At 63.2% G+C, this 56,895-nt stretch carries 51 protein-coding genes and 1 pseudogene (2 of these 52 cut by a window edge); 29 read left to right on the top strand and 23 right to left on the bottom strand.

From position 1 onward, the window contains the following. From AC3WJP_RS12090 to coaBC, 3 genes are all read right to left on the bottom strand, one after another. On the bottom strand, positions 1-480 hold the 5' end (the start) of the coding sequence (locus tag AC3WJP_RS12090) for a phosphomannomutase/phosphoglucomutase (RefSeq protein WP_493721600.1). 888 nt of this gene lie to the left of the window's left edge; 480 of the gene's 1,368 nt are visible here — the first part of the coding sequence; it begins with the start codon at positions 478-480; its stop codon lies off the left edge, out of view. Between the two features lie 1,276 nt (positions 481-1,756). Continuing rightward, positions 1,757-2,212 (bottom strand): dUTP diphosphatase, encoded by a 456-nt coding sequence (gene dut, locus AC3WJP_RS12085; protein ID WP_493721454.1) that lies wholly within the window; start codon positions 2,210-2,212, stop codon positions 1,757-1,759. A gap of 4 nt (positions 2,213-2,216) precedes the next feature. After that, the gene (gene coaBC / locus AC3WJP_RS12080; RefSeq protein WP_493721455.1) at positions 2,217-3,425 is read right to left on the bottom strand and encodes a bifunctional phosphopantothenoylcysteine decarboxylase/phosphopantothenate--cysteine ligase CoaBC; all 1,209 of its coding nucleotides are present in this window, start codon (positions 3,423-3,425) and stop codon (positions 2,217-2,219) included. Between the two features lie 151 nt (positions 3,426-3,576). On the opposite strand from coaBC, the gene radC reads away from it, so the two are divergent. Then, positions 3,577-4,251 carry a RadC family protein gene (gene radC / locus AC3WJP_RS12075; protein ID WP_493721456.1) on the top strand — a complete coding sequence of 225 codons (675 nt, stop codon included), beginning with the start codon at positions 3,577-3,579 and terminating at the stop codon, positions 4,249-4,251. Between the two features lie 98 nt (positions 4,252-4,349). Here radC and AC3WJP_RS12070 read toward each other — a convergent pair whose 3' ends face one another. Continuing rightward, on the bottom strand, positions 4,350-5,939 hold the full coding sequence (locus AC3WJP_RS12070; protein ID WP_493721457.1) for an ABC transporter substrate-binding protein: 1,590 nt from the start codon (positions 5,937-5,939) through the stop codon (positions 4,350-4,352). Positions 5,940-6,309: 370 nt separating this feature from the next. Between AC3WJP_RS12070 and rpmB the strand changes: the two genes are divergently transcribed. After that, entirely contained in the window at positions 6,310-6,546 is a 237-nt protein-coding gene (gene rpmB, locus AC3WJP_RS12065; protein ID WP_226503980.1) for a 50S ribosomal protein L28, read from the top strand. Positions 6,547-6,557: 11 nt separating this feature from the next. After that, a complete protein-coding gene (gene rpmG, locus AC3WJP_RS12060) occupies positions 6,558-6,713 on the top strand; it encodes a 50S ribosomal protein L33 (RefSeq protein WP_493721458.1) in 156 nt (51 codons plus the stop codon). A gap of 64 nt (positions 6,714-6,777) precedes the next feature. Here the strand turns inward: rpmG and AC3WJP_RS12055 are convergent, their stop codons facing one another. Then, positions 6,778-7,008, bottom strand: a complete 231-nt coding sequence (locus AC3WJP_RS12055; RefSeq protein WP_493721459.1) for a hypothetical protein — start codon at positions 7,006-7,008, stop codon at positions 6,778-6,780. A 102-nt stretch (positions 7,009-7,110) separates the two neighbouring features. Then, on the bottom strand, positions 7,111-7,470 hold the full coding sequence (locus tag AC3WJP_RS12050; RefSeq protein ID WP_493721460.1) for a cupin domain-containing protein: 360 nt from the start codon (positions 7,468-7,470) through the stop codon (positions 7,111-7,113). 211 nt (positions 7,471-7,681) lie between these two features. On the opposite strand from AC3WJP_RS12050, the gene AC3WJP_RS12045 reads away from it, so the two are divergent. Next, the gene (locus AC3WJP_RS12045; RefSeq protein WP_493721461.1) at positions 7,682-9,175 is read left to right on the top strand and encodes an aldehyde dehydrogenase; all 1,494 of its coding nucleotides are present in this window, start codon (positions 7,682-7,684) and stop codon (positions 9,173-9,175) included. A gap of 80 nt (positions 9,176-9,255) precedes the next feature. Further along, positions 9,256-10,392 (top strand): MFS transporter, encoded by a 1,137-nt coding sequence (locus AC3WJP_RS12040; RefSeq protein ID WP_493721462.1) that lies wholly within the window; start codon positions 9,256-9,258, stop codon positions 10,390-10,392. 12 nt (positions 10,393-10,404) lie between these two features. On the opposite strand, the gene AC3WJP_RS12035 is transcribed toward AC3WJP_RS12040, so the two are convergent. Both AC3WJP_RS12035 and AC3WJP_RS12030 read right to left on the bottom strand, forming a co-directional pair. Beyond that, positions 10,405-11,946, bottom strand: coding sequence for a phospholipase D family protein (locus AC3WJP_RS12035; RefSeq protein ID WP_493721463.1), 1,542 nt, complete (start codon positions 11,944-11,946; stop codon positions 10,405-10,407). A 92-nt stretch (positions 11,947-12,038) separates the two neighbouring features. Then, positions 12,039-13,472 (bottom strand): aminotransferase-like domain-containing protein, encoded by a 1,434-nt coding sequence (locus AC3WJP_RS12030; RefSeq protein WP_493721464.1) that lies wholly within the window; start codon positions 13,470-13,472, stop codon positions 12,039-12,041. A gap of 172 nt (positions 13,473-13,644) precedes the next feature. On the opposite strand from AC3WJP_RS12030, the gene AC3WJP_RS12025 reads away from it, so the two are divergent. Further along, complete coding sequence (locus AC3WJP_RS12025; RefSeq protein ID WP_493721465.1) at positions 13,645-13,884, top strand: DUF1127 domain-containing protein; 240 nt, start codon at positions 13,645-13,647, stop codon at positions 13,882-13,884. 237 nt (positions 13,885-14,121) lie between these two features. On the opposite strand, the gene AC3WJP_RS12020 is transcribed toward AC3WJP_RS12025, so the two are convergent. Continuing rightward, positions 14,122-15,435 (bottom strand): NAD(P)/FAD-dependent oxidoreductase, encoded by a 1,314-nt coding sequence (locus AC3WJP_RS12020; RefSeq protein WP_493721466.1) that lies wholly within the window; start codon positions 15,433-15,435, stop codon positions 14,122-14,124. 123 nt (positions 15,436-15,558) lie between these two features. On the opposite strand from AC3WJP_RS12020, the gene AC3WJP_RS12015 reads away from it, so the two are divergent. Then, on the top strand, positions 15,559-15,912 hold the full coding sequence (locus AC3WJP_RS12015) for a YkgJ family cysteine cluster protein (RefSeq protein ID WP_493721467.1): 354 nt from the start codon (positions 15,559-15,561) through the stop codon (positions 15,910-15,912). 100 nt (positions 15,913-16,012) lie between these two features. Here the strand turns inward: AC3WJP_RS12015 and AC3WJP_RS12010 are convergent, their stop codons facing one another. Next, entirely contained in the window at positions 16,013-16,501 is a 489-nt protein-coding gene (locus AC3WJP_RS12010; protein ID WP_226503990.1) for an Lrp/AsnC ligand binding domain-containing protein, read from the bottom strand. A gap of 156 nt (positions 16,502-16,657) precedes the next feature. Between AC3WJP_RS12010 and dadA the strand changes: the two genes are divergently transcribed. From dadA to AC3WJP_RS11990, 4 genes are all read left to right on the top strand, one after another. Next, entirely contained in the window at positions 16,658-17,959 is a 1,302-nt protein-coding gene (gene dadA / locus AC3WJP_RS12005) for a D-amino acid dehydrogenase (protein ID WP_493721468.1), read from the top strand. Then, complete coding sequence (locus tag AC3WJP_RS12000; protein ID WP_493721469.1) at positions 17,931-18,284, top strand: RidA family protein; 354 nt, start codon at positions 17,931-17,933, stop codon at positions 18,282-18,284. The genes dadA and AC3WJP_RS12000 overlap by 29 nt, the downstream gene beginning before the upstream one ends. Before the next feature lie 154 nt (positions 18,285-18,438). Next, positions 18,439-19,515, top strand: a complete 1,077-nt coding sequence (gene alr / locus AC3WJP_RS11995; RefSeq protein ID WP_493721470.1) for an alanine racemase — start codon at positions 18,439-18,441, stop codon at positions 19,513-19,515. Between the two features lie 118 nt (positions 19,516-19,633). Continuing rightward, positions 19,634-20,182, top strand: a complete 549-nt coding sequence (locus AC3WJP_RS11990; protein WP_493721471.1) for a cupin domain-containing protein — start codon at positions 19,634-19,636, stop codon at positions 20,180-20,182. 32 nt (positions 20,183-20,214) lie between these two features. Here AC3WJP_RS11990 and AC3WJP_RS11985 read toward each other — a convergent pair whose 3' ends face one another. Further along, positions 20,215-21,375 (bottom strand): hypothetical protein, encoded by a 1,161-nt coding sequence (locus AC3WJP_RS11985; protein ID WP_493721472.1) that lies wholly within the window; start codon positions 21,373-21,375, stop codon positions 20,215-20,217. Positions 21,376-21,834: 459 nt separating this feature from the next. Here AC3WJP_RS11985 and AC3WJP_RS11980 point away from each other — a divergent pair, with 459 nt between their 5' ends. Beyond that, entirely contained in the window at positions 21,835-23,754 is a 1,920-nt protein-coding gene (locus AC3WJP_RS11980) for an acetyl-CoA hydrolase/transferase C-terminal domain-containing protein (protein ID WP_493721473.1), read from the top strand. Positions 23,755-23,938: 184 nt separating this feature from the next. On the opposite strand, the gene xpt is transcribed toward AC3WJP_RS11980, so the two are convergent. Together xpt and rep are read right to left on the bottom strand one after the other, a co-directional pair. Next, complete coding sequence (gene xpt, locus AC3WJP_RS11975) at positions 23,939-24,508, bottom strand: xanthine phosphoribosyltransferase (protein WP_493721474.1); 570 nt, start codon at positions 24,506-24,508, stop codon at positions 23,939-23,941. A 20-nt stretch (positions 24,509-24,528) separates the two neighbouring features. Then, positions 24,529-26,538, bottom strand: coding sequence for a DNA helicase Rep (rep, locus tag AC3WJP_RS11970; RefSeq protein ID WP_493721475.1), 2,010 nt, complete (start codon positions 26,536-26,538; stop codon positions 24,529-24,531). Positions 26,539-26,793: 255 nt separating this feature from the next. Between rep and AC3WJP_RS11965 the strand changes: the two genes are divergently transcribed. Next, positions 26,794-28,464 carry a putative bifunctional diguanylate cyclase/phosphodiesterase gene (locus AC3WJP_RS11965; protein ID WP_493721476.1) on the top strand — a complete coding sequence of 557 codons (1,671 nt, stop codon included), beginning with the start codon at positions 26,794-26,796 and terminating at the stop codon, positions 28,462-28,464. Here the strand turns inward: AC3WJP_RS11965 and AC3WJP_RS11960 are convergent. Then, the gene (locus AC3WJP_RS11960; RefSeq protein WP_493721477.1) at positions 28,382-29,824 is read right to left on the bottom strand and encodes a NorM family multidrug efflux MATE transporter; all 1,443 of its coding nucleotides are present in this window, start codon (positions 29,822-29,824) and stop codon (positions 28,382-28,384) included. The two genes, AC3WJP_RS11965 and AC3WJP_RS11960, sit on opposite strands and share 83 nt — an antisense overlap. A 149-nt stretch (positions 29,825-29,973) precedes the next feature. Between AC3WJP_RS11960 and AC3WJP_RS11955 the strand changes: the two genes are divergently transcribed. From AC3WJP_RS11955 to AC3WJP_RS11945, 3 genes and pseudogenes are all read left to right on the top strand, one after another. Beyond that, complete coding sequence (locus tag AC3WJP_RS11955; protein WP_493721478.1) at positions 29,974-30,894, top strand: LysR substrate-binding domain-containing protein; 921 nt, start codon at positions 29,974-29,976, stop codon at positions 30,892-30,894. 163 nt (positions 30,895-31,057) lie between these two features. Further along, positions 31,058-32,179, top strand: a pseudogene (locus AC3WJP_RS11950) (Cache 3/Cache 2 fusion domain-containing protein); the annotation flags it as partial. Further along, complete coding sequence (locus AC3WJP_RS11945; RefSeq protein WP_493735674.1) at positions 32,177-33,046, top strand: methyl-accepting chemotaxis protein; 870 nt, start codon at positions 32,177-32,179, stop codon at positions 33,044-33,046. The pseudogene AC3WJP_RS11950 and the gene AC3WJP_RS11945, both read left to right, overlap by 3 nt. 158 nt (positions 33,047-33,204) lie before the next feature. On the opposite strand, the gene hglS is transcribed toward AC3WJP_RS11945, so the two are convergent. Further along, positions 33,205-34,611, bottom strand: coding sequence for a 2-oxoadipate dioxygenase/decarboxylase HglS (hglS, locus tag AC3WJP_RS11940; protein WP_493721479.1), 1,407 nt, complete (start codon positions 34,609-34,611; stop codon positions 33,205-33,207). Between the two features lie 259 nt (positions 34,612-34,870). Here hglS and amaB point away from each other — a divergent pair, with 259 nt between their 5' ends. The 7 genes from amaB (at position 34,871) to AC3WJP_RS11905 (ending at position 45,604) form a co-directional block, all read left to right on the top strand. Then, a complete protein-coding gene (gene amaB, locus AC3WJP_RS11935) occupies positions 34,871-36,364 on the top strand; it encodes an L-piperidine-6-carboxylate dehydrogenase (protein WP_493721480.1) in 1,494 nt (497 codons plus the stop codon). Positions 36,365-36,509: 145 nt separating this feature from the next. After that, positions 36,510-37,796, top strand: a complete 1,287-nt coding sequence (gene amaA, locus AC3WJP_RS11930) for an L-pipecolate oxidase (protein WP_493721481.1) — start codon at positions 36,510-36,512, stop codon at positions 37,794-37,796. Positions 37,797-38,001: 205 nt separating this feature from the next. Next, on the top strand, positions 38,002-39,120 hold the full coding sequence (locus AC3WJP_RS11925; RefSeq protein ID WP_493721482.1) for a DegT/DnrJ/EryC1/StrS family aminotransferase: 1,119 nt from the start codon (positions 38,002-38,004) through the stop codon (positions 39,118-39,120). Further along, on the top strand, positions 39,121-39,888 hold the full coding sequence (locus AC3WJP_RS11920) for a WbqC family protein (RefSeq protein ID WP_493721483.1): 768 nt from the start codon (positions 39,121-39,123) through the stop codon (positions 39,886-39,888). Positions 39,889-39,978: 90 nt separating this feature from the next. Next, complete coding sequence (locus tag AC3WJP_RS11915; protein WP_493721484.1) at positions 39,979-43,518, top strand: glycosyltransferase; 3,540 nt, start codon at positions 39,979-39,981, stop codon at positions 43,516-43,518. Between the two features lie 49 nt (positions 43,519-43,567). Continuing rightward, on the top strand, positions 43,568-44,839 hold the full coding sequence (locus tag AC3WJP_RS11910; RefSeq protein ID WP_493721485.1) for an ATP-grasp domain-containing protein: 1,272 nt from the start codon (positions 43,568-43,570) through the stop codon (positions 44,837-44,839). A 60-nt stretch (positions 44,840-44,899) separates the two neighbouring features. Continuing rightward, positions 44,900-45,604 (top strand): class I SAM-dependent methyltransferase, encoded by a 705-nt coding sequence (locus tag AC3WJP_RS11905; RefSeq protein WP_493721486.1) that lies wholly within the window; start codon positions 44,900-44,902, stop codon positions 45,602-45,604. A gap of 29 nt (positions 45,605-45,633) precedes the next feature. Here the strand turns inward: AC3WJP_RS11905 and AC3WJP_RS11900 are convergent, their stop codons facing one another. Continuing rightward, complete coding sequence (locus tag AC3WJP_RS11900; RefSeq protein ID WP_493721487.1) at positions 45,634-47,127, bottom strand: YifB family Mg chelatase-like AAA ATPase; 1,494 nt, start codon at positions 47,125-47,127, stop codon at positions 45,634-45,636. A gap of 260 nt (positions 47,128-47,387) precedes the next feature. Between AC3WJP_RS11900 and AC3WJP_RS11895 the strand changes: the two genes are divergently transcribed. Together AC3WJP_RS11895 and AC3WJP_RS11890 are read left to right on the top strand one after the other, a co-directional pair. Continuing rightward, positions 47,388-47,630, top strand: a complete 243-nt coding sequence (locus tag AC3WJP_RS11895; RefSeq protein ID WP_493721488.1) for a FitA-like ribbon-helix-helix domain-containing protein — start codon at positions 47,388-47,390, stop codon at positions 47,628-47,630. A 15-nt stretch (positions 47,631-47,645) separates the two neighbouring features. After that, positions 47,646-48,047 carry a type II toxin-antitoxin system VapC family toxin gene (locus tag AC3WJP_RS11890; RefSeq protein WP_493721489.1) on the top strand — a complete coding sequence of 134 codons (402 nt, stop codon included), beginning with the start codon at positions 47,646-47,648 and terminating at the stop codon, positions 48,045-48,047. Between the two features lie 9 nt (positions 48,048-48,056). Here the strand turns inward: AC3WJP_RS11890 and AC3WJP_RS11885 are convergent, their stop codons facing one another. Together AC3WJP_RS11885 and AC3WJP_RS11880 are read right to left on the bottom strand one after the other, a co-directional pair. Beyond that, positions 48,057-48,977: a LysR family transcriptional regulator gene (locus AC3WJP_RS11885; RefSeq protein WP_493721490.1), complete on the bottom strand. Its 921-nt coding sequence runs from the start codon at positions 48,975-48,977 to the stop codon at positions 48,057-48,059. Between the two features lie 252 nt (positions 48,978-49,229). Continuing rightward, positions 49,230-49,487 (bottom strand): accessory factor UbiK family protein, encoded by a 258-nt coding sequence (locus AC3WJP_RS11880; RefSeq protein WP_493721491.1) that lies wholly within the window; start codon positions 49,485-49,487, stop codon positions 49,230-49,232. A gap of 412 nt (positions 49,488-49,899) precedes the next feature. Here AC3WJP_RS11880 and glnK point away from each other — a divergent pair, with 412 nt between their 5' ends. The 4 genes from glnK (at position 49,900) to sutA (ending at position 52,710) form a co-directional block, all read left to right on the top strand. Beyond that, positions 49,900-50,238 carry a P-II family nitrogen regulator gene (gene glnK, locus AC3WJP_RS11875; RefSeq protein WP_002555808.1) on the top strand — a complete coding sequence of 113 codons (339 nt, stop codon included), beginning with the start codon at positions 49,900-49,902 and terminating at the stop codon, positions 50,236-50,238. A gap of 35 nt (positions 50,239-50,273) precedes the next feature. After that, complete coding sequence (locus tag AC3WJP_RS11870) at positions 50,274-51,617, top strand: ammonium transporter (protein ID WP_493721492.1); 1,344 nt, start codon at positions 50,274-50,276, stop codon at positions 51,615-51,617. 243 nt (positions 51,618-51,860) lie between these two features. Further along, entirely contained in the window at positions 51,861-52,286 is a 426-nt protein-coding gene (locus AC3WJP_RS11865; RefSeq protein WP_226504014.1) for a secondary thiamine-phosphate synthase enzyme YjbQ, read from the top strand. Between the two features lie 100 nt (positions 52,287-52,386). Further along, positions 52,387-52,710, top strand: a complete 324-nt coding sequence (gene sutA / locus AC3WJP_RS11860) for a dormancy-specific transcriptional regulator SutA (RefSeq protein ID WP_493721493.1) — start codon at positions 52,387-52,389, stop codon at positions 52,708-52,710. 174 nt (positions 52,711-52,884) lie between these two features. Here the strand turns inward: sutA and AC3WJP_RS11855 are convergent, their stop codons facing one another. The 5 genes in view from AC3WJP_RS11855 to lysA are tightly spaced (at most 4 nt apart) and all read right to left on the bottom strand, a layout consistent with a single transcriptional unit that may run on beyond the window. Continuing rightward, on the bottom strand, positions 52,885-53,577 hold the full coding sequence (locus tag AC3WJP_RS11855) for an HAD family hydrolase (protein ID WP_493721494.1): 693 nt from the start codon (positions 53,575-53,577) through the stop codon (positions 52,885-52,887). Next, a complete protein-coding gene (gene xerC / locus AC3WJP_RS11850; protein ID WP_493721495.1) occupies positions 53,574-54,473 on the bottom strand; it encodes a tyrosine recombinase XerC in 900 nt (299 codons plus the stop codon). Before xerC ends, AC3WJP_RS11855 begins: the two co-directional genes overlap by 4 nt. A 2-nt stretch (positions 54,474-54,475) precedes the next feature. After that, the gene (locus AC3WJP_RS11845) at positions 54,476-55,165 is read right to left on the bottom strand and encodes a DUF484 family protein (protein WP_493721496.1); all 690 of its coding nucleotides are present in this window, start codon (positions 55,163-55,165) and stop codon (positions 54,476-54,478) included. Beyond that, complete coding sequence (gene dapF / locus AC3WJP_RS11840) at positions 55,162-55,992, bottom strand: diaminopimelate epimerase (protein WP_493721497.1); 831 nt, start codon at positions 55,990-55,992, stop codon at positions 55,162-55,164. The genes AC3WJP_RS11845 and dapF overlap by 4 nt, the downstream gene beginning before the upstream one ends. Positions 55,993-55,996: 4 nt before the next feature. Further along, positions 55,997-56,895 carry the 3' portion of a diaminopimelate decarboxylase gene (gene lysA / locus AC3WJP_RS11835; protein WP_493721498.1) on the bottom strand. 352 nt of this gene lie beyond the right edge of the window, so 899 of the gene's 1,251 nt are visible here — the last part of the coding sequence; its start codon lies off the right edge, out of view; the stop codon is at positions 55,997-55,999.

The following is a 56,895-nucleotide window of genomic DNA, read 5'->3' as shown; positions in this document are numbered from 1 at the left end:
GACGATGTCCTTGGCGATGGTCTCGAAGTAGCGCGGCAGGATGTCGACCTGAGTGACGCTGCCCTGGCCCTGAGGCAAGGCGTTGATGCGGATGCGCGTGTGCAGCGCGAGGATCTGATCGTTGGCCAGGGTGTCGCCGGCGATGACGATCTTGAAGCCGTTGTAGTCGGCCGGGTTGTGGCTGCCGGTGAGCATTACCGCCGATTTGCCTTCAAGCACGTTGGCCGCGTAATACAGCGCCGGCGTCGGTACCAGGCCGACATCGGTGACGTGGCAGCCGCTGTCGTGCAGGCCTTGAATCAGTTGCTGCACCAGCATCGGCCCGGACAGGCGCCCGTCGCGGCCGACGCAGACGTTGGCTTCGTCGAGCGCGAGGCTCTGGGCGCCGACCGCGCGGCCGATCCAGTAGGCGGTTTCGGCGGTCAGGTTTTTGCCCACCACGCCGCGGATGTCGTATGCCCGGAAGATGCTCAGGGGCAGGGCCGGCGGTAGCTCGCTGGCCGGGGCTGCGCCGCCCGGCGCTGGCTCTGGCTTTGGTTCGGGCTGATCGGGTTCGAGGATGTCGATGTCGAGAATGTCGCTGTCCTTGAAGGTTGGGTCGAGCCAGGCGGGCGCGGGGCTGTCCGGTAGTTCGGTGGGCTTCTTGCCCACGGGCGCGGGTTTGTCTCGTAACGAGAAGCGCGCCAGGCTCTGAGCCAGGCCGTTGAGCTCCGACAGGCTGAGGCTGAAGGATTTGACTGCCTTGCCGCCGGAGAGCTCTTGCAGCATCTGCGACAGCTGCCTGGCATCGGACTCGACTTGCGCACGCAGGCGCTTGCAGGTGAGGGTCAGGGCGGCCCACAGCGCGGCGATGGCGATCAGCAGGGCGATCCCTGCCACGCCGAGGGAGAGCCAGGGTGTCTGGTACTGGAAGCTAGGGCCTGGGGTGAACTCCAGCGTCCAATTGCGTGAGCCGCTGGCGATCGGGTAGCGGGTGCTCGAGCTGGCGATGCCGGTCTGGAACAAGACCTGTGCCGGCTCCTGGCCGAAACGCTGAGACAGGCGAAATTCGCCGGGCTGTCGCGGGTCATCGGGCTTGGGCAGGTCCTGGATCAGAGGGTCGAGCAGTTGTTGCAGGTCCACCGCGATCAGCAGCGTGCCCAGCACTTGCTGGCCGGCGACGGCGCGGATCGGGGCGACGCTGTAGACGATCCAGCGCTGGCCGACCCGGTGTGCCTCCAGCGGCGGCGCAGTGCCGACTTCGGCCTGGTTGAGCATGTCCAGCCCGGCGTAGTTCATGGGGGCGGGGCGATTATCATCGAGCTGAGCCTGCTTGCGCAGGTTGACCTGCACGTCCACGGCGCGCCCCCAGCTCATCAGCCGGGTTTCGGCGGCGCGCAGTGCGGTTTGGTCCTGGCGCTGCACTGCGTCGATCAGCGCGGCATCCTGGGCTGCAGTCGCTGTGCGGGTCTCGAGTTGCGCCGAGGTACGCTCGAAGCTGGCGGCCGCCGCGGCGGCTGCGGTGCGAGAGATCGCGTCCAGATAGGTTTGCGAAGGTTGCTCGGACCGGCTGGCCCAGGCCAGCGCCGCCGCCACCAACAGGCCGGCGATGCCCAGCAACAGGGCCGGGCGTACCAGGTCAAAGGGGGTCTTGGCGGCCTTGGCCTGACTGTCGTCAGGCGCGGCTATCGGTGATTTGGCGCTGCGCGTGAAGCCTTTCACATAACATCTCCGCAAAAATCGACCTGGGGCGCTGCTGGTGCGTAGTGGCCTTGGCTCAGTGGCTTCCCGAGTGCCCGAACCCACCGGCGCCACGCTGGCTTTCGTCAAAGGTCTCGACCAGCTCGAAGTGCGCCTGCACCACCGGGACCAGCACCAGTTGGGCGATGCGTTCGCCTACGGCGATATTGAACGTCGTTTGCCCGCGGTTCCAGCACGAGACCATCAGCTCGCCCTGGTAGTCGGAGTCGATCAGGCCCACGAGGTTGCCCAGCACGATGCCATGTTTGTGGCCCAGGCCGGAGCGCGGCAGGATCAGCGCCGCCAGCCCGGGGTCGCCGATGTACACCGACAGCCCGGTCGGGATGAGCAGGGTCTGGCCCGGCTCCAGCACGGTGTCCTGCTTGAGCATGGCGCGCAGGTCGAGGCCGGCGGAGCCAGGCGTGGCGTACTGCGGCAGCGGGAATTCGCTGCCGATGCGTGGATCGAGAATCTTGGCTTGCAGAGCGTGCATGGGGTTAAACCTGATGAATACGGACGGCGATGAAAGCGACCAGTTGGCGGGCGATCTTGCCCTTGCTGGTTTGGGCGAACAGTGTTTCGTGAAGCTGGCGATCGATCACGCTGCAGGCGTTTTCTTCGCTGTTGAAGCCGATGCTGGGATTGGCCACGTCATTGGCGACGATCAGGTCGAGGTTCTTGTCCTTGAGCTTGCGTGCAGCATAGTCGAGCAGGTGTTCGGTCTCGGCGGCGAAGCCGACGCTGAACGGGCGATCGGGGCGTGTGGCGATGGTGGCGAGGATATCCGGGTTGCGGACCATCTGCAGCAGCAGGCCATCGCCCTTGGTCGGGTCTTTCTTGAGCTTTTGCGGGGCGACCACTTCCGGGCGGTAGTCGGCGACGGCGGCAGACGCGATGAAAATGTCACAAGGCATGGCCGCTTCGCAGGCCGCGAGCATGTCGCGGGCGCTGACCACGTCGATGCGCGACACCCGATCCGGCGTCGGCAGGTGCACTGGCCCGGTGATCAGCGTGACCTTGGCGCCGGCCTCGACGGCGGCCTCGGCGAGGGCGAAGCCCATCTTGCCGGAGCTGTGGTTGGTGATGTAGCGCACCGGGTCGATGTTTTCCTGAGTTGGCCCGGCGGTGATCACCACATGCTTGCCGGTCAGCGACTGGCGCTGGAAGCATTCGGCGGCGCACAGCGCCAGCTCGGTAGGTTCGAGCATGCGGCCCAGGCCGATATCGCCGCACGCCTGACTGCCGGCCGCGGGGCCGAACACCTTGAACTCGCGGCTCTGCAGCAGCTGCAGGTTGGCCTGGGTGGCCGGATCGCGCCACATGGCCTGGTTCATCGCTGGCGCCAAGGCCACGGTGGCGTCGGTAGCCAACACCAGAGTGGTCAGCAGGTCGTCGCCCATGCCTTGAGCCAGGCGCGCGATCAGGTCGGCGGTGGCGGGGGCGATGAGGATCAGGTCGGCCCATTTGGCCAGCTCGATATGGCCCATGGCGGCCTCGGCGGCCGGGTCGAGGAGGTCCAGATGCACGGGGTGGCCGGACAGCGCCTGGAGCGTCAGCGGGGTAATGAACTCGGCGCCGCCGCGGGTCATGACCACGCGCACTTCGGCGCCGTGCTCAAGGAGACGCCGCACCAGCTCGGCGCTCTTGTAGGCCGCGATGCCGCCGCCAACCCCGAGAACGATGCGTTTGCGATACAGCCGCTGCATAGGCCTGCCTTTTGATCCAGAAATGACGCGACGGCGACGACGCCTCCCCAGGCCGGATCGCCGCGCAAAAAAGTTGCGCTAAGATATCACAGCGCCCGTCAGGGAACAGCGGCGCTCGACGACACAAGCACACTCACACAAGGAACGTGACATGAGTATCAAAGACTGGCCTGCGACCGAGCGTCCGCGGGAAAAACTCTTGGCGATGGGCTCGGCGGCGCTGTCGGATGCCGAATTGCTGGCGATCTTCCTGCGTACCGGCGTCACCGGCAAAAGCGCCGTCGACCTCGCGCGTCATCTACTCAATCAATTTGGCGGTCTGCGCGCGCTGCTCTCGGCCGATCGCGAGCATTTCAGCGAGGCCCTGGGGCTGGGGCCGGCCAAATACGCGCAGTTGCAGGCGGTGCTGGAAATGGGCCGCCGTCACCTGGCTGAAGACCTGATCCGCGAGTCGGCGCTGGAGGGGCCCAGGGCGGTCCGCGAATACCTCAAGTCGATGTTGCGCGACGAGCCCCATGAAGTGTTCGGTTGTCTGTTTCTGGACAGCAAGCACAAGGTGCTGGTGTTCGAAAAGCTCTTCACCGGCTCCATCAACAGCGCCAGCGTGTACCCGCGCCAGGTGGTCAAGCGCGCCTTGGCCAACAATGCGGCAGCGGTGATCCTGTGCCACAACCATCCTTCCGGCGTCACCCGCCCCAGCCAGGCCGATCGCGAACTGACTCATCGTTTGAAGCAGGCGCTGGGGCTGATCGAGGTGCAGGTGCTGGATCACATCATCATTGGTGAGGGCGAGCCGTTGTCGATGGTCGAGTACGGCTGGATGTAGGGACATGCCCCGTTCACGGGTAGAGCCCACGCCCCTGGCGACACCTGGGGAAGCGGGTTCTGCCCGCGAAGGGGGCAGCCGAGATTCAGCCGATCCCGCTACGGGCCGACGCTGACCTTGGCGAAGTCCTGACGCCCGAACGGGCTGGGGCTGTAGCCCTTGACGTCGGTGCGGGTCAGTACGGTCGCGCTCGGGTGCGCCAAGGGTACCCACAGGGCCTGCTGCTGGATCTGCGCCTGGGCCTGGTGATACAGCTTGCTGCGCTTGGCTTGATCGCTGGCAGCCTTGCCGTCGGTGATCAGGGCGTCCAGCGTCTTGTCGCAATAGCGTGCGAAGTTGGTCCCGGATTGCACCGCCGCACAGGAAAACTGCGGGGTCAGGAAGTTGTCCGGGTCGCCATTGTCGCCGGCCCAGCCCATGAACAGCAGATCGTGCTCGCCGGCCTTGGCGCGGCCGATCAGTTCACCCCATTCGATCACGCGGATCTCGGCCTTGACGCCGATCTTGGCCAGGTCGGCCTGGAGCATCTGCGCGCCCAGGCTAGGGTTGGGGTTGAGCAGGCTGCCGGACGGACGCGTCCAGATGGTGGTCTTGAAGCCGTCCTTGAAGCCGGCCTTGGCCAGCAGTTCGCGAGCCTTGGCGGGGTCGTAGGCGTAGCCCGGCAGGTCCTTGGCGTAGCTCCAGGTATTAGGCGGATACGGGCCGTTGGCCGGTTGCGCGCTGCCTTCGAACACGGCCTTGAGGTAGCTGGCCTTGTCGAAGGCGAGGTTGATGGCCTGACGCACTTCGGGCTTGTCCAGCGGCGGGTGCTGGCTGTTGATGGCGACGAAGGCGGTCATGAAGGCGTCGGTCTTGAGCGCCTTGAGCTTGCTGTCATCCGCCGCTGCGACCACGTCCATCGGCTTGGGCGACAAGGCGATCTGGCATTCGCCGGCCTTGAGTTTCTGCAGGCGCACGTTGGCGTCCGGGGTGATGGCGTAGATCAGCGGATCGACGCTGGGCTTGCCCTGGAAGTAATCCGGGTTGGCCTTGTAGCGCACCACTGCGTCTTTCTGGAAGCGCACGAACACGAACGGGCCGGTGCCGATGGGCTGGCTGTTGAGCTGGTCGGTCTTGCCGGCCTTGAGCAACTGGTCGGCGTATTCGGCCGAGTAGATCGACGCGAAGCCCATGGTCAGGGTCGCGAGGAAGGTCGAGTCCGGGTGATTGAGGGTGAAGCGCACGGTCAGCGGATCCGGTGCATCGATCTGCTTGATCAGGCTGGGCAGCTGCATGGACTGCGCGTGAGGGAAACCGCTCTTGTTGACCTTGTGCCATGGGTTGGCGGGGTCGAGCATGCGCTGGAAGCTGAACAGCACATCCTCGGCGCTGAGTTCGCGGCTGGGCTTGAACCAGGGGGTGGTGTGGAACTTGACGCCCGGGTGCAGCTTGAAGGTATAGGTCAGGCCGTCCGCAGACACTTGCCAGCTATCCGCCAGGCTGGGGACGACCTTGCCGGCCGTCGCGTCGTAGCCCACCAGGCTGTTCATCAGCACATCGGCGGAAGCATTGGTGGTGGTCAGCGAGTTATACTGGACGACGTCGAAGCCCTCGGGGCTGGCCTCGGTGCACACGCTCAACGGCGCGGCCTGAGCCAGAACGGGGGCGCACAGCGAAGCAAACAGCAGTGGCAGCAGCGCAAGACGCATGGATTCATTCCTTTGGCGGTTTGAGGAACCATCTGCTCGGGCAGTCTGGAAACGGCTACCCTAGTGCGCTGCGCAGCAATTGGCTATGCAAATTTGCAGATTTGCGCGACGAGCGGTCTTTGCCGTGCAGGCCCGCCAGCCAGTGCTGATCCGGGTTTGTGCGCCAGATGAATTTGGGGATTACAGGGATTACTGTTGTTGCACCCAAGTCTTTCTGGTATAAAGCAGCGCTCTTTTCTAGGGCCCGGTTCGTCTGCCTTCAAGGCGGGGCTGATAAGACCCTGAAGAAACACGGCGCCTGGCGCCATGATTGAGAGATTAAGCGGCCAACCCATGCCGGGTTGGGCATGTGGTTTTAGAGGGCTGAGGCATGTCGAGAGTCTGTCAAGTTACCGGTAAGGGTCCGGTAACTGGGAATAACATTTCCCACGCAAACAACAAAACCCGTCGTCGTTTCCTGCCGAACCTGCAGCATCATCGCTTTTGGGTCGAGTCCGAGAAGCGTTTCGTGCGTCTGCGCGTATCCGCCAAAGGCATGCGTATCATCGACAAGCGCGGCATTGATGTCGTTCTGGTCGAAATCCGCGCTGCTGGCGCCAAGGTCTAAGGAGCAAAATCATGCGTGAATTGATTCGTTTGATCTCTTCTGCCGGTACTGGTCACTTCTACACTACCGACAAGAACAAGCGTACTACTCCGGACAAAATCGAGATCAAGAAATTTGATCCGGTTGCCCGTAAGCACGTGATCTACAAGGAAGGCAAAATCAAGTAATTGATTTTGGCTTGCAAAAAAAGGCCCGTATCTCGCGATACGGGCCTTTTTTATGGCGTGTCGATCAACCGAATTGGATGCGCAGGATCACCTGCTCCTCTTCGACGACCAGGTTGATACGCTGTAGGCGCCGGTCTTTGGTGCATATATGGCCAGGGCCATAGCCGCGGGTCGGACGCAAGGTTCGAGCCTCGACGTCCGCGCGGACGGCTTCGGTGTAGGGCTGGCCGATCACATCGCTGATCATCTTGAGGATTTCTTCGTCGGTGTAGTGCGGCGTAATAGTGATGCTCATGGGATGCCTCCTGGCAAAGAGTCGATGGTGTCCGGCTGGACACCGACGCAATCCTGAACTTCGCCTGCTGCCCGCACGCATTAGATATTCACCGCGCCAGCGTTACCTCTGCTCGAACACCACGTAGATCTTGCGGCATGCCTCCAGCACCTCCCAGGTGCCGCGAAAGCCTGCCGGAATCACGAAGCGATCGCCGGCCCGTACGGTCTTGGCCTGGCCGTCGAGGTCGCGAAGCACGGAGACGCCCTGAACGATTTCGCAATACTCGTGCTCGGTATAGTTGACCGACCACTGGCCCAGCGCGCCTTCCCACACGCCCGCGCCGAATTGCCCGCAGGGGCTGTTGTAGTGTTCGTACACCGCCTGCTCGGGCTGGCCCTTGAGGACTTTTTCCGCAGCCGGGCTATAGCGCTGGGCGGGTGGGGTGTTGATGCCGAAATCGACGATCTGCTCGATGCTCATCGCAGGCGCTCCGTGTCTGATGGGGTGGATTGTTTGATAAAACGCACATGGCCGGGGCTTTGACCCTGATCTGTCAAATATATTGAAAATGCCGGTGCCGGTGGTTTAGGGTGGCTGACGCTGTGGGAGCGATCAAGGCCTGCGGCCCTTTCAATCATCCGTACGCCGCGTGGCGCTCGGGCTTGATGTCCACCCTCGAAGGAGATTCGTAATGACCACCCTGACACGCGCTGACTGGGAGCAAAAGGCCCAGCAGCTGAAAATCGAAGGTCGCGCGTTCATCAACGGCCAGTACACCGACGCGGTGTCCAAGGCGACCTTCGAGTGCATCAGCCCGATCGACGGCCGATTGCTGACCACCGTCGCCAGCACCGATGCGGCGGACGCCGAGCTGGCCGTGGCCAATGCCCGCGCCACCTTTGCCGCCGGGAGCTGGTCGCGCCTTGCGCCGGCCAAGCGCAAGACCGTCATGATTCGCTTCGCCGACTTGCTCAAGCAGCACGCCGAAGAGCTGGCCCTGCTCGAAACCCTGGACATGGGCAAGCCGATCAGCGACTCGTTCGGCATCGACATCCCCGGCGCCGCCAATGCGCTGCGCTGGAGCGGCGAAGCCATCGACAAGATCTATGACGAGGTGGCCGCCACGCCCCACGACCAGTTGGGCCTGGTGACGCGCGAGCCGGTCGGCGTGGTGGCGGCCATCGTGCCGTGGAACTTCCCGCTGATGATGGCCTGCTGGAAGCTCGGCCCGGCGTTGTCCACCGGTAACTCGGTGATCCTCAAGCCGTCGGAAAAATCCCCGCTCACCGCCATTCGCATCGCTGCGCTGGCAGTGGAGGCCGGCATCCCCGCGGGCGTCCTCAACGTGCTGCCAGGCTACGGCCACACCGTCGGCAAGGCCCTGGCGCTGCACATGGATGTCGACACCGTGGTGTTCACCGGCTCGACCAGGATCGCCCGGCAACTGATGGTCTACGCCGGCGAGTCGAACATGAAGCGCGTGTGGCTGGAAGCCGGCGGCAAGAGTCCGAACATCGTTTTCGCCGACGCGCCGGACCTGCAAGCTGCCGCTGAATCGGCCGCCAGCGCCATCGCCTTCAATCAGGGCGAAGTCTGCACCGCCGGTTCACGCCTGCTGGTGGAGCGCTCGATCAAGGACAGATTCCTGCCACTGGTGATCGAAGCCCTCAAGGGCTGGGTGCCGGGCAACCCGCTGGATCCGGCCACCAATGTCGGCGCGCTGGTGGACACCCAACAGATGAACACCGTGCTGTCTTACATCGAAGCCGGTCACAGCGATGGCGCCAAGCTGGTCGCGGGCGGCAAGCGCACCTTGCAGGAGTCGGGCGGCACCTATGTCGAGCCGACGATCTTCGACGGCGTGACCAACGCCATGCGCATCGCCCAGGAAGAGATCTTCGGACCGGTGCTGTCGGTGATTACTTTCGACAGCGACGAAGAAGCCATCGCCATCGCCAACGACACCCAATATGGGCTGGCCGCCGCAGTGTGGACGGCCAACATTTCCCGCGCGCACCTGACCGCCAAGGCGCTGCGTGCCGGCAGTGTGTGGGTCAACCAGTACGACGGCGGCGACATGACCGCGCCATTCGGTGGCTTCAAGCAGTCGGGCAACGGGCGTGACAAGTCGCTGCATGCCTTCGACAAATACACCGAGCTGAAATCGACCTGGATCAAGTTGTAGGCATCACGACATCCCCTGTGGGCGCGGGCCGAGCCAACGCGCACGGGGGCAGGGACGATTCGCTTTCTGGAGCGTTACCAATGCGTTGGGGCACCTATTTCGCCGTCCTCGCGTCCGTCCTCAGTGTGGGGCTGGCGCTGGGGGTCAGCATGCCGTTGGTGTCGTTGCGCCTCGAGGCCTGGGGCTATGGCGCCTTCGCGATCGGCGTGATGGCGGCGATGCCGGCGATCGGCGTGCTGATGGGCGCCGGCATGGCCAGTCGGTTCGCCTCCAGGCTGGGCACCGCGCGGTTGATGCGCTGGTGCCTGTGGAGCGGCGCGCTGTCGGTGGGTTTGCTGGCGCTGCTGCCCAGCTACGCCCTGTGGGTGGTCCTGCGGCTGCTGATCGGCAGCGTCCTCACCATCGTCTTCATCCTCGGTGAAAGCTGGATCAATCAACTGGTGGTCGAGCAGTGGCGTGGCCGGCTGGTGGCGCTGTATGGCAGCAGTTACGCCCTGAGTCAGCTGTGCGGGCCGTTGCTGCTAGGGGCGTTGGGCACGGATCGGGATTATGGCTTCTGGGTCGGCGCTGGTTTGCTGGTCGCGGCGCCCTTGCTGCTACTGGGCCGCGACGGTGCACCCAGCGCACAGTCGGCGCGGGTCACGTTTCGCGATCTGGGCGGCTTTTGCCGGCGCCTGCCGGTGATCGCCTGGGCCATTGCGCTGTTCGCCAGTTTCGAGGCGCTGATCCTGACGCTGCTGCCGGTGTACTGCCTCCAGCAGGGCTATTCAGCCTCTATCGCCTTGTACATGGTGAGTGCCGTGGTGGTGGGCGATGCGCTGTTGCAGTTGCCGATTGGTGCCTTGGCCGATCGCATGTCACGCCGCACGCTGTTCGCCGGTTGCGCGCTGACGTTGATGTTGTCGAGCCTGGCGGTACCGGTGCTGATTCACTCGGTGCTGATCTGGCCGCTGTGGGTGCTGTTCGGGGCCAGTGCCGGCGGGTTGTTCACCTTGTCACTGGTGCTGATCGGCGAGCGCTATCGCGACAACGAGCTGGTGCGGGCCAACGCCCATGTCGCGCAGTTGTGGGGCGTCGGCTGCCTGATCGGGCCGCTGGCGGCGGGCGCCGGCAGCCAGTGGGTCAGTGGGCATGCCTTGCCGTTGCTGATGGCCGCTGGCGCGTCAGGCTTGGTGATGCTGGCGCGGCGTAAGGGAGCATTGCAGTTACCGGCTTGATGGAATGGCCTGTCAAAGCATCCGCTCCAGCCCGACGGATTTCGCGAACCAGGCGTTGAAGCGCCGCCACCAGTCTCCTGGTTCGGTCTTGAGCGTGTGCATTTGCTGGTGATCTTCGGTGACCCAGACCATCTGCTCGTCCTGCAGCTTGACGTGATAGCTCAGCGCCGGTGACATGCCCTGCAAGGCGAGCTTGCGCACGTGCTCGGCCAGTTCGGGGCTGTCGACCATCACCCCCACTTCGGTATTCCACAGCACCGAGCGCGGATCGAAATTGAACGAGCCGATGAACGTCATACGCCGATCGAGGATCATCGCCTTACTGTGCAGGCTCGATTCCGAACCGCTGCGGTAACGCACCCGGCCATCGTCACCCGGTTGGCGGCGCAACTCATACAAGTGCACGCCATGCTCCAGCAGCGCCTTGCGATAGGGCGCATAGCCGCCGTGGACAGCCGGTACGTCGGTGGCCTCCAGGGCGTTGGTCAGCAGGCTGACATCGACCCCGGAGTCGGCCATGCCAGTGAGGAACACCAGGCCCGGCTGCGCGGGCACGAAATAAGCGGAAATCAGGATCAGCTCATGCTTGACGCTTTCGAGCTGCGGCAGCAATTGCGTGGTCAGCAGCAGATGCGGGTCCGGCTCCTGAGACAGCACCTTGCTTGGCGCATCCCACATGACCTGACTGGGCGCCCAGATCATCTCCTGACGCCACACGCTCATCTGCGGCCTGACCTGGTAGCTCACCAACTGGTCATACAGCGCACGGTTGGCCTCGCGGGACTTGACCAACGCGGCATCCAGGCGCTTGCGCGCCTGACTCAGGTCCTTGCGGGTCAGGCGTCCGTACAGCTCGCCGATCGGCCGGCTTAGCGAGCTGTTCCAGTACTGGTCGAAGCTGTAGCCCAGTTGCCGGGCCACCGGGCCGGCGCCGAGCAGGTCGATGTCGGTGAAATTCAGGTTGGGCTCGGCATCGAAGTATTCGTCGCCCAGGTTGCGGCCGCCAACGATGGCCATGGCGTCGTCCGCCAGCCACAGCTTGTTGTGCATGCGCCGATGCTGCTGCGACAGGTTCATCAGCCGCCCCAGGGCCCGCGTAGTGCCGGTCATGCGCCCCAGATGCAGCGGGTTGAACAGGCGGATATGGATATTCGGGTGGGCGGCGAGGGTGGCGATGAACTCGTCGATGCCGTCGCTGGTGGTGTCGTCCAGCAGGATGCGCACGCGCACGCCACGGTCGGCGGCCTTGAGCAGCTCCTCGATCAGCAGGCGGGTGCTGAGGCCGTCGTGGACGATGTAGTACTGCAGGTCGAGGCTGGTCTGGGCGTTGCGGATCAGCTCGGCGCGGGCACGAAAGGCCTCACCGCTGTTGGGCAGCAGGCGGAAGCCGGACTGATCCGGATGCGCCTGGGCATCGGCCAGCACCGAGCGGCCGAAGCTGGAGGTCTCCGGGCGCAGCATCTCGCTGTACGTGTGCGGGTTCGGGATGCTGCTGCAGCCGGCGAGACCAAGTGCCAGACATGCCAGCAAGAGCGCGAACCATGGGGTTTTCAAACGTTGTGATCCTTGACCGAGGGACTGGCGTGCCTGTCTGACCGGGGCTGGCCACGAAAGTTGTACCACGGCCGTCATCTTTGCGCGGCGGATCATGCGCTGCTCGCGTTCATTTCGGCCAGCAGCCGGCCCGCTTCGGCGCCCACGGTCTTTACTGCGGCTTCGATACGGGCGTCGGGGCGCGAGGCGAAATTCATGCGCAGGCAGTTGCGGTACTTGCCAGAGGCCGAAAAGATGCTGCCCACGGCGATCTGCACATTCTGCTCGATCAGGTCGCGATTGAGCTTGAGGGTGTCGAAGTGTTCAGGCAGCTCGATCCACAGCATGAAGCCGCCCTGGGGACGGCTGACCCGGGTGCCGGCCGGGAACGCCTGCATGACCCAATCGATCATGATGTCGCGGTTGCGCTGGTATTGGCTGCGCATGCGCCGCAGGTGCGGCTCGTAATGGCCGCCGGCGATGAAGTCGGCGATGGCCAGCTGCGGCTGGGTGGCGGTGCTGCCGGTGCCGATGTACTTCATGTGCAGCACGCGCTCCAGGTAGCGCCCGGGGGCGACCCAGCCGATGCGCAGCCCCGGGGCCAGGGATTTGGAGAACGAGCTGCACAGCAGCACGCGGCCGTCTTCGTCGAAGGACTTGATGGTGCGCGGACGCGGATAGCTGAATGCCAGGTCGCCATACACATCGTCCTCGATGATCGCCACGTCGAAGCGCTGCGCCAGGGTCAGCAGGGCGCGCTTGCGGGCTTCGGGCATCACGTAGCCGAACGGGTTGTTGCAGTTGGGCGTGAGCTGTATGGCCTTGATCGGCCATTGCTCCAGCGCCAGCTCCAAGGCTTCGAGGCTGATGCCGGTGATCGGGTCGGTGGGGATTTCCAGCGCCTTCATGCCCAGGCCCTTGAGCGTCTGCATGGCGCCGAAGAAGCTCGGCGAATCCACCGCGACGATATCGCCCGGGTCGCAGACGGCGCGGATGCTGCTCGACAGCGCTTCGTGGCAGCCGGTGGTGATCACCAGGTCGTTGGCGCTGATGCGGCAACCGGAGTCCACCAGCAGGCGCGCCACCTGATCGCGTAGCGCCTGGGTGCCGTAGATGGTGTCGTAATACAGGCCGGGCATGTCCTGGTCGCGGCTCAGTTGCGCGAGCGCACGCATCAGTGGCTTGAGCGTAGGGCTGGTGATGTCGGGCATGCCGCGGCCCAGCTGCACTACATCCTGGCGTGGCACGGCGCGCATCAGTTCGACCACTTGATCCCACTGCGAGATATCCACCGGGCGCTGCATCGGCCGGCCGGTGGCAGGCAAGGCGGGCAGGCTGCGGGTCTGGGTGACGAAGTAGCCGGACTTGGGCCGCGGCGCCGCCAGGCCGCTGTCTTCCAGCACCCGATAAGCCTGCTGCACGGTGCTCAGGCTGACGCCGTGTTCGACACTCAGCGCGCGCACTGACGGCAGGCGATCGCCGGGGCGATAGAGGCCCTGCTCGATGCGCGCGCCCAGCAGTTCGGCGAGGTTGACATAAAGTGTCATGTCGGCTCCTAGAATTTTTACGAAGACCAGTACAGATGCGGCAGTAATCGGCCATTCAGGGAAAAATATGGCCGTTCTGTATGGTTGTAAATAGATATTTCTGGGTCTGTAATGAAAATTCGCTAGGCGCCATGCTTCTTCCTACGGCACTACCACCCAGGAGGAAGGAAAAATGAGCGGCTTCAGCGATGTGCGCCTCGTACTCACGAGCCAGGAATTACAGGCAGCGCAGCACGGCGTGCGCGTCAAGAACGCCGCGCGCCCGGAAGGATTCAGCCGTTTGCAGTGGTTCATGCACTGCTACCGTACCCGCCGGCAATTGAGCGGGCTGACAGCAGAACAGTTGCACGATATCGGCCTGTCGACCGAGCAGGCGCGGACAGAGGCGATGAAGTCGTTCTGGCAGCGGTGATGGTGCGCTTGATCAAAGCTGAGATGGGTGTTGCTGTGCCGGCCTCTTCGCGGGCAAGCCCTGCTCCCACAGGTGTACGACTCTAGATCAGTGTGGGAGATGGGTGTGGCTGTGCCGGGCTCTTCGCGGGCGAGCCTTGCTCCCACAGGTGTGCGACTCTAGATCAGTGTGGGAGCAAGGCTTGCCCGCGAACTGGCCGGTTGTGGCTGTGCAGAAATTGGAGAGTGCAACCGAGCTTCAGCCCAGCTCCTTGAACCGATGCCACAGCATTCCCAGCGCCAGCAGCGGCGAGCGCAGGTACTTGCCGCCGGGGAAGGTCATGTGCGGCACCTTGGCGAACAGGTCGAAACGCTCGCTGGCCTGGCCACTGATGGCTTCGGCCAGCAAGCGCCCGGCCAGGTGCGTGGCGTTGAGGCCGTGGCCGGAATAGGCCTGGGCATAGAACACATTGGGGTGGCTGGCCAGTCGGCCGATCTGCGGCAAGCGGTTGGCGCCGATGCCGATCATCCCGCCCCACTGGTAGTCGATCTTCACCTCGGCGAGCTGCGGGAAGACGTTGAGCATCTTCGGCCGCATATAGGCGGCGATGTCCTTGGGGTCGCGTCCGGAGTAATGGCAGGCACCGCCGAACAGCAGGCGGCGATCGGCCGACAAGCGATAGTAATCCACGGTCACCCGTTGATCGCACACGGCGAAATTCTGCGGCAGCAGTTGCCGCGCGGTCGCTTCATCCAGCGGCTCGGTGGCGATGATATAGCTGCCAGCGGGCAGCACCTTGCCGCTCAGCTCCGGGTTGAGCCCATTGAGGTAAGCGTTGCAGCCCAGCACCAGGGTATTGGCAGTCACGCTGCCTTGGGCGGTATGCACCTTCACCTGCGGGCCGTAGTCGATGCGCGTCACCAAGGAGTTTTCGAACAGCTTCACCCCCAGGCGCTGGGCGACCGCCGCTTCGCCCAGGGCCAGGTTCAAGGGGTGCAGGTGCCCGGAGCCCATGTCGATCATGCCGCCGACATACTGGTTGGAGCCGACCACCGTGTGTACCTGGTCGGCCTCGAGAATCCGCAGGTCGTGGCTGTAGCCCAGGCTCTTGAGCGCCACCGCCTCTTCCTTGAGGTGCTCCAGATCGCGAGCCTTGTTGGCGAGGTCGCAATAGCCCCAGGTCAGGTCGCACTGGATGTCGTATTTGCTGATGCGCTGGCGGACGATTTCTACCGCTTCGAGGCCCATCAGGGTCATGGCGCGCACGCCCTCGCTGCCGACCACCGATTTGAATTGCTCCAGGCCGTGACCGACGCCACGGATCAACTGCCCGCCGTTGCGGCCACTGGCGCCCCAACCGATCCGCCGCGCCTCGAGCAACACCACCGAGAGCCCGCGCTCGGCCAGTTCGATCGCCGTGTTGAGCCCGGAGAAGCCGCCGCCGACCACGCACACATCCGCGACCAACTGCTCTTGCAGCGCGGGATGATCCGGCTGCGCCGCACTGCTGGCGGCATAGTAGGAAGCGGTATGCGCGGGGCGTTGGTCCGTGTGCGAGACTGGGGCATTCATGTGCAGGGTCCTGGAAAACGATGTTCGCTAAATTTGACGGCAGCATAGGCTCGGCGATGATCGGCAAGCAACTCGTGGCCTGAGCGTGCAAAATAGCCCACTCGATACAGCGGTATGCACGTCATGAGTTGCAATCTCCACAAGATCCGCTTTTTGCGCGAACAGATCCCCAGCTTCGAATGCGTTCCCGGTTGCCACGATTGTTGCGGCCCGGTGACCACTTCCGCCGAGGAAATGGCCCGCCTGCCGCGCAAGACCGCCGCCGAGCAGGACGCCGCGCTGGAGCGTCTCGACTGCGTGCACTTGGGGCCTCAAGGCTGCACCGTCTACGACGAGCGGCCGCTGATCTGCCGCCTGTTCGGCACCACCCCGAGCCTGCCGTGCCCCCGCGGCCGCGGCCCCGACGAGCCGACCGATGCACATGCCGAGGCGTTGATTCATCGGTTGATTGCCACCACCCGCCAAGTGCTGGTCTGACCCTGTAGCGAGGGGGCTTGCCCCCGAAAAATGCGCCTGCCTCAATAGCGCGCCTGACCCACCCTGGTCGGCGGCAAGCCCCCTGGCAGTTCTCGTCCGATCAATCCGGAATCGGCAGGTTCAGGCTCTCCTTCACCTCTTCCATGACGATGTAGCTCTTGGATTCGCGCACATGGGGCAGCTTGAGCAGGATATCCCCGAGCAACTTGCGGTACGACGCCATCTCGGAAATCCGCGCCTTGACCAGATAGTCGAAGTCGCCTGATACCAGGTGGCACTCCAGCACGTGGGGCAATTTCAGCACCGCCCGGCGAAATTCTTCGAAAGTGTCACCGGATTTGTAGTCGAGGCTGATCTCGACGAACACCAATAGGCTACCCTTCAAATGTTGCGGGTTGAGCCGGGCGTAGTAGCCCATGATGATGCCTTCGCGCTCCAGGCGGCGAACCCGCTCGGTGCATGGCGTGGTCGAGAGGCCGACCTTCTCCCCTAACTCGGTGAACGACAAACGCCCATCGGCCTGAAGCAAGCGCAGAATATTGCGGTCGATCTTGTCCAGTTCACGCTTGCTCTGATGCTGGGTTCGCATAGGTCGATACCCCTCCGTAAAAGCGGTTTTTGCCGAGAATCCTCGCCAAATATAGCCGCGTATATAGTGAAATGCACTGGCTGTACCTTTTTATACTGCCCACATCTTCGCTTAATACAACTTACGTCAGCGGATTTCCGCGTTGAGGGATTGAACATGCGAGTTCTGGTGCTTGGCAGCGGTGTGATCGGTACCGTCACTGCCTACTATCTGGCCCGTGAAGGCTTCGACGTGGTGGTGGTGGATCGCCAGCCTGCGGTTGCCATGGAAACCAGTTTCGCCAACGCCGGGCAGGTCTCGCCTGGCTACGCCTCGCCCTGGGCCGCGCCTGGCGTGCCGCTCAAGGCCATCAAGTGGCTGCTCGAGCGTCATGCGCCGCTGGCCATCAAGGCCACCTCCAGCGTCGATCAATACTTGTGGATGGCGCAGATGTTGCGCAACTGCACGGCCAGCCGCTATGCGGTCAACAAGGAGCGCATGGTGCGGTTGTCCGAGTACAGCCGCGATTGCCTCGATGAACTGCGCGCCGAAACCGGTATCGCCTATGAAGGTCGGACCCTGGGCACCACCCAACTGTTCCGGACCCAGGCGCAGCTGGATAACGCCGCCAAGGACATCGCCGTGCTCGAGCAATCTGGCGTGCCCTACGAGTTGCTCGACCGCGCAGGCATCGCCCGGGTCGAGCCAGCGCTGGCCAATGTCACCGATATCCTCGCCGGTGCCCTGCGCTTGCCCAATGACCAGACCGGCGACTGCCAGATGTTCACCACGCGCCTGGCGGAAATGGCCAAGGCCCTGGGCGTCGAATTTCGCTTCGGGCAGAACATCGAGCGCCTGGATTTCGCCGGCGATCGGGTCAATGGCGTGTGGATCGACGGCCAGCTGGAAACCGCCGATCGCTACGTGCTGGCGCTGGGCAGCTACTCGCCGCAGTTGCTCAAGCCACTGGGCATCCGCGCGCCGGTCTACCCGCTCAAGGGCTATTCGCTGACGGTGCCGATCACCAACAGCGCCATGGCGCCGACCTCGACCATACTCGACGAAACCTACAAGGTGGCGATCACCCGTTTCGATAACCGTATCCGCGTCGGCGGCATGGCCGAAATCGCCGGTTTCGACCTGTCGCTCAACCCGCGTCGCCGGGAAACGCTGGAGATGATCGTCAACGACCTTTATCCTCAGGGCGGCGACCTCGGCGCGGCCAGTTTCTGGACCGGGCTGCGGCCGACTACCCCGGACGGCACGCCGATCGTCGGCGCGACGCCCATGAAGAACCTGTTCCTCAACACCGGTCATGGCACCCTCGGCTGGACCATGGCCTGTGGTTCCGGACGCCTGCTGGCGGACCTGATCGCGCGCAAAAAGCCGCAGATCAGCGCTAAAGGCCTCGATATTTCCCGTTACAGCAAACACCAGGAGACTGCAGAACATGTCAATCCAGCGCCAGCTCACCAATGAGCGCATGAGCCAGATCGTCAGCCATAACGGCACCTTGTACCTTGCCGGTCAGGTCGGTGACGACATGAGCGCCGGGATTGAACAGCAGACCCGCGAGACCTTGGCCAACATCGAGCGCCTGCTCGACCTGGCGGGTACTGACAAGACACGTCTGTTGTCCGTGACGATTTACCTCAAGGACATCGATGCGCACTTCGAAGGCATGAACAGCGTGTGGGACCAGTGGCTGCCCAAGGGCGTGGCCCCTGCCCGGGCGACGGTCGAGTCGAAGCTGTGCGAGCCGGAGATTCTCGTCGAACTGTCGGTGGTTGCAGCGTTGCCGTAAGAATCAAGATGCTTCCCTGTAGCGAGGGGGCTTGCCCCCGATTCGGGGTGTCAGATGCATCAGTGGTGCTGACTCGATTATCGGGGGCAAGCCCCCTCGCTACAGGGGTAGAGCCCGCAGGCCTTTAACTCCAAGACTTTCAAGAAGACCCCTCATGCGTCCCGCCCGTGCCCTTATCGATCTGCAGGCCTTGCGCCATAACTACCAACTGGCTCGCGACATCAGCGGTGGCGCCCGTGCGCTAGCGGTGCTCAAGGCCGATGCCTATGGCCACGGTGCCGTACGCTGCGCCCAGGCGCTGGAAGCCGAGGCCGACGGTTTCGCCGTCGCCTGCATCGAAGAAGCGCTGGAATTGCGCGCGGCCGGTATCGCCGCGCCGATCCTGCTGCTCGAAGGTATCTTCGAAGCCAGCGAACTGACGCTGATCGTCGAGCATGATCTGTGGTGCGTGGTGCATTCGCTGTGGCAACTCGAAGCCATCGAACAAGCCGCCCTGGCCAAGCCCATCGTGGTCTGGCTCAAGCTCGACTCGGGCATGCACCGAGTCGGTCTGCATCCCAAGGATTACCGCGCCGGTTACCAACGCCTGCAGGCCAGCGGCAAGGTCTCGCGCATCGTACTGATGAGCCACTTCGCCCGCGCGGACGAGCTGCACAGTGATGCCAGCAACCAGCAGGTCGCGGTGTTCCAGGCCGCCCGCCAAGGCCTGGACGCCGAAATCAGCCTGCGCAATTCCCCGGCTGTGCTCGGTTGGCCGCAGGTACCCAGCGACTGGGTGCGCCCGGGGATCATGCTGTACGGCGCCACGCCGTTCGAAGAGCCGCAAAGCCAGGCCGCGCGCCTGCAGCCGGTCATGACCCTGGAGTCGAAAGTCATCTGCGTGCGCGAGCTGCCGGCCGGCGAACCCATAGGTTACGGCGGCGGCTTCATCACCGATCGGCCGATGCGCGTTGGTGTGGTCGCCATGGGCTATGCCGACGGTTATCCGCGGGTGGCGCCGACTGGTACGCCGGTGCTGGTGGCCGGCCAGCGCAGCCGTTTGCTGGGGCGGGTATCGATGGACATGCTGTGCATCGACCTGACCGACGTGCCTGCCGCGGGCCTGGGTAGCCCCGTGGAGTTGTGGGGCAAAAACGTGCTGGCCAGCGATGTGGCATTGCAGGCCGGCACCATCGCCTATCAGATATTCTGCAACCTGCGCCGGGTGCCGCTGATCTACACCGGTGCCTGACCCGCAGGGCGGGGGACATTCAGACGATTCACCCTGGTCGAGATGTTGTAAATATCGAACGCTGTTGCGATGATGGCGTTTCAATCGACTTTTTCGAATCCTCTGGAGGACTCCCGCATTGGACGTCGGTGAACGACTGCAAGCCATCCGCAAACTCAAGGGGCTGTCTCAGCGTGAACTCGCCAAACGCGCGGGCGTCACCAACAGCACCATCTCGATGATCGAGAAGAACAGCGTAAGCCCCTCGATCAGTTCGTTGAGGAAGGTGCTCAGTGGTATCCCGATGTCCATGGTCGAGTTCTTTTCCGAAGAGCTGCAACCGGAAAACCCCACCCAGGTGGTCTACAAGGCCAACGAGCTGATCGATATTTCCGATGGCGCCGTGACCATGAAACTGGTCGGTCGTGCCCACCCCAGCCGCGCCATTGCCTTCCTCAACGAAATCTATCCGCCGGGTGCCGATACTGGCGAAGAGATGCTCACGCATGAAGGCGAGGAGACCGGCATTCTGGTCGAAGGTCGCCTGGAGCTGGTGGTCGGCCTGGAGACGTTCCTGCTGGAAGTGGGCGACAGCTATTACTTCGAGAGCAGCCGTCCCCATCGCTTTCGCAACCCCTTCGATACCCCGGCGCGGTTGATCAGTGCGGCGACACCGGCAAATTTCTGAACAGGCCGGTGCCGGTACGCTGAAATCTTTCGCTACATATGGGTGATTTCAAGCTCCCTTGACTCGACGTCCGAAGCCCTCGCCGCAGCGCGCGGCGAGGCCAGTGTGCCGAACACGAACGGCAGGTAGATCAACGCGAAACTCGCCGCCAATACCGTACCGCCGATGACTTGCTGGTATATCGATACTTCCCCGGTTTCATCGGCCTGCGTGGTCAGTTGCGCGAGCGAGACGGCATACAAGGCGTTGATCACATTGATGGCACTGGCCCGCAACGCCACGTTGGTGGTGATGGCACGTGCCAGATCGCTGGCACTGGCCCAGCGGCTTCCGGCGTCAATCTCGAAAGGCGGCCGCTCGGTGGCTTGCCACGGACCATAGTTGAGCAGCGGCAAGATCAGGTCGTCCAGCACCGAGTAGGACATAATCGCGACCATACCGGGTAGGGCGTCGCGCCAACGGTTGAACAGGTCGTAGCCGAGATCGTTCTGGATGGGCGGAACCTGCGCGGCCAACGTGTCAAACAGCGCGCCCATGGCCCCATACAGGCCGGCTGCCGCCGCCGTGGGTAGTACGGTGTAATCCTGCACATTGGTGTTGAGCGGGAAAAAGGCGTTGATCAAGTCGCGAACCATCGAGTACACCAACGTGGCCAATGTACTTGGCAGCATGCCTGGTACGTCGCCATACAACGCGAGCGCCAGGCCAGCCGCCGCACAGAGGCCCAGCATGGCGGCGCGGCCAACGCGGCTGCGGGTATTGGCACAAGCCATGCCCTCTTCTCGTAAAGCACCCAGTACGTTCAGGCACGGGCCGGCCAGCAGGACGCCAGCGGCGGCCCAGGCCCGGTTGGCTTCGCTGACGTCGTTGCTGTCGAGGGCCTCGCGCACGTAGTAGGTCACGGCTTCGCGAATCGCCAGGGTCAGGGTGACGATCGCCGCCGTGCGCCCGGCCGCGCGGGCGGGGCCGGCCAGCGCGGTCTGGCAGCTTTCGATCAGAGCGATGGCGCGTTCGATGCGAGTGGGCGGGGTGTCGACGGGCAGGTCCAGGCCACTGATCGTGGTTCCCGAGTTCAGGTAGCTGAGGCCAATACACTCGACGTTGGCTGTTTCCTGGCTGTCGTTGTTACCGCCCAAAGCCCGCAGGATGGAACGAAACATGGCTGCCAGGCGCCGTCCAGAAGGCGGAGTCATGGTGGTGCCTGGCGGTATTTCCTGGATGACGTTCGTCAGTGCCGACGAATTGCGCAAGATCGCTGGCGGATTCTGCGCATCAATGTTCAGGCAAACAAAAGGTATTAGCGGGCGGACAGGTGTGGTGATCAAGCGATGTTCCTTCGACTATGCGCTCTGCACGAAGCTCATCAGCGAAGGCTTCGCACGCGCGTCGGAACCAGCCCCCTCCTGGGGCGTGCGGCCAGACTGGAATGTAGACCCTCATCCCGCGGAGGGTCGAATGGGTGTCGCGCTCCTCCCAGGCCGGGCAGGCAAAGGTGCTGGGCTTGAACGAGGCGACGACGGATTATTGTTGGTTTTCAAGCTGCTGGGGCTCGTCGTAACCTCCAGAAACAATAAAACGGGCATTTGCCCTCGGGAGTCGCGCGGCTGCAAAAGCGGTCCTAAGCTCAGTCAGTCGCTCAGGGATCCTTTGATATGCCAACCATCTGCTCCATCGATCGCGCCGTCGAGGAAGTGCTCGAACGTCTGCCGGCCCATATCCACATGGGCATGCCGCTGGGGCTCGGCAAGGCCAATCGCTTTGCCAATGCGCTCTATGCCCGTATCCAGCAACTGCCAGACCGCCAGTTGACCATCTACACCGCGCTGGCCCTAGGCCGTCCGACCCTGGGCGAGGGCCTGCAGAAACGCTTTCTCGAGCCCTTCGTCGAGCGCGTCTATGGCGACTACCTTGAGCTCGACTTTCTCCACGCCCTGCGCACCGACAGCCTGCCCGCCAACGTCAAGGTCGAACAGTTTTTCATGCAGCCGGGCAGTCTGCTGCACAGCACCGAAGCGCAGCACAATTACGTCAGCAGCAACTACAGCCATGCCGCGCGGGACATCAACGCCAAGGGCCTGAACCTGGTGGCGCAGCTGGTGGCTCAGGATCAGGACAATCCCTCCAAGTTGAGCCTGAGCTGCAACCCCGACATCACCCTCGACCTGCTGCCCATGATCGCCAAGCGTCGCGCCGCCGGCGAGACCGTGCTGATGCTGGGTCAGATCCACGACCAGCTGCCCTACATGGACGGCGGCGCCGAGGTGCCCAGCGATACCTTCGACCTGCTGATCGACGTGTCGGAGTACACCCGGCTGTTCTCGACGCCGAACATGCCGGTCAGCTGTCAGGATCATTTCATCGGCCTGCACAGCAGCACTCTGGTGCGCGATGGCGGCACCCTGCAGATCGGCATCGGCGCCATGGGCGACGCGCTGACCGCGGCGTTGCTGGCGCGCCAGGCCGATAACGGCGGCTACCGCGCGGTGCTGGACGATCTGGATATCCGCCCCTGGCAACCGCTGATAGACCGCGAAGGCGGCCTGGCGCCGTTCGCCACTGGCCTGTATGGCTGCAGCGAAATGTTCGTGCATGGCTTGCTGGTGCTGGCCGAGGCCGGGGTGATGCGGCGCAAGGTCTACCCCGATGTGCAGCAGCAGACACTGGCCAACCTCGGCACTCTGGACGATTCGACGCCAGGCGGGGTGGTGCTGCACGGTGGGTTCTTCCTCGGCCCGCAGAGCTTTTATGAACGTCTGCGCGAGCTGCCGAAAGACACCTTGTCTCGCTTCGACATGACCGCCATCAGCTATATCAACGAGCTGTATGGTGATGAAGCGCTCAAGCGTCTGCAGCGCCGGGACGCGCGTTTCATCAACACCGTGTTCACCGTCACTCTCTTGGGCGCGGCGGTGTCGGACCAACTCGAGAACGGCCGGGTGCTCAGCGGCGTCGGCGGCCAGTACAACTTCGTGGTTCAGGGGCACGCGCTGGAAGACGCCCGCTCGGTGCTGGTCCTGCGCAGCTGGCGCGAGGCGGCCGGGGTGGTGAGCTCCAATGTGCAGTGGGATTACGGCCATTGCACCATCCCCCGGCACCTGCGCGACATCGTCATCACCGAGTACGGTATCGCTGACCTGCGTGGGCAGACCGATGCAGTGGTAGTCGACCGCCTCATCAACATCGCCGACTCGCGCTTCCAGGCGAGCCTGATTGCCGAAGCGCAGATTGCCGGCAAGCTGAGCAAGGATTTCCAGCTCGATCCGCGCTTTGCCGACAATACCCCGCAGCGTTTGCAGGCCATCCGCGATCGCCATCCGCAGTTGTTCGCGGAGTACCCGTTGGGCTGCGATTTCACTGAAGAGGAGCGCGACTTGCTGCGGGCGCTGAACTGGCTCAAGAGCAAGTTCCACCTCAGCGAAATCATCGAATTGGGCAAGGCGGCGCTCGACGCGCCGGAGCCTTCACGGTTTCCGGCGCATCTGCAGCGCATGCAACTGAGCGAACCCCATGGATTGCGCGAGGATCTGTATCAGCGGTTGTTGCTGGCGGCGTTGCAGGCCACGCAATCTTGACTCTGCTTGCGGGCCTCTTCGCGGGCAAGCCCTGCTCCCACAGGTGTACCGTTCGGGATTGGATGAGGCTATGGGGGGGCGGCAGGCGTGAACCCGGAAGATTTATGTTGGTGGATCAGGCCTCTTCGCGAGTGTACGCGTACACCTGTGGGAGCAGGGCTTGCCCGCGAAGAGGCCGGTCCGGCTAAAGAAAGGTCACCTGCCCACCCGCCAGCGACTTGACCCGCGCCAGCGACTCGACCCGGTACCCTTGGGCATCCAGTTCGGCACGCCCTGGCTGGAACGACTTCTCGATCACGATCCCCAACCCCGCGACGCTGGCGCCGGCTTGCTTGATGATCGAGATCAGCGCCTGGGACGCTTTGCCGTTGGCCAAAAAGTCATCGATGATCAGCACCCGATCGCTGCTGTTCAGGTGCCGCGGCGAAATCGCCACGGTGCTGTCGGTCTGCTTGGTGAACGAATGCACCGTCGCGGTCAGCAGGTTCTCGGTCAGGGTCAGCGACTGATGCTTGCGGGCGAAAATCACCGGCACCCCGAGCTTGAGCCCGGTCATCACCGCCGGGGCGATGCCCGAGGCTTCGATGGTGACGATCTTGCTGATGCCCGAGTCGGCGAACAGCCGCGCGAACTCGTCGCCGATCTGCTGCATCAGCAGCGGGTCGATCTGGTGGTTCAGGAAGGCATCGACCTTCAGTACCTGTTCGGAAAGCACGATGCCTTCGTCGCGAATCTTTTTATGCAGGGCTTCCACGTTGGGTCCTCAGGTCTCAATCATCTTTTGAGCATGGCGCGGATGTCCGCCAATGCCGTATTGCCACGCACGGCCTTGACCTCGGTCGGCGTGTCGTCGTTACCTTCCCAGGCGAGATCGTCCGGGGGCAGTTCATCGAGAAAACGGCTCGGCGCGCAGTCGATGATCTCACCGTATTGCTTGCGTTTGGCGGCGAAGGTAAACGCCAGCGTCTGCCGCGCGCGGGTGATGCCCACGTAGGCCAGGCGGCGTTCCTCTTCGATGGTATCGGCCTCGATGCTCGAACGGTGAGGGAGGATTTCTTCCTCCATGCCCATGATGAACACGTAGGGGAATTCCAGGCCCTTGGAAGCGTGCAAGGTCATCATCTGCACGCCCTCGGCGCCGTCTTCCTCTTCCTGCTGGCGTTCGAGCATGTCGCGTAACACCAGCTTGCCGATGGCTTCCTCGACGGTCATTTCCCCGTCTTCGTCCTTCTCGAGGGTGTTTTTCAGGGCCTCGATCAGGAACCAGACGTTGCCCATGCGATAGTCCGCGGCCTTGTCGCTGGAGCTGTTGGTGCGGATCCAGTTTTCGTAGTCGATGTCCATGACCATGCTGCGCAGGGCGCCGATCGGGTCATCGCCGGCGCACTGCTCGCGGACCTTGTCCATATAGCGCTTGAAGCGCGCCAGGCGGTCGGTGAAGCGGCTGTCCAGATGCTCGCCCAGGCCGATCTCGTCGGTGGCGGCGTACATCGAGATCTTGCGCTCGGTGGAATAGTTGCCGAGCTTCTCCAGGGTGGTGGAGCCGATTTCCCGGCGCGGCACGTTGATCACCCGCAGAAACGCGTTGTCGTCGTCGGGGTTCACGATCAGGCGGAAGTACGCCATGAGGTCCTTGACCTCCTGACGACCGAAGAAGCTGTTGCCGCCCGACAGGCGATAGGGCACCTGGTGGTGCTGCAGCTTGAGTTCGATGAGCTTGGCCTGGTAGTTGCCGCGATACAGAATGGCAAAGTCGCTGTACGGGCGATCGGTGCGCAGGTGCAGGCTGAGGATCTCGACCGCCACGCGCTCGGCTTCGGCGTCCTCGTTCTTGCAGCGGATCACGCGGATCTCGTCACCGTGGCCCATCTCGCTCCACAGCTGCTTCTCGAACTCGTGGGGGTTGTTGGAGATCAGCACGTTGGCGCAGCGCAGGATGCGGCTGGTGGAGCGGTAGTTCTGCTCCAGCATCACCACTTTCAGGGACGGGTAGTCGTCCTTGAGCAGCATGAGGTTCTCGGGGCGCGCGCCGCGCCAGGCGTAGATCGACTGGTCGTCGTCGCCTACCACGGTGAACTGGTTGCGCGTGCCGATCAGCAGCTTCACCAGCAGGTACTGGCTGGCATTGGTGTCCTGGTATTCGTCCACCAGCAGGTAGCGCACCTTGTTCTGCCACTTCTCGAGGATGTCGGGGTGTGCCTGGAACAGCTTGACCGGCTGCAGGATCAGGTCGTCGAAGTCCACCGCGTTGAACGCCTTGAGCGTGCGCTGGTAATGGGTGTAGACGATGGCGGCGGTCTGCTCCTTGGGGTTGCGGGCGTTTTCCAAGGCCTCGGGCGGTAATACCAGGTCGTTCTTCCAGGAGCCGATCATGTTCTTGATCTCGTCGACGCCGTCGTCGCCCGAGTATTCCTTCTGCATGATGTCGGTCATCAGCGCCTTGACGTCGGTCTCGTCAAAGATCGAGAAGCCCGGCTTGTAGCCCAGCCGCGCGTGCTCTTTGCGGATGATGTTCAGGCCCAGGTTGTGGAAGGTCGAGACGGTCAGGCCGCGGCCTTCGCCGCCGCGCAACAGGGTGCCGACGCGCTCTTTCATCTCGCGCGCGGCCTTGTTGGTAAAGGTCATGGCGACGATGTACTGGGCGCGGATGCCGCAGTTCTGGATCAGGTGCGCGATCTTGCGGGTGATTACGCTGGTCTTGCCGGAACCGGCACCGGCGAGCACCAGAAGAGGGCCGCCGACGTAGTTCACGGCTTCTTGTTGCCGGGGATTGAGTCGGGACATTTCGAATAGACGGATCAGAGAAATAGCCGCGCATTTTAGCAGGGTCTGCGACTTCTGCCGCGACCGTCTGGAGCTGGCGAGCGGTTTTCGTGATCTAAATTTGCCGGTTTGGATACTTTCCCGCAGGATGCGTACATAAATGCGACAAACCTTCAAATGAATGGACGCAGCTGATATTGTGAATCATTACGATTCATGTGGTTACAGCGGCGTTCGGATGCTTTCCGATCTGTGAACGCGTGTTAAGGAGTCTGCTTGTCTACGCCCTTCGAACCCGTGCGCCTGTTGCTCCTGGCCGATCAAGATGCATGGAAGGTTGCCTTGCAGGAATGCCTGGCACCCTTGGGCGATGGGTATGTGCTGGTCATGGCGGCCAGCTGGGAAGCAGTCGGCAGCCTGTTCGAGGGCGACCCGCACGCGATCCTCTTGACCACCCCGCAATTGCAGCCCGGCTCCGGGCAATGCGTGCTGCCCCAGGTGCTGCTGCTGGACGCCGAGCCGGACGCCGCACCCTTGGGTGTCAGTGACTGGTTGGTGCACGGCCAGTTGGGCCCGGACACCCTGCGGCGTTGCCTGCGCCATGTCCGCGAACGCGGTGCGCTGGAAACCACCCTGCAACGCCTGGCCGAGCAGGACCCTCTGACCGGCATCGCCAATCGCCAAGGCTTCCAGACCCTGCTCGCGGCGCGCCTGGCGATCAACGATGGCCGCGGCATCGCGCTGGGCCATTTCGACCTCGACAACTTTCGCTCGGCCAACGACGCCCTCGGCCATCAGGCCGGCGACCGCCTGATCCTGCAAGTGGTGGCGCGCCTCAAGGGCGAGCTCGAACCCGGCGATCAGCTGTCCCGCCTGGGCAGCGACGAGTTCGCGCTGCTGATCGACACCCGCCGCGATGCACAGCGCGCCGAGGCCCTGGCCGAACGCATCGTCGAAGCCATGGCCGAGCCTTACTGGATCGACGGCGAGAGTCTGCTGATCGGCTGCAGCCTGGGCATCGCCCACGCCCGCGCCAAGGCCGGCGCGGACCCTTTGATGTGGCATGCGCACATCGCCATGCAGCAGGCCAAGAACATCCAGGGCTGCACCTTCCATGTCTTCAACGAGCGTATCAACCGTCATGCCCGCAGCCTCGCCGATCTCGAAAGCGAACTGCGCCGCGCCCTGCGTCGTGACGAGCTGGAGCTGCACTACCAGCCGCGGCTGAACCTGCACAGTGGGGAGATCGTCGGCGTCGAGGCGCTGGTGCGCTGGCGGCATGTCGAGCGCGGGCTGCTGCCGCCGAGTGAATTCGTGCCGCTGGCCGAGCAGAGCGGCTTGATCGTGCCACTGGGCTACTGGGTCATCTCCCGCGCCCTGCGCGACATGCAGGACCTGCGCGAGCGCGGCATGGCGCCGTTGCACATGGCGGTCAACCTGTCGTTCCGCCAGTTCCAGGACAGCCAGTTGCTGGTCACCCTCGGGCGCTTGATCAGCGAGCGCGGCATCGATGCCAGTTGGCTGGAGTTCGAACTGACCGAAACCGCCGTGATGCGCCGCAACGATCAGGTCAAGCAGACCATGGATGCGCTGGGGCAGTTGGGCGTGCGTTTCTCGCTCGACGATTTCGGCACCGGGTTCTCGTCGTTCGTGCACCTCAACAGCCTGCCGATCGCCTTGCTGAAGATCGACAAGAGCTTCGTCGCCGGCATGGAACACCGCGAAGAGAACCGCCAGCTGGTGCACGCCATGATCCATCTGGCCCACAACCTCAAGCTGCAGGTGGTGGCCGAAGGCGTCGAAACCGCGGAGCAACTCGCGTTACTGCGCAGTTTCGGCTGCGACCAGGTGCAGGGTTACCTGATCAGTAAGGCGCTGCCTCTGGACGCGTTTGCCGAGTTTCTGCAGCAAGGCTCGGCGCAGCAGTGGGCGCTGGGGCAGGATTGACCCCTGTCTGCTTTATCAGCCTGCGCATTTTCCATTCGAAGGCGCAGGTCAGGATGATCGCCGAACATCCCAGGCCCATCGCCAGCCCCCACCAGATGCCTTCCGGGCCCCAGCCGGCATGGAACGCCAGCAACCAGGCGGCCGGCGCGCCGATCACCCAGTAGCAGAACAGCCCCACCAGGAAGGTTGTGCGGGCATCCTTGAGGCCGCGGATGGCGCCCATGGCGATGGTCTGCACGCCGTCGAACAGCTCGAACCATGCCGCCACCGCCAGCAGGCTCAAAGCGACCTGAACCACCGGCAGGAAGGCCGGATCGTGCTCATTGAGCATCAGCCCGATCACCGCATTCGGCGCCACCCAGAACAATACCGAAAACCCCAGCATGGCCAGTGCGCCGACGCCGATACCCAGGCGCCCGGCAAGCCGCGCGTTCGCCAGTTGGTCTGCGCCGTAATGGCGACCGATGCGCAGCGTCACCGCATAGGACATGCCGGCCGGCACCATAAAGGCCACCGAGACGATCTGCAGGGCGATCTGATGCGCCGCCAGCGGCACGCTGCCGAGCAGCCCCATGCACAGCGCGGCGAAGGCGAATACACCGACTTCCACCGCGTAGGTGCCGCCGATCGGCAGGCCCAGGCGCCACAGTTCACGGATGGCCGCCAGCGACGGGCGCATCAGCCCGGTACGGATCGGGTACTTGGCGTAGGCCCGGTGCCGGCCGATGTGCAGGGCCAGGAGGATGGCCATGCCCGTGCTGACGATGGCGGTGACCAGGCCGATACCGGTGAGGCCCAACCTGGGCAAGCCGAACATGCCTTCGATCAAGGCATGGTTGAGCCCGTAGTTGACCACGGTGCCGCCGATGCTGATGACCATCACCGGCCCCGGCCGGCCGACCGCGCTGGTAAAGCCGCGTAGGGCCATGAAGCTCAGATTGCCCGGCATCGCCAGCGGCAACAGCAGCAGAAACTGGCCGGCGAAGGCGACATTGACCGGCGCCTGCCCCAGCAGCAACAGGATCGGGCCCAGATTCCACAGCAATATCGCGCCCAGCACCGCCAGCAGCCAGGCCAGCCACAGGCCGGCCTGGGTCAGCCGCGCGGCGCCCTCGTGGTCGCCCGCGCCATGACGCATCGACACCAAGGTGCCCACCGCTGCCATCACGCCGATGCAGAAAATCGACACGAACGAATAGCTCGCCGCTCCCAGACCGCCGCCGGCCAGCGCCTCGGGGCTCAAGCGTGCCATCATCAGGGTGTCGGTCAGCAGCATCAGCATGTGCGCCAATTGCGAGGCGATCAGCGGCCCTGCCAGGCGCAGCAAGGCTTTGAGTTCGACACGAAGAGGCGAGGTCATGGCAGGTCACGATATAGGAGGGGCAAGGCCGCCTATTGTCGCGCTTGCGCGGTGGCGACACAAAAGGATAAAAAAGATACGTAGCATGAGTAATACTCATGTCTCAGTATCCTTCGGTGTTGCTTGTCGCCTATTCAGGGATGTCCTTCATGAGCCGTCGTCTGCCGCCTCTATACGCCTTACGGGCTTTCGAAGCCGCTGCCCGCCACAGTTCCTTCACCCGCGCGGCGGATGAGTTATCGATCACCCAAAGCGCGGTCAGCCGGCATATCCGCACCCTCGAAAGCCACTTCGGCTGCCGTCTGTTCGTACGCAGCGGTCGCGCCCTGCAGCTCAGCGAGTCGGCGCGGCTGCTGTTGCCCGGCGTACGCGAGGGCTTCGCGGCGCTGGAGCGCGCCTGTCACACGTTGCAGGCCGAGGACGATGTGCTGCGCATGAAGGCCCCCTCGACCCTGACCATGCGCTGGTTGTTGGCGCGCCTGAGCCGCTTTCGCCATGTGCAGGCCGGCAACGAGGTGCAACTGACCAGCGCCTGGATGGAAATCGACCATGTCGACTTCAATCAGGAGCCCTTCGATTGCGCAGTGCTGCTGTCCAACGGCAACTTCCCGGCGGAGTGGGAGGCCGCCCATCTGTTTGCCGAGCTGTTGATCCCGGTGGGCTCGCCAGCGCTGATCAACGATGCGCCCTGGGATGCCGCGCGCCTGGCCAGCACCGAGTTGCTGCACCCCACGCCCGACCGTCGAGACTGGCGTAGCTGGCTGCAGCGCATGAACCTCACCGAGCAGGTGTCGATCCGTGGTGGCCAGGCGTTCGACACCCTTGAATTGGGCATGATCGCCGCCGCCCGTGGCTACGGCGTGGCCATCGGCGACTTGTTGATGGTTGCCGAGGACGTGGCCCAGCAGCGCCTGAGCCTGCCATGGCCGACGGCGGTGGCCAGTGGCGAGGACTATTATCTGGTCTGGCCGAAGACGCGCCCGGGAGGCGAACGGCTGCGGCGCTTGAGCGAATTCCTGCAAGCCGAAGTGGCAGCGATGCGCTTGCCCGAGGTCGAAATCCTGCGCTGACGGTTGGCGTCAAATAGCCGGGTTGCTCGCTCAAGTATTCGGTGGTCGCGCCGATGCTTAAAGCACAGAACCTCAGGTCGAAAGGTTCGCCTGCGTGATCAAAAAACAAGCTATGCCGCGTGGCAGATCCAAACCGTGATCGAGCTGGCGGCCAGGAGTTTCTATGTCTCAACCCCGTACCCGGATTGCAACGCAGCTCGGGATTACCCTTGCGGTCATTCTGGTGGTGGTCATCAGTGCCAGTACGCTGTTCGCGTTGCGTTCGCTGGACACTGCCAACCTGCATACCCGCGAAGCGCACATGGCCAGCGAGGCGCGGCTGCTCGCCGACCAGTTGCTGACCTTCCACTCGACCTTGCGCGACAGCACTCAGCGTCTCAGCGGCCTGTTCGAGTCGCGGTTCAAGCGAGGTTTGACGCTCGACACCGCGCAGCCGGTGACCGTGGGCGGGGTACAGACACCGAGCTTGAGTCTGAGCGGCGACGAGGTGCTCAACAACGATTTCCGCGAAGTCGATGATTTCCGCAAGATGACCGCCGGCGTGGCCACGGTGTTCGTGCGCAGCGGCAGCGATTTCATCCGCATCAGCACCTCGCTGACCAAGCAGGACGGCAGCCGCGCCATCGGCACACTGCTCGATCATGCCCACCCGGCCTATGCGCTGCTGATGGCGGGCCAGGGCTACGTCGGCCGCGCGGTACTGTTCGACCGCTCCTACATGACCCAGTACACCCCGGTTCGCGACGCCAGCGGCCAGGTGATCGCGGTGCTGTTCGTCGGTTTCGATTACACCGATGCGCAGAAGGCCCAGTTCGATAATCTCAAGCAGTTCCGCATCGGCAAGACCGGCTCGCTGGCGTTGCTCGACGAGAAGGGCAAGTGGCTGGTACCGCCCGCCGGCGTCAAGGATACCGACAAGGCCGCCACTGCCCTGACCGAACTGGCCAAGCGTCCGGGCGTGGCCGACACCTGGAGCAACGGCGGCAGCGATTTCTATTCCGTGGCCATGCCGTTCAGCGGCGGCCCCTGGAGCGTGATCGCCACCATGCCCGAAGATGAATTGCGGGCGGTGACCTGGGATGTGGGCGTGCAATTGGTCATCGGCAGCCTGCTGGCCACCTTGATCGCGGTGGCGGCGACCATCTGGATGCTGCGCCGCAAACTCAAGCCTCTGAGCGACCTGGTGGTCCAGGCCGAGGCGATGGGCGCGGGCGACCTGAGCGTACGCATGACCATCGCCAGCCATGACGAGATCGGCCAGCTGGCGCGCAGCTTCAACCAGATGGGCGATGCGCTGGGCAACACCGTCACGCACATTCGCGATGCCGCGCAGCAGGTCAGCGGCCGCGCGCAAGTGCTGTCGGGCCTGTCCAGCGGGGCCTACGAGGGCATGGAGCAGCAATCCGGAGAGATCACCAGCATGGCCGGCGCGGTGGAGGAGTTCAGTGCCACCTCGCTGAATATCGCCGACAACATGGGCAACACCGAGCGCATGGCGCGGGAAAACACCGAGCAGACGCGCATCGGCCGCACCTCGATGACCGAGGCGTCGTCTTCGTTGCAGCAGATCGCTCAGGCCCTGAGCGGCACTGCGACGGTGATCAATACCCTGGGGCAGCGCTCGCAGGAAATCGGCGGTATCGTCGGCGTGATCACCTCGATCGCCGAGCAGACCAACCTGCTGGCGCTCAACGCCGCCATCGAGGCGGCCCGGGCCGGCGAGCAGGGCCGCGGTTTTGCCGTGGTGGCCGACGAGGTGCGCAGCCTGGCCTCACGCACGCGCCAGGCCACCGACGAAATCTCCAGCATGATCGGCAGCATCCAGCAAGAAACCAGCAATGCCATCCAGACCATGGAGCAGGGCAATCGCCTGATGGAAGAGGGCCTGGCGCGCAACGCCAAGGTCGCCGATGCGTTGGCGCATATCGATGAGCAAAGCCGTTCGGCAGGGCATCAGTTCGCGGCAATTTCCACCGCGACCCAGGAGCAGAGCAGCACCGCAACCTTGCTGAGCAGCAATTTGCAGAGTATTGCCATGGCCAACACCGAGCAGCGCGAGGTGGTGTCCCATCTGGCGGACACGGCGCGGGAGCTGGAAGGGCTGGCGGCGCAATTGCGTCAGGAAGTGGATCGGTTTCGGGTTGATCGGTGATTGATCGGTAACCCTGAATGTGGCCTTGACCCTGTAGTGAGGGAGCTTGCTCCCGATAGGGCGAACTGCCGGGCGCGGTGTGTCCGAACCGGCCTCTCGGGAGCAAGCCCCCTCACCACAGGATGACTGCGGTAGCCAATGGGCGCGTAGGCGGTGGTCTAAAGCTCCATTCCCAGTTCACGCGCACACTGCTCGATCGAGCGGCGCTGCGTCTCGGCATACAACCCCAGTTCATCGATCACCCTGGCCCCCAGCGCCCGTTCGAAATCAGCCTGGTTCGACTGTGTTCCGTAATCAGCCTGAGCGTTATCCCCCAGGTTCGACTGGAATATCCCGGCCGCGCTGACCGGCAGAAAGTCCTCATACACCAGCGGCTCGAAGCTCACGTGGCCCGCTGCGATCAACTCCTCCAGTGCGCTTTGGTGGGAGTGGGCTCTGCCCGCCAAGAGGCCCGCCTCGCGACCGCTGTCCGTCACGAAATAGCGAAAAAACGCCAAGTCCTGCTCGCGCATCTGCGCCAGATCATCGGGAAACTCGCTGAACTGCTGGCCCAGCAGCGCCATGTATTCACCGGCATTGCCCTCGGCCGGGAACCCCGCCAGAGCCTTGCGCGAGGCGTTCAGCAAGCGGTCGTACAGCGCCCGGCCCTTGGCGGTCAGCGCCGCGCCACGTTGCTCGATCTCGCCGAACCGCGCGGTATGGCTGCCCATCGCGTCGGCCTGCTGATCGGTGAATGCGACCTTTTCCTGCAACGCCTTGAAGCTGGTCTGACGCAGCAGTATCGGGTGGCGGCGGGTGGGCGGACCTTCGATCACCGCCTTGGGCGCGATGCCCTTGGCCGGCATGCCGGCCTGAACCTGATCGATGTCCAGGGTGCGCGGCGTCAGGTGATTGATGTGCGGCCCCTTGAATGCCACCACATCGGCGATCAATCGGTGCTCGTCGTGCAGCGCCTGATATTCAGCGGCGCTGACGGTCGCCTCGCGGTGCCAGCGGAACGTTTCCAGGGCCTGCTCGACGAAGGCCTCGCCATCGGCCGGGGAGAGTCCGCCGTCGCGCTCGAAACGCTCGATCAGGCTCAAGGCCAGAGGCGTGAAAATCTGCCGCTGGTCGAGGATGGCCTGGGCACGCTGGCGCAACGCCGGGTTGTCGACCAGCTCCAGGCGCAGCAATGAGGTGAAGACTCGGAACGGGCTGGCCTGCAGCGCCTGCTCGTGCACCGCTCGAAATGCCGTGGAGTGCACTGGCACCCCCGCCGACGTCAGGTCGTAATAACCCACCGGCTGCATGCCCAGTACCGCGAACAGGCGGCGGATGGTCGCCAATTCGTAGGCGGTGCCCAGGCGAATGGCGCCGTGACGCTCCATGTCCAGGCGCTCGATTTCGCCGGTGCGTTGCAGCGACGCGGCCACCGCCGGTTGATCGGCCAGGACCTTGGCATTGACCTCGCCGACCAGCGCGAGCAGATCGCCGTAGAGCGGCACTTCCTGTTTGTACATGTCGGACATGGCGCGGGAAAAACGGCCGCGCAGGGTATCCGGGCTGACGAAGGCGTGGGTAGACATGGGGCGCTCCAGGCGAGGCGTGTTCAGGCACTCATGTAACCGATTCGACGGCCTGTCGCGCAAGCGAAATAAACTCCATGCGTCATTCCATAAAGTCGGGAACCGGCCGGTTGCCCAATCGTCATGGAGTGTTCTGAGTGGGTCATTCCGTGACGGAATAATAAACTGAAGATTGCTCGCTTGTGAGTCGTCGCGCGCCGCGCGGATACTCCAGCTATCTTGGAACCTTCCCGTTCAGCCGATTTGCAGGAGACAGCACATGATTGATGGATTGCTCGAAAGCCTGGGCGTTGCCCAAAGCGCCTTCAAGGGCGGCAACCACGCCGTGCACACGCCCATCGACGGTAGCCAGATCGCCGCAGTGACCCTGGAAACCAAAGCTCAGGTGCTGAGCAAGATCGACACCGCCGCCCAGGCTTTTCAGCAATGGCGCAACGTACCGGCCCCACGTCGTGGCGAGCTGGTGCGCTTGTTCGGCGAAGTGCTGCGGGCGCACAAGGCGCAGCTGGGCGAGCTGGTGTCCATCGAAGCCGGCAAGATCACCCAGGAAGGCCTGGGTGAAGTGCAGGAAATGATCGACATCTGCGACTTCGCCGTCGGCCTGTCGCGCCAGCTGTACGGTTTGACCATCGCCTCCGAGCGCCCTGGCCACCATATGCGTGAAACCTGGCACCCGCTGGGCGTGGTCGGGGTCATCAGTGCGTTCAACTTCCCGGTGGCTGTCTGGTCGTGGAACACCGCGCTGGCGCTGGTGGCCGGCAACACCGTGCTGTGGAAGCCGTCGGAAAAGACCCCGCTCACCGCCATCGCCTGCCAGGCGCTGTTCGAAAAAGCCCTCAAGGCCTTCGGCAGCGATGCCCCGGCCGGCCTCTGCCAGTTGATCATCGGCGATCGTGAGGCCGGCGAGGCGCTGGTGGACGACCCGCGCGTACCGCTGGTGAGCGCCACCGGCAGCACCCGCATGGGCCGTGAAGTCGGTCCGCGCGTCGCGGCGCGTTTCGGCCGCAGCATTCTCGAACTGGGCGGCAACAACGCCATGATCCTGGCCCCCAGTGCCGATCTCGATCTGGCGGTGCGCGGCATTCTGTTCTCGGCGGTGGGCACGGCTGGCCAGCGGTGCACGACGCTGCGCCGGGTGATCGTCCATTCCTCGATCAAGGATGAAGTGCTGGCGCGGGTCAAGGCCGCTTACGGCAAGGTGCGCATCGGTGATCCGCGGGAGAACAATCTGGTCGGTCCGCTGATCGACAAGGGCGCTTATCAGGCCATGCAGGATGCTCTGACGCAGGCCCGCGACGAAGGCGGCCGTGTGTTCGGCGGCGAGCGTCAATTACAGGATAAATACCCGAACGGCTACTACGTGACCCCGGCCATCGTCGAGATGCCCGCGCAGAGCGCGGTGGTCCGCCACGAGACCTTCGCGCCGATTCTGTATGTGTTGAGCTATGACGATTTCGAAGACGCGCTGCGCTTGAACAACGAAGTGCCGCAAGGCCTGTCGTCGTGCATCTTCACCACCGACCTGCGCGAAGCCGAGCGCTTCCAGAGTGCCTCGGGCAGCGATTGCGGGATCGCCAACGTCAACATCGGCACCAGCGGCGCGGAAATCGGCGGCGCCTTCGGTGGCGAGAAGGAAACCGGCGGTGGGCGCGAGTCGGGTTCGGATGCCTGGAAGGCCTATATGCGCCGCCAGACCAACACCGTGAATTATTCACGCGAGCTGCCACTGGCTCAGGGTATTGTTTTTGATTGATTCGCCAGCCGCATCGTTACCCCTGTAGCGAGGGGCTTGCCCCCGATTGGCTAGGTCAGCGGCATCAGTCTGTCTGGCATGCCGAATCGGGGGCAAGCCCCCTCGCTACAGGGAAAGAGGTAGACCCCCCTATTCGAGCCCAGCCATGACAAAACTGCGTCAAGAGTGTCTGTGGGAGCACATCACGCCGGCGGCGTCTGCGGCGGTGCCGCTGAGCGGCGAAACCAGCGCCGACGTCTGTATCATCGGCGCCGGTATCACCGGGTTGTCCGCCGCCCTGCATCTGCTGGAAAACGGCCGGTCGGTGGTCATCGTCGACGCTCATGAAGTGGGCCATGGCGGTTCTGGACGCAACGTCGGGCTGGTCAATGCCGGCACCTGGGTTGCGCCGGATGACGTCGATAGCGTGCTCGGGCATCAGCACGGCGAGCGCCTGAACCAGGTGCTGGGCGGCGCGCCCGCGCAAGTCTTCGCCCAGATCGAACGCTATGGCATCGATTGCCAGGCACACAATCTCGGCACCTTGCACATGGCCCACAACTCCAAGGGCGTGGCCGACCTGCAGTCTCGGCATGCCCAGTGGTCCCGGCGCGGCGCCAATCTGGAGCTGCTCACCGGCGCCCGTTGCGAGGAGTATTGCGGCACCGACAAGGTCGAGGCGGCGTTGCTCGACCACCGCGCCGGCACCATCAACCCCATGGCCTACAGCCGCGGCCTGGCCGCTGCGGTCGAGCGCCTGGGCGGCCGGATCTTCAGCCGCAGCGCCGTGCAACAGTTGCAGCGCGAAGGGTTCGGCTGGCGGGTTGTGACCCCTGGCGGCCTAGTGATGGCCGACAAGGTGATCATCTCCACGGGCGCGTACACCGAAGGCGAATGGACCGATCTCAAGGGCAGCTTCTTCCGCGGCTACTACTGCCAGGTAGCCTCGGTGCCGCTGAGCGGTGCCGCTGCCGACAGCGTGTTGCCCCATGGTCAAGGCTCCTGGGACACCCGCACCGTGCTGAGCAGCATCCGCCGGGACGACCAGGGCCGCCTGTTGTTGGGCAGCCTGGGCCGGGTCGACAACAAACCGGCCGGTTTCATCCGCAGCTGGGCCGACCGCATTCAGCGCCATTACTTCCCGCAACTGGGCAAGGTCGAGTGGGAAATGCACTGGACCGGCTGCATCGACTTCACCCCCGATCACCTCATGCGTCTGTTCGAACCGGCCGCCGGGCTGGTGTCGGTAAGCGGCTACAACGGCCGTGGCAACACGACCGGCACCGTGGTCGGCAAGGCATTGGCGCAGTTTCTGCTCAAGGATGACCCCGCAGATCTGCCGATGCCGTTCTCGGCTAAAAAGCCGGTCAAGGCGGCAGGTTTGCGTACGTTGATGTACGAGACGGGATTTTCTCTTTATCACGCCGGGCAGTGTTTGCGGGTGGTGCTTTAAGGGCGCCCCCGGCACTCGCGTTTCGCCACGCCTCTGGTGCACTGAACGCCGTCAGACGATTTGGCCGACTTTTTGCTATCTACCCTCATATCGCATCGCGGCGCCAATTTCGTGGCGTTCGCGCAATGCGCGCGCTTTCTCCCATTTATCCTGGCCAGCCTCCTACCGATTGCTGGACCCAACCTGTGTGTGAGGCTTGTTGTCCATGGTCAAGCAGATTCCTGTCACGAGCCCGTTGCTGCCACCACTGGAAGAATTTCTGCCGTACCTGCAGGAAATCTGGGATAGCAAACGCCTGACCAACGGAGGTCCCTTTCACGAGCAGTTGGAGGCAGCGCTGGCCGAACACCTCGGCGTGCCGCACGTCTGTCTGTTCACCAACGGCACCCTGGCGCTGGTCACCGCCTTGCAGGCGTTGCGCATCACTGGCGAAGTCATCACCACGCCTTATTCGTTCGTTGCCACCGCGCACTCGTTGCTGTGGAACAACGTCAAACCGGTGTTCGTCGATATCGATCCGATCACCAACAACCTCGACCCCAAGCGTCTCGAAGAGGCGATCACCCCGGCGACCACGGCCATCCTGCCGGTGCATTGCTACGGTATTCCCTGCGATGTCGAGGCGATCCAGAACATCGCCGACACCTACGGGCTCAAAGTCATCTATGACGCGGCCCATGCCTTCGGTGTCCGGCAAAACGATGCCAGCATCCTCAACCATGGCGACTTGTCGGTCCTCAGCTTCCACGCCACCAAAGTTTTCAACACCTTCGAGGGCGGGGCGATCATCTGCCACGACAAAAAGATGAAGCAGCGCATCAATTATTTGAAGAACTTCGGTTTCGCCGACGAAGTCACCATCATGGCGCCGGGCATCAACGCCAAGATGAGCGAAATCCAGGCGGCGTTCGGCATGTTGCAACTGCGTCATATCGATGTCGCTCTACAGCTGCGCCGGACCCTTTTCGAACGCTACGTGGCGGCTTTGAGCGGCGTCGAAGGTATCAGCCTGTTGCAGCAGCCGGAGGGTGTGGAATGGAATTACGCCTACTGTCCGATCCTCATCGACGGCTCGCGATTTGGCGTCAATCGCGATGAGATGTACAGGCGTTATCGGGCCCATGACGTGCTGGTCCGTCGTTACTTCTATCCGCTGATCACCGAGTTTCCCATGTACCGCGGCTTGGCCAGTTCCGACGCGGCCAAGCTGACCCACGCGCATATGGTTTCGAGCCGCGTGCTATGCCTGCCGATCTACCCGGACCTCTCCAGTGCGGACCAGGACAGCATCATCGACATTCTGCTCAGCGCCCGGGAGGGTTGAATGATGTCGCTGGCCCACACGGCAGACACGCAATCGACAGAACACGGCCTGGCATTGTTGAACCAAGGCCGCGTGGCCTTGATGCAGCCGTATTTTCTGCCTTACCTGGGCTACTTCCAATTGATCGCCGCCAGTGACTGCTTCGTGCTGTATGACAACGTCCAGTACATCAAGAACGGCTGGATCGAGCGCAACCGGTACCTGCTGGACGGCGAGCCCAAGTGGTTCGGCGTGCCGCTGAGCAAGGGCAGCCACAGCCAGATGATCATGGAGCGTCAGGTTTCTGCGAATTTCGATCTGGCTCAATTGATCAACAAGCTGGCGTTCGCCTATCGCAAGGCGCCCCATGTCGAACGCACGCTTACCTGGCTGCAGGCCTTGCTGACGCTGCAGGTCGATAACATCGCCGAACTCAACGAAGTGATACTGCGTTCGTGCTGCAGCCTGTTCGGGCTGCAGACTACCATCGTGCGCGCCAGTATCTGGGCGCCGCCTTCATTGACCAAGGGCCAGGATCGGGTCATCGAGGTGATCAAGTCGGTGGGCGGCACTGCTTATCTGAATCCCTTGGCTGGCGCGACGCTCTATGACGCCGAGGATTTTGCGCAGGCGGGGTATCGGTTGGAGTTGCTCAAGCCGCAATTGCCTGACTATGCCCAACAGGGGAAGCCCTTCGTGCCGGCGCTGTCGGTGCTCGACGCGTTGATGTTCAACGAGTTGGAGGCGGTCAGCGCGTGGGTGCGGCAGGGGGAGATCGTCGGTGGTTGATGGGCTCGCAGAACACCACACATGCGATCGGCGACGCCGTCGCGAATCAGGACCGGCGCTATCCACGCGAATGTTGAAAGCGAGACATGAATGACTGAGCTCCGTTTACACGACAAGACCTCGCACCCTTATTACATCTATGCGCCGGATTATCGCGAAACGTCTTCCGGTGTCTGCGTGCTGCATTACCTTTGCCATGCCCTGAACATTTCAGGTCACGAGGCCTACGTGGCGCTGTGCACGGTAGTCAATCCGCAACTGCGCACGCCCATGCTGACGAACGCGATCGTCGACCAGCACAAAGAGGCCGGCAAGGTCCCGATCGTGGTCTATCCGGAGGTCATCAACGGCAATCCCCTGGCGGGCTCGGTCGTGGTGCGCTACATCCTCAATCGGGAGGGCTTCCTCAATGGCCGCGGGGTGGGCGCCGCCGACTCCGATCTCTTCTTCTACTACGCCGAGGATTTTCGCGAGAGCAACTCGCACGGTAGCACCCTGACGCTGCCGGTCATCGATTCCCAGTTGTTTTCGCCGCCCGCCGAACCGAGCCGGCGTCACAAAAGCTACCTGTACCAGCATCGTTATCCCATCGACAAGATCGACTTCTCGCTGCTGCCCAGCGATATAGAACTGCTGACGTTCAAGGAACCCAAAAGCCTCGCTGAGCTGGCGGAGATCTTCCGCGGCGCCAAAGCGCTCTATTCCTACGAGATTTCCACCACCTGCACGACGGCACTGCTGTGTGGTTGCCCGGTCATCTATTTCAGGGGGGATCATATCCACTCGCTGCCGTTCGAGACCACGTTGGGCAACTCCGGTGCTGCGCTCTTTGATGAGCCTGGCGGGTTCGAGCGCGCGCGTGACAGCGTCGGCAAGATCAGAGACATCTGGCGCGAAATGGAAAACGCCTTCTGGGCGCAGTTCGAGAAGTTCCTCGCGCAGACTCAACAAGCGGCCGACGAGCATCAGGCTACCCTCGCGCCCGCTGTGCCAGACTGGCTGCAGCGGCGCACGCTGACGCCGACGCAGGCACGCCTGGTCGCCGACCATCAGGCCGGGCAGGTGGCAGCCAGCGTGCTGATCGTGGTGCTCGATGGCGGAGCTTCGGCGCTGATGGGGCGCACGCTGGCCAGCGTGGATGAATGGCAGCGCCAGGGTGGCAGCAATCTTGCGCTTACCGTATTCAGCCAGGCGCCGGCACCGGATGATCTTGCTCTGAGCAGTGAGTGGCTGGCCTGGCCGGGTGAATTGGTGTCGGGCTTGAACGACTTGATCGGTCGCAGCGACGCAGATTGGTTCATCGTGCTCAATGCCGGCGACGAGTTGCTTCCCGGCGGCAGGCTGCGCGTGGATCTGCGTTTGCCGCAGACGCAAGCCTTGATGGTCTTCTGTGATGAGATCTACCGCGCCGGCAAGCGTATGGGGCCAGCGTTTCGCCCGGATATCAATCTCGACCTGCTAGTGAGCCTACCCGCCACTATGGCCACTCACTGGCTGTTCCGGCGTGATGCCGCGATGGCTCTGGGCGGCTTCAATGCCGAATTGCCCGGGGCGTTGGAGTTCGACCTGATTCTGCGCATGATCGAGCAGCATGGTCTGCACGCTGCCGAGCACATCGCCGAGCCTTTGCTGATCAGCGAGGCCGCGGTGCTGGAAGACAATCCCGATGAAGTCGCCGCGCTGAGCCGGCATCTGGATAACCGCGGCTATCTGCAGCACCAAGTGCAATCCATCATGCCTCGGCACTATCGCGTGAAGTACGCGAATGCTGCTCAGCCCTTGGTGTCGATCCTGATTCACACCAAGGACCATCTGGCCTTGTTGCAGCGTTGCGTCGAAAGCATCCTGGAAAAGACCCGATACGCACGCTACGAAGTCATCATCGTCGACAACGCCAGCGAGAACCCGGAAGCGGTCAACTGGCTGGCGGGGATGGAGTCCATCGGTGGCGACAAGATCCGCATCGTCCGTGCGCAGCAGCCCTCCAGCGTTTCTGCGCTCGATAACCTTGGTGCTCGGTACGCCCTGGGCGAGTACCTGGTATTGCTCAGCAGCGTCACTGCGATCATCCAGGAAGACTGGCTCGATGCGTTGCTCAACCACGCCCAGCGGCCGGAAGTCGGTATCGTCGGGGCCAAATTGCTGTATCCGACCGGTCAGTTGCAGCACGCCGGCATCGTGTTGGGGCTGGGTCCTGGCGCAGAGCATCCATTGCTGGGTGCCCCAGGGGACGCCCATGGCTATATGCAGCGGCTGCTGGTCGATCAGAATTACAGCGCGGTCAGCGCCGGCTGCTTGATGGTGCGACGGTCAGTGTTCGACGAGGTCGATGGCCTCGACGAGGCGCGGTTCAAGGTTGCATTTGCCGAGGTCGATCTTTGCCTGAAAGCTGCCGAACTGGGCTATCTGACGGTCTGGACTCCGCATTGCGTGTTGATGCATGAGGGCAACGCCGGTCAGAAAGCGATCGATATCCTCGATCCTGCCGCCAAGCTCGAGCACTTTGCGGTCGATCAGCAGGCCTTGTATGAGAAGTGGCTGCCGGTGCTCGCCAAGGACCCCGCCTACAATCCCAATCTGTCCCTCAATGGCGGCGGTTTCGAGGTGGAGGGGCGCGCTGCCTTGACCTGGCGGCCGCTGACCTGGCGCCCTTTGCCGGTCATGCTGGTCCATCCGGCGGATACCGAGGTTTCGGCGAGCCGACGAATCAACCAGCCATTCCAGGACGCGTGCGATGCCGGTCTGATCGACGGGGTGAGCAGTCGCTCTCTGCTGGGGGTGGTGGAGCTGCAGCGTCTGCAGCCGGATGTCATCGTGCTCCCGCGCCGGATCGACACCACGCGTCTGGCGTTGATGCGCAAGCTCAAGGCATTCTCCGGCGCGTTCAAGGTGCTGGATTTCGATCACTACCCGCTCGGTCTGGATTTCAGCAACAGCGTCAACGGTGGCGGCGCCGACATCAGTCACGCCATTGACGATGCATTGAGCTGTGTCGATCGCCTGGTGGTGCCGACCCCAGCGCTGGCCGAGATCTTTCAGGGGCGCCATGGGGACATCCGGGTGGTGCCGACTCGGCTCGGCCACGACTGGGCCCAGGTCGAGGCGAAGCACGAGCGGTTGGCACGTCCTCGAGTCGGCTGCTTCATGGGCGCTCTCCACGATATCGACGTCACCTTGATCGAGCCGGTGCTGCAAGCGCTGGCGGGCGAGGTCGATTGGGTGTTCCTCGACAAGGCGCCGCTCGGGCTGCGCGAATACGCCGCCGAAACCTGGCTCGATGTCCACGGCCAGCATGGCCCGGCGCAACTGGCCGGGCTGCGCCTCGACCTGGCGTTGATCCCGCTGACTCTGACGGTCGCCAACCACTGCCGCAGCAATGTCCTGGCGCTCGAATACGGCGCCTGTGGGATCCCGGTGATCGCCAGCGATGTCATCGGTCTCAGGGGTGACTTGCCGTTGACGCGCCTGCCCCGCGAGCCGATGCGCTGGATCGCCGAGATCCGCGCGCTGTTGAGCGACAGTGATGCGTGCATCGATCAGGGCCGGCAACTGTGCACGGCAGTGCGCAACGACTGGATCATCGACCCTCACGCCGCGCAGCAGTGGCTAAAGACATGGTTGCCAACATGACGATTTCAACCTTGACGGGGCATGGTTCGCCGCTTGCAGGAAGGACGCTATGGCACGGATAAACGTTTTGGTATTCCCCTGCGGGTCCGAGAACGCCTGCGAGATTCATCAGGCGCTGGTCCACTCGGTACACGTCAATCTGTTCGGCGCCTCGAGTGTGGACGATCACGGGCGCATGCTGTTTGCCGATTACGCCGGCGATCTGCCGCGGATCACAGCGACGGACTTCGACGAAGCCTTCGCTAGTCTGCTCAAACGCTGGAACATCGAACTGCTGTTCGCCACCCACGACACCGTGCAGGACTACCTCGCCAGCCGCGTTGCGCAATGGGGCGTGACCTTGGTCAACGGCGACCCGCAGGCGTCACTGCTGTGCCGCCACAAGTCGCAGACCTACGACCTGTTTGCCGATCAACCCTGGTCGCCGCGGGTGTATGCCAGTGTGCAGCAAGTCGATGCCTGGCCCGTCGTGGTCAAGCCTGATCTGGGCCAAGGCGGCCAAGGCGTCAGCATCGCATACACGGCGGTGCAGGCGCAGATGGCTGTGGATCAGGTGCAGGCTCCGGTGCTGGTGGAGCATCTGCCTGGCGAAGAGATCACCGTGGACTGTTTTTCGGACCGCAATCGCCGCCTGGTGTGGGTCGGTCCGCGAACTCGCGAGCGAGTCAGAGCCGGTATCGCCATGCGTTGTCGGCCGCTGGAGCTCTCTGCTGATATCAACGCCATCGCGGCGTTGATCAACGAGCGGATCAAGGTACGGGGGCCATGGTTCTTTCAATTGAAAAAGGACGGCCACGATCATTGGAAGCTGCTGGAGGTGAGCTGCCGCGTCGCCGGCGCCATGGTCGTGCAGCGGGCGCGGGGCATCAACCTGCCGCTCTTGGCAGTGCAGGACTTCATGGGCCGCGATGTCACACCGCTGCCTGTCGCTGGCGTTACCCTTATCGAACGGCGAATCATGACGCTCGCCGAGCTGGAGCATGATTTCCACAAGGTCTATATCGATTTTGACGAAACCGTCGTCATGGATGGCCGGGCGATACCCTCGACGATGTTCTTCCTGTATCGCATGCTGGCCAGGGGCAAGACGTTGATCCTGGTTACGCGCCACGCGGGGGATCCGTTGCACGCCCTGGCGCAGGCGCGGATCGACCCCGGACTATTTGCTGAAATCCTTCATCTGCGTCAGGGCGAGAAAAAATCGGCGTTCATCCATGGCAAGGCCATTTTTATCGACAATCATTTTCCTGAGCGATTGGATGTCGCCACGGTCTGCGGTATTCCCGTGTTCGATGTGGATGCCCTGGAGTTCTTCAATTGAAGCCAGTCTCGCGAATGACACTCGGTACCTTGGCGCGGGCTTATCGTATGGAACCTGATCATGACTGACAAAGCCTCCCCATCACTGCAGCCAGCGCATTACCAGACGCTGGAAAAACTGCGAATCGAGAGCCTGTTGCAGCAATGGTGCGCGGCCTCGGCGCGGCCGCTTTCCATCCTGGACTACGGTTTTGGTACTGGCAAGTATCTGCCGCTGTTCAAGTCTTTGAACATGGAAATAAGCGGCGTCGACGTGAATCGCGATTACATCCAGCGCGCCCGGGATCAAGGTGTCGATGCGTATCATGCCGACGATATGGAGCAGTTGGGCAAGTCGTTCGACGTCATCTTCCTAAGCCACTTGATCGAGCATCTGACGCCCGAACAGTTGATGCCGCTGCTGGATCGGCTCATTGCGTTGCTGTCGGATCAAGGGCGATTGATCATCGTTTGTCCGACGCTCGGCGAGCGATTCTTTTATGATTTTTCGCATATCCGGCCGTATTACCCACAAAGTATTCGCCATGCCTTCGGGCAATCGACATCGCCGCTGTCGTACGGCGCGTCTGAACGGTTGGTCCTCAAGGACATCCATTTTTTCAAGGACCCCTATCGCACCCGCAAGTGGCGATCCTTCTATGTGCCAAGCAGCCCGTTGCACGGGTTTACCAAGGGGGTCAACCAATTGTGCGATGTGGCGTGGCGCCTGAGCGAAGGCCGCATTGGTGTGATCAGCTCATGGCTCGGGGTGTATACGCGACCCTGAGCCAGAGCGCTGGCGGCGGATGATGGGTGCTACTGCGTTGCCGGCCGATACTGCAGCGCCTCGGCGATATGGCCGCGCTGAATCTGCTCGACGTGCTCGAGATCGGCCAGCGTGCGCGCAACCTTCAGCAGCCGGTGGGCCGAGCGGAGCGACAGGGTCAAGCGTTCGCAGGCGGTTTCGAGCCATTGCTCGTCGGCTCTGCTGAGCGGGCAGTGCTGGCGCAAGCCGGGCAGGTCGAGGAAGGCGTTGGCGCAGCCCTGTCGGCGATTTTGCCGATCCCGCGCCTCGGCCACCCGTTGCGCGGCGTTGGCGCTGTCGTCTCCGGCCGTGGGTTGATGGGCGAGGGCAGTCGCTTCGCGGGCGACGGTGAGATGCAGGTCGATGCGATCGAGCAGCGGGCCGGAAAGTTTGTTGCGGTAGCGCTGGATCTGGTCGGCGCTGCACTGGCAACGGCCGGTGGATTCGCCCAGATAGCCGCACGGGCAGGGGTTCATGGCTGCTACCAGTTGGAAGCGCGCGGGAAAACGAATCCGGTCCCGAGCGCGGGCGATGACGATTTCGCCACTCTCCAGCGGTTCGCGCAGCACCTCCAGGACCTTTCTGTCGAATTCCGGAAGTTCGTCGAGAAACAACACGCCATGGTGCGCCAAGGTAATTTCGCCAGGTTGCGGACGACTCCCGCCACCGACCAGCGCCGCCCCCGACGCGGAGTGATGCGGATGCCGAAACGGTCGCTGCGGCCAGTGCTTGAGGGGCACATGGCTGGCGACTGATTGAATCGCCGCCACCTCCAGCGCCTCGCGTTCGTCCAGGGGCGGCAGCAGCCCGGGCAGGCGGCTGGCGAGCAAGGTCTTGCCGGTGCCCGGCGGGCCGCTGAACAGCAGGTTGTGCGCACCCGCCGCGGCGATCAGCAAGGCACGCTTGGCGGCGATCTGCCCCTGCACCTCGCTCAGGTCCGGATAGGGCTTGTTCACCAGCAACAGGCCATTGGCCTGAAACGGCCCGATCGGCATCTTGCCGTTGAAGTGCGCCACCAGGCCTTGCAGGGTATCGGCGGCGAGCACCACCAGGCCGCCAGCGAGCGCCGCCTCCTCCGCATTCTCCCGCGGCACCACCAATGCACGCCCGGCATCCCGTGCTGCCAAGGCGGCCGGCAACACGCCTTGCACTGGCCGCACCGCCCCCGACAACGCCAACTCGCCCAGGCATTCAACCTCGCGCAGGGCCGCAATCGGCAACTGTCCGCTGCCAGCGAGGATGCCCAATGCGATCGCCAGATCGAAGCGGCCACCGTCCTTGGGCAGATCGGCCGGAGCGAGGTTGAGGGTGATGCGCCGTGCCGGAAATTCCAGGCCGGAGTTGAGGATGGCGCTGCGCACGCGGTCCTTGCTCTCTTTCACCGATGCCTCCGGAAGGCCGACCAGCGTCAGAGCCGGCAGCCCGTTGGCAAGATGGGCTTCGACCGTGACGGCCGGCGCGCCGACGCCGACCTGGGCGCGGCTATGGACGATAGCGAGGGACATGGGGGGATGCTCCGTGCAGTTCTGGGTGACCGCTTCCTGCGGTAGTGGGCACGAGCGTAGTGAAGTTTGCGGGATACGGGGAAGGGAGTTTGATGCATGGTGTTTCCAGCAGTCGGATGCATCGTTATGCCCTCTGCATTACAGCATGAGGCCACGGACGTTTTTGGGTCCATGATCTCCCGCTCGTCAACACTGGGTACCCTAGACTGCTTTTCGCCCCCATGATATCAACGCAATCATTGATATCACTGGAGGCCGAAATGGCCAGTATCACTATCAGAAACCTTGAGGACGGCCTAAAGACGGCGCTGCGCGTTGAAGCCGCTAACAACAATCGTTCCATGGAGGAAGAGGCGCGGATTATCCTGCGTACGGCCCTTAGCTATAAAAAAAACCGTGGTGGCCTTGGGTCCAGGATCGCCGCGATGTTCGCGGATGAGTCGGTCGAGCTTGAGTTGCCGCAGAGGCGCGAACTCCCTCGGGCAGGGGCCTTTGACGAATGATCGTGTTGGATACCAGTGTCATTTCCGAACTTGCGCAGCGAACCTGAGCGGTGTGTCGTCGATTGGCTCGACGCTCAGGCTGCAGATCAGATTGCAATAACGGCCGTCACTGTCGGCGAGCTGCTTTATGGCATTGCCAGGTTACCCGATGGAAAGCGCAAGCAACGTCTGCATCAGTTGGCCAAGAATCTCGTCGAAGAGCATTTTGCGGAGGCGGTTCTTGCCTACGATGTACGGGCAGCACAAATTTATTCGGCCCTAGTAGCGCGCATTGAATCCAAAGGAAGAGCAGTCTCGATTGCAGATGCGCAGATCGCTGCCATCTGCATCGAGCATGAGGCGCTGCTGGCGACACGTAATTGCAAGGATTTCGAGCATCTTGGCGTCCAGCTGATCAATCCCTGGCTAACCGCCTGAGCGCAGCCATCATAGCGCCAACCCCGCCCGATCCCCCATGTACATCTCCAACCGCGAGCGCAGCCAGCGTTCGGCGGGGTCGGTGTCCATGACGCTCAGCCACACCATCGAAAGATCCAGCGGCGGGGTGTCGAAGGGCACCGGTTCGTCGAACAGATTGCCCCACTTCGCCATGGCCGTGGCGGCGTAGTCGGGCAAGCCGGCGAGCATATCGGTACCGGCCAGCAGCGCCGGCAGCGAGCTGAATTGCGGCACCGAGAGCACCACGCGGCGTTTGCGGCCGATTTCTTCGAGCCACTCATCGGCGATGCCGGAGGTGTTGGCCGTGTGCGATACCAGTACGTGGGGCCGGGCGCAGTACTCGTCCAGCGTCAGCGGTTTGTCCGAAGCATCGGCACGCAGCACCCGGGCATGCATGCGCCGCAGCAACTTGCGCTTGGCGTTGGCGGGCAGGCCGCGGGTCTGGCTGATGCCGACGGTGATATCGCCGCTGGCCAGCAGATCTGGGATGCGCCAGTAATCGACGTGCTGCACCACCACCACGATGTTCGGCGCCTCTTCACGCATGGCCCGCAGGAAGGGCGGCAGCAAGCCGAACTCGACGTCGTCCGAGAGGCCCACGCGAAAGGTCATGGAGCTGGTGCCGGGATTGAAGTCGTGGCTCAGGCTCAGGGCCACGGACATGGCGTCAAGCGCGGGGCCCAGGTGGCGGATGATTTCTTCGGCGCGCGAAGTGGGCTCCATGCGGTGTCCGACGCGCACGAACAGCGGATCGTTGAATAAGGTGCGTAAACGATTTAGCGCTGCACTGATTGTGGGCTGGCCCAGGAACAGCTTTTCTGCCGCGCGAGTGACGTTGCGTTCCTGCATGAGGGTTTCGAACACCACCATCAGGTTGATATCGGCCTTGCGCAACTCATTGCGGTTCATCGGCAGCGTTCCTGCTAGTCCATTGTCAGCACGAAGTGTAGGAATACCGCAGGGTTTGCTGCAATAGCTGCGTGGCCTGTTCGCGGGCCCACAATCGGTATTGCCAAGGCTGTGGGAGATTCTATGGTCTTGCGCAAACCGTGTCGGCCCCTTCGCCAGCAAGCTGTGCTCCCACAGATGCACGACTCAGGCCCGGTTTGCACTGTGGGAGCATGGCTTGCCCGCGAGGGCGTCGGTACAGGCGCCGCTACATCATGGCTGGGGCGTCAACCGCGCCTCAAGCTCGGCCACTTTCGCTTCGAGGCTCTCAAGGCGTGCCCGGGTGCGGGCCAGGACGATCATCTGGCTGTCGAATTCTTCACGGCTGACCAGGTCCAGCTTGCTGAAACCGCTTTGCAGCAGAATCTTGAATTGACTCTCCAGTTCGGCCTTGGGCTGGGCGGTGTCGCCACTGAACAGTTTCGAGGCGTGATCGCTCAGGGCATCGAGAAAGGCTTTGGGGGCGAGCATGGCGAATTTCCTGAGAAGAAGGCCGGCCAGTGTATCACGCAGTGTCTATAGTCAATCAGCGACGCGGGGCGCACGGTTTTGGCGCATTGCCCGCACGCGCCCTGCACCATCAGCGTGCGAGCGCGGTGCGCCAAGGCTGAGCGGAGCGGGCAGGCGCTGGGGAATCAGCTGAAAACGCCGGGTTTGCAAGACATGGCAAGGTTTCTGCTTAGTCGCAAGTGACCCATGCACTGATGCAGTCGCTGTGACGATGCAGTGCGCAGGCGGAGCGGGAAGTGTTTCGTCAGGAGCAGTTTCTGGTGTCGGTCTGGGGATGCAAGACCGGCGATGCGTTACAAAGCCAGTCACTGCGCTTAGACTTGAGCTGGGTTTGTTTTCCTGGGGCAAGTCCACCAATTCGGGAGAGAGTTTCATGAAGCTAGTCACTGCCATCATCAAGCCATTCAAGCTGGACGACGTCCGCGAATCGCTGTCGGAAATCGGCGTGCAGGGTATCACTGTCACGGAAGTCAAAGGCTTCGGTCGTCAGAAGGGTCACACCGAGCTGTACCGCGGCGCGGAATACGTCGTTGATTTTCTGCCCAAGGTGAAGATCGACGTCGCTATCGACGACAAGGATCTGGACCGGGTAATCGAGGCGATCACCAAGGCGGCCAACACCGGCAAGATCGGGGACGGCAAGATCTTCGTGGTCAATCTGGAACAGGCTATTCGGATCCGTACCGGCGAAACCGATACAGACGCAATCTAAAGCCGCTTCATAATAAAGCCCCAGGAGTAAACAATATGACTCTGCGTCAATTCGCAGGGCTAGGAGCCCTGTTGTCCCTCGTAATGCCAGGCCTGGCCATGGCAGACGAGGCGGCAGCCCCCGTTGCCCCCGTCCTCAACTCCGGCGACACCGCCTGGATGTTGACCTCCACCGCGCTGGTGCTGTTCATGACCATTCCCGGCCTGGCGCTGTTCTACGGTGGCATGGTCCGCACCAAGAACATCCTGTCGGTAATGATGCAGTGCTTCGCCATCACTGGCCTGATCAGCATCCTGTGGATGATCTACGGCTACAGCATGGCGTTCGACACCACTGGCATGGAACAGGGCGTCGTCAACTTCAACTCCTTCGTAGGCGGCATGTCCAAGGCCTTCCTGAGCGGCGTCACCCCTGCCAGCCTGACCGGTCCTGCCGCATTGTTTCCTGAGGCGGTGTTCGTCACCTTCCAGATGACCTTCGCGATCATTACCCCGGCGCTGATCGTCGGTGCGTTCGCCGAGCGTATGAAATTCTCCGCCATGCTGGTGTTCATGGGTATCTGGTTCACCCTGGTCTATGCGCCGATCGCGCACATGGTCTGGAGTGGCAACGGTGGCCTGCTGTGGGACTGGGGCGTCCTGGACTTCGCCGGCGGCACCGTGGTGCACATCAACGCTGGTGTGGCTGGCCTGGTGGCTTGCCTGGTACTGGGCAAGCGCAAAGGCTACCCGACCACCCCGATGGCCCCGCACAACCTGGGCTACACCCTGATCGGCGCGGCCATGCTGTGGGTCGGCTGGTTCGGCTTCAACGCCGGTTCCGCCGCTGCGGCCAACGGCACTGCCGGTATGGCGATGCTGGTCACCCAGATCGCTACCGCCGCTGCTGCACTGGGCTGGATGTTCGCCGAGTGGCTGACCCACGGTAAGCCAAGCGCACTGGGCATCGCCTCGGGCGTGGTCGCTGGTCTGGTCGCAATCACTCCGGCTGCCGGTACCGTTGGCCCGATGGGCTCGCTGGTCATCGGCCTGTCCGCTGGCGTGGTGTGCTTCTTCTGCGCCACCAGCCTCAAGCGCAAACTGGGCTACGACGACTCCCTGGACGCCTTCGGCGTGCACGGTATCGGCGGTATCCTCGGCGCGATCCTGACCGGTGTATTCGCGGCCCCTTCGCTGGGCGGCTTCGGCACCGTGCAAGACATCGGCGCACAAGTCTGGATCCAGTGCAAAGGCGTGGGCTTCACCGTCGTCTACACCGCCATCGTCACCTTCATCATCCTCAAGGTGCTGGATGTGGTCATGGGCCTGCGTGTAAGCGAAGAGGAAGAGTCCGTCGGCCTCGACCTGGCGCAGCACAACGAGCGTGGCTACAACCTGTGATTGATCCGCGCGTGTGAAAAATGCCCGGCTTGCCGGGCATTTTTTTGCCTGGCGTTTGTCATCTGTAGACGCGGCGCTCGGCTCGGACGCGGCCTTGGCCGCATAGGGGTAAAACGGCACTGTACGGCGGCTTGCGAGCCGGTGGTAAGTGTCTGTTACCGAGTTACACAACCAAGCACGTCCGACCCCCTTTGTTTTTTCTTGCAGCGCGCTAGAATGCGCCCCGAACGTCTGGAGAAGCGTATGTGGCAGCAAACCACCATCACCTTGCGGGCACGCCCACGGGGCTTCCACCTGGTGACCGACGAATTGCTGGCCGCACTACCGCAACTGCGGGCCTGCCGGACCGGATTGGTGCATTTTTTGCTGCAACACACGTCGGCATCGCTGACCGTCAATGAAAATGCCGACCCAGCGGTACGTCGAGATTTCGAACGTTTTTTCAATCGGCTGATCCCACAGGGAACAGCGGGCTTTGAACACAACGACGAAGGTGACGACGACCTGCCGGCGCACTTCAAGGCGAGCCTGTTGGGCTGTCAGCTGACGTTACCGGTAACCGATGGGCGGCTTGCGCTAGGAACCTGGCAAGGCGTCTATCTGGGCGAACACCGCGATCACGGTGGTGCTCGCAGGGTGCTTGCCACCTTGTATGGCGAGGACGTTTGACCGCTGGTAAGCAGCGGATATGAATTTTTCCCGGCAGGGGTCGACAGGCGACCCGGCTGGGCTATAAATAATCTGCTTTCGCAAGTCATGAGGTAGAACAATGAGCGACGATGATCTGGAAAACGACGAACTCGAAGTAGGCGACGAGGACGATACCGAGGAAGGCCTGGAAGCGGCCGGCGCCGAAGACGTGGCTGACGACAGCGGTGACGATACCCCGGTCCCTGCGGCCAAGGGCAAGAAGGCTGCGGTGTCGGTCGACGAATTGCCGAGTATCGAGGCCAAGAACAAGGAACGCGATGCACTGGCTCGCGCGATGGAAGAGTTTCTGTCGCGGGGTGGCAAGGTGCAGGAAGTCGAGCCGAATGTGGTGGCAGATCCACCCAAGAAGCCCGACAACAAGTACGGTAGCCGCCCTATCTGAGTGCTTGCGTCCCCGGAAAAGCCCGCCGTCGCTGCGGGTTTTTTTGTGGCTGGAATTAATCCTGCCTATTCGACATTACCCTGTGGTGAGGGGGCTTGCTGCCGAGAGGGCGTAAATGATTGACCTCGGTGTTTCAGTGCCGACCTCTCGGGAGCAAGCCCCTCACCACATGGGTTAGAGGTTGCGCAGGGTCTCGGGCAGTTGCGCCAGGCTGTGAATCTCGGCATCCGGCGCATGCTCGGCGTCCCAGGGCTTGTGCTGCGGGTTGTACCAGACGGCGCGCAGCCCGGCCCGCTGAGCGCCGGCGATGTCGTCGACCGGGTGATCGCCGACGTGCACCGCGCGCGCGGCTTCGGCGCCGCCCAGGCGCAGGGCCTCCAGGAAGGGCGCCGGGTCGGGTTTGCCGATTCCCAGGTCCTCGGCGCACAGGGCGAACTTGAAGTGATGCATCAGCCCCAGCCGACGCACATCGGCGTTGCCGTTGGTCACCACCCCCAAGGTGTAATGCGCGCTCAGCTGCTCCAGCGTCGGCAGCACGTCGGCGAACAGCTCCACCTGATGGCGCGCGTGCAGGAAGACCTCGAAGCTCTCGTCGCCCAGCCGCTTGGCCTCAGCCTCGGCGTAACCGGCGTCTCGCAGCGCGTGAAAGAGCACCCGCCGACGCAACGCACTGATACGGTGCTGCAAGCCAGGCTCGGCCGTCACCAGCCGAGTGCGAATCGCCATCAAGGCTTCCCGTGGAAACGGGCCCAGATCTGGTGCATGGGCTGCCAGCCAATCGCGCAAGGTGGCTTCGGCACTGACGATGATGGGCGCGGTATCCCAAAGGGTGTCGTCGAGGTCGAAAGTGATCAGCTCTAGCGTCATGAGTCGTTGCCTTTACTGCGTTTGGCCCGGGGATGGGCGTTGTCGTAGACCGCGGCCAGGTGCTGGAAGTCCAGGTGGGTGTAGATCTGCGTGGTGGCGATGTCGGCGTGGCCGAGCATTTCCTGGACCGCGCGCAGGTCCTGAGAGGACTCCAGCAGGTGGCTGGCGAAGGAGTGTCGCAACATGTGCGGATGCAGATTCTGCCCCAGCTCGCGCTCGCCCGCGGCCTTGACCCGCAGCTGAATGGCCCGGGGACCCAGGCGTCGGCCTTGCTGGCTGACGAACACGGCGTCGTCGGCGGGATTGCTCAGGGCGCGCAGCGGCAGCCACTGCTGCAGCGCTTCACGAGCCTTGCGACCCACCGGCAGCACGCGGGTCTTGCTGCCCTTGCCATGGACCTGCACCAGGCCGTCGGCGAGGTCGAGTTGCTCGAGGTTGAGGCCAGTCAGCTCCGACAGGCGCAAACCCGAGGAGTAGAAGAGTTCGAGGATGGCCTGATCGCGCCGGGCCAGGAAGTCATCCTCCAGTGCGCCCTCAAGCAGTTGCAGAGTGCGATCGGTATCGAGGGTCTTGGGCAGCCGACGTTCACCCTTGGGGGGCGCCAGGCCATTGGCCGGATCGTGGTCGCACAGCCCCTCTCGATTGAGGTAGCGGTAAAACCCGCGCACGGCGCTCAGCAGGCGGCCGATGCTGCGGCTCGATTGGCCCTGCTGGTGCAGTTTGGCCACCAGCCGCCGCAAGCGCTGGATATCCAGCGATGCCCAGCTGGTCAGGCCTTCCTTGGTGCAGAAGGCCAGGACCTTGTCCAGATCACGGCGGTAGGCGTCGAGGGTGTGGGGCGACACCTGACGCTCACTGCGCAGATGCGTGCAGTAGGCGTCGAGCGGTGTCTGCATGGTCAGCGGACCGAGCGCAGCGCGCTGGTGAAGCGGGGCAGCACACGGCTGAGGACTTCGCCGATATAGCCGAGGAACAAGGTGCCCACCGAGCTTTTGTAGTGCTGCGGGTCACGGCTGGCGATGGCCAACAGGCCTTGGCCGCCGTTGAGGGTGACCAGGGCGGTCGAGCCGATCTGCGCGCGCTGTTCCTCGCCGAACAAGAAGTCCAGCTCGTGATCGCGCAAGGTCCCGGCCACGCTTTTACCGTCCGTGAGCAAACTGCCGATGGCGCCCTGTGCCTCGGCGCCGGTGACCGAGCGGCCCACGGGCGTCGGCGTGTCGCTGAACAGGATGAGGCTGACGAAGGGCACCTGAAATTCCTGGCGCAGACTGTCTTCCACGGCCATGACCACTTCTTCGAGGCTGCCGGCATCCATCAGGGCGAGGATCAAACGGCGGGTCTTGTCGAACAGCCGATCGTTGTCGCGGGCGACGTCCATCAACTGCGACAGCCGATGGCGCATCTCGATGTTGCGTTCGCGCAGCAGTTTCATCTGCCGCTCGACCAGCGACACGGTATCGCCGCGCTGGTGAGGCAGGCGCAACGAGGTCAACAGCTCCTCGTGCTCGACGAAAAAGTCGCCGTGCTCACGCAGGTAGGCGGCCACATCTTCGGCCGCCAGCACCGGTTCCTCGGGCAGATCACTCATAAGCGCACTTGTCCTTCATACACGCGAACCGCAGGGCCCGTCATGATCACTGGATGGCCTTCGCCGGCCCACTCGATGGACAGGCGGCCGCCGGTGAGGTCGAGGGTCAGGGGCGAGTCCATCCAGCCCTGGCTGATGGCCGCGACGGCGGCAGCGCAGGCACCGGTACCGCAGGCCTGGGTTTCCCCGGCGCCGCGTTCCCATACCCGCAGCTGTGCGCGATGGCGGTCGATGATCTGGATGAAGCCGACGTTGACCCGCTGCGGGAAGCGCGGGTGATGCTCGATCTTCGGCCCCAGCTCGCGAACCGGCGCGCTGTTGACGTCTTCGACTCGCAGCACGGCATGGGGATTGCCCATGGACACGGCGAAAATCTGTTCGGTCCGGCCTTCGACGTCCAGCTTATAGGTCAGCGCACGGGCGTCGGCCTGGAACGGGATATCCGCCGGCACCAGCCGTGGCGCGCCCATGTCGACGCTGATCTGGCCGTCGTTGCGTACGTCGAGCTCGATCACGCCGCCCTTGGTTTCGACGCGGATCAGCTTCTTGGCGGTCAGGCGCTTGTCCAGCACGAAGCGGGCGAAGCAGCGCGCACCGTTGCCGCACTGTTCGACTTCCGAGCCATCGGAATTGAAGATCCGGTAGCGGAAGTCGACGTCCGGATTGCTCGGTGCCTCGACGATCAGCAATTGATCGAAGCCGATGCCGGTGTTGCGGTCGCCCCATTGCTTGGCGTGTTTGGCCTGGATGTGCGCGTGCTGGCTGACCAGGTCGAGGACCATGAAGTCGTTGCCCAGGCCGTGCATCTTGGTAAAACGCAGCAGCATGGGTTTACTCCGGCAGCAGGCTTTCGCCGGCATACAGCTCGGCTACGGTCTCGCGGCGGCGCACTTCGAAGGCCTGGTCGCCATCGACCAGCACTTCGGCGCAACGGCCACGGGTGTTGTAGTTGGAGCTCATGACGAAGCCATAGGCACCGGCTGAATGCAGGGCCAGCAGGTCGCCTTCGGCGATGGCCAACTGACGATCCTTGGCGAGGAAGTCGCCGGTTTCGCAGATCGGCCCGACCACATCGTAGGCGCGCGGCTCGACATCGGCACGGGGCGCGACGGCGGTGACGTTCATCCAGGCCTGGTACAGGGCCGGGCGAATCATGTCGTTCATGGCCGCGTCGACGATGGCGAAATCCTTGAATTCGGTGTGCTTGAGGTATTCGACCTGGGTCAGCAGCACGCCGGCGTTGGCGACGATGTAGCGGCCCGGCTCGAACACCAGCGCCAGATCGCGGCCGGCGATGCGCTCGCGCACAGCCTTGATGTAGTCGCCCACCAGTGGCGGCTCTTCGTCGCGATAACGCACACCCACGCCGCCACCGAGGTCGATGTGGTGCAGGTGAATGCCGCAGTCGCCCAGGCGATCGATCAAGCCCAGCAGGCGATCGAGCGCGTCGAGGAAGGGCGGCAGACTGGTCAGCTGCGAGCCGATGTGGCAATCGACACCGATGACATCCAGGTTGGGCAGCTGCGAGGCGCGGATGTAGACATCCTCGGCGTCAGCGATGGCGATGCCGAACTTGTTTTCCTTGAGGCCGGTGGAGATGTACGGGTGGGTGCCGGCATCGACATCGGGGTTGACGCGCAGGGAGATCGGCGCGCGCTTGCCCAGCTCGGCAGCCACCACTTGCAAACGTTCGAGCTCGTCGGTGGACTCGATATTGAAGCAGTGCACAC

The organism is Pseudomonas sp. GW821-FHT01A09 (genome assembly GCF_058986725.1).
This window is presented reverse-complemented; position numbering and strand designations above follow the sequence as displayed.

Coding starts and splice junctions, on each gene's coding strand:
- dut (WP_493721454.1), bottom strand. CDS start 2,212: ATGCACGCTCTGCAAGCCAAGATTCTCGATCCACGCATCGGCAGCGAA.
- coaBC (WP_493721455.1), bottom strand. CDS start 3,425: ATGCAGCGGCTGTATCGCAAACGCATCGTTCTCGGGGTTGGCGGCGGC.
- radC (WP_493721456.1), top strand. CDS start 3,577: ATGAGTATCAAAGACTGGCCTGCGACCGAGCGTCCGCGGGAAAAACTC.
- AC3WJP_RS12070 (WP_493721457.1), bottom strand. CDS start 5,939: ATGCGTCTTGCGCTGCTGCCACTGCTGTTTGCTTCGCTGTGCGCCCCC.
- rpmB (WP_226503980.1), top strand. CDS start 6,310: ATGTCGAGAGTCTGTCAAGTTACCGGTAAGGGTCCGGTAACTGGGAAT.
- rpmG (WP_493721458.1), top strand. CDS start 6,558: ATGCGTGAATTGATTCGTTTGATCTCTTCTGCCGGTACTGGTCACTTC.
- AC3WJP_RS12055 (WP_493721459.1), bottom strand. CDS start 7,008: ATGAGCATCACTATTACGCCGCACTACACCGACGAAGAAATCCTCAAG.
- AC3WJP_RS12050 (WP_493721460.1), bottom strand. CDS start 7,470: ATGAGCATCGAGCAGATCGTCGATTTCGGCATCAACACCCCACCCGCC.
- AC3WJP_RS12045 (WP_493721461.1), top strand. CDS start 7,682: ATGACCACCCTGACACGCGCTGACTGGGAGCAAAAGGCCCAGCAGCTG.
- AC3WJP_RS12040 (WP_493721462.1), top strand. CDS start 9,256: ATGCGTTGGGGCACCTATTTCGCCGTCCTCGCGTCCGTCCTCAGTGTG.
- AC3WJP_RS12030 (WP_493721464.1), bottom strand. CDS start 13,472: ATGACACTTTATGTCAACCTCGCCGAACTGCTGGGCGCGCGCATCGAG.
- AC3WJP_RS12025 (WP_493721465.1), top strand. CDS start 13,645: ATGAGCGGCTTCAGCGATGTGCGCCTCGTACTCACGAGCCAGGAATTA.
- AC3WJP_RS12020 (WP_493721466.1), bottom strand. CDS start 15,435: ATGAATGCCCCAGTCTCGCACACGGACCAACGCCCCGCGCATACCGCT.
- AC3WJP_RS12015 (WP_493721467.1), top strand. CDS start 15,559: ATGAGTTGCAATCTCCACAAGATCCGCTTTTTGCGCGAACAGATCCCC.
- AC3WJP_RS12010 (WP_226503990.1), bottom strand. CDS start 16,501: ATGCGAACCCAGCATCAGAGCAAGCGTGAACTGGACAAGATCGACCGC.
- dadA (WP_493721468.1), top strand. CDS start 16,658: ATGCGAGTTCTGGTGCTTGGCAGCGGTGTGATCGGTACCGTCACTGCC.
- AC3WJP_RS12000 (WP_493721469.1), top strand. CDS start 17,931: ATGTCAATCCAGCGCCAGCTCACCAATGAGCGCATGAGCCAGATCGTC.
- alr (WP_493721470.1), top strand. CDS start 18,439: ATGCGTCCCGCCCGTGCCCTTATCGATCTGCAGGCCTTGCGCCATAAC.
- AC3WJP_RS11985 (WP_493721472.1), bottom strand. CDS start 21,375: ATGACTCCGCCTTCTGGACGGCGCCTGGCAGCCATGTTTCGTTCCATC.
- AC3WJP_RS11980 (WP_493721473.1), top strand. CDS start 21,835: ATGCCAACCATCTGCTCCATCGATCGCGCCGTCGAGGAAGTGCTCGAA.
- rep (WP_493721475.1), bottom strand. CDS start 26,538: ATGTCCCGACTCAATCCCCGGCAACAAGAAGCCGTGAACTACGTCGGC.
- AC3WJP_RS11960 (WP_493721477.1), bottom strand. CDS start 29,824: ATGACCTCGCCTCTTCGTGTCGAACTCAAAGCCTTGCTGCGCCTGGCA.
- AC3WJP_RS11955 (WP_493721478.1), top strand. CDS start 29,974: ATGAGCCGTCGTCTGCCGCCTCTATACGCCTTACGGGCTTTCGAAGCC.
- AC3WJP_RS11945 (WP_493735674.1), top strand. CDS start 32,177: ATGGGCGATGCGCTGGGCAACACCGTCACGCACATTCGCGATGCCGCG.
- hglS (WP_493721479.1), bottom strand. CDS start 34,611: ATGTCTACCCACGCCTTCGTCAGCCCGGATACCCTGCGCGGCCGTTTT.
- amaB (WP_493721480.1), top strand. CDS start 34,871: ATGATTGATGGATTGCTCGAAAGCCTGGGCGTTGCCCAAAGCGCCTTC.
- amaA (WP_493721481.1), top strand. CDS start 36,510: ATGACAAAACTGCGTCAAGAGTGTCTGTGGGAGCACATCACGCCGGCG.
- AC3WJP_RS11925 (WP_493721482.1), top strand. CDS start 38,002: ATGGTCAAGCAGATTCCTGTCACGAGCCCGTTGCTGCCACCACTGGAA.
- AC3WJP_RS11920 (WP_493721483.1), top strand. CDS start 39,121: ATGATGTCGCTGGCCCACACGGCAGACACGCAATCGACAGAACACGGC.
- AC3WJP_RS11915 (WP_493721484.1), top strand. CDS start 39,979: ATGACTGAGCTCCGTTTACACGACAAGACCTCGCACCCTTATTACATC.
- AC3WJP_RS11910 (WP_493721485.1), top strand. CDS start 43,568: ATGGCACGGATAAACGTTTTGGTATTCCCCTGCGGGTCCGAGAACGCC.
- AC3WJP_RS11905 (WP_493721486.1), top strand. CDS start 44,900: ATGACTGACAAAGCCTCCCCATCACTGCAGCCAGCGCATTACCAGACG.
- AC3WJP_RS11900 (WP_493721487.1), bottom strand. CDS start 47,127: ATGTCCCTCGCTATCGTCCATAGCCGCGCCCAGGTCGGCGTCGGCGCG.
- AC3WJP_RS11895 (WP_493721488.1), top strand. CDS start 47,388: ATGGCCAGTATCACTATCAGAAACCTTGAGGACGGCCTAAAGACGGCG.
- AC3WJP_RS11885 (WP_493721490.1), bottom strand. CDS start 48,977: ATGAACCGCAATGAGTTGCGCAAGGCCGATATCAACCTGATGGTGGTG.
- AC3WJP_RS11880 (WP_493721491.1), bottom strand. CDS start 49,487: ATGCTCGCCCCCAAAGCCTTTCTCGATGCCCTGAGCGATCACGCCTCG.
- glnK (WP_002555808.1), top strand. CDS start 49,900: ATGAAGCTAGTCACTGCCATCATCAAGCCATTCAAGCTGGACGACGTC.
- AC3WJP_RS11870 (WP_493721492.1), top strand. CDS start 50,274: ATGACTCTGCGTCAATTCGCAGGGCTAGGAGCCCTGTTGTCCCTCGTA.
- AC3WJP_RS11865 (WP_226504014.1), top strand. CDS start 51,861: ATGTGGCAGCAAACCACCATCACCTTGCGGGCACGCCCACGGGGCTTC.
- sutA (WP_493721493.1), top strand. CDS start 52,387: ATGAGCGACGATGATCTGGAAAACGACGAACTCGAAGTAGGCGACGAG.
- AC3WJP_RS11855 (WP_493721494.1), bottom strand. CDS start 53,577: ATGACGCTAGAGCTGATCACTTTCGACCTCGACGACACCCTTTGGGAT.
- xerC (WP_493721495.1), bottom strand. CDS start 54,473: ATGCAGACACCGCTCGACGCCTACTGCACGCATCTGCGCAGTGAGCGT.
- AC3WJP_RS11845 (WP_493721496.1), bottom strand. CDS start 55,165: ATGAGTGATCTGCCCGAGGAACCGGTGCTGGCGGCCGAAGATGTGGCC.
- dapF (WP_493721497.1), bottom strand. CDS start 55,992: ATGCTGCTGCGTTTTACCAAGATGCACGGCCTGGGCAACGACTTCATG.